Source organism: Gemmatimonadota bacterium (genome assembly GCA_026387915.1).
Classification (GTDB): domain Bacteria; phylum Gemmatimonadota; class Gemmatimonadetes; order Gemmatimonadales; family Gemmatimonadaceae; genus Fen-1231.
Map to the genome: position 1 here is coordinate 230,685 of JAPLKS010000022.1, position 57,671 is coordinate 288,355.

At 63.2% G+C, this 57,671-nt stretch carries 51 protein-coding genes and 1 tRNA gene (2 of these 52 cut by a window edge); 28 read left to right on the forward strand and 24 right to left on the reverse strand.

Annotation, left to right across the window (positions count from 1 at the left end; translation table 11 throughout):
- Positions 1-1,267 carry the 5' portion of a cytochrome b N-terminal domain-containing protein gene (locus NTZ43_14870; protein ID MCX5768500.1) on the reverse strand. The gene continues 308 nt to the left of window position 1, outside the view, so only the first 1,267 of its 1,575 coding nucleotides appear in the window; its start codon is at positions 1,265-1,267; its stop codon lies off the left edge, out of view.
- A gap of 73 nt (positions 1,268-1,340) precedes the next feature.
- Here NTZ43_14870 and NTZ43_14875 point away from each other — a divergent pair, with 73 nt between their 5' ends.
- From NTZ43_14875 to NTZ43_14895, 5 genes are read left to right on the forward strand one after another with little or no spacing between them, the layout of a single operon-like run.
- Entirely contained in the window at positions 1,341-1,778 is a 438-nt protein-coding gene (locus tag NTZ43_14875; protein MCX5768501.1) for an Rrf2 family transcriptional regulator, read from the forward strand.
- Between the two features lie 45 nt (positions 1,779-1,823).
- Positions 1,824-1,997: a hypothetical protein gene (locus NTZ43_14880; GenBank protein ID MCX5768502.1), complete on the forward strand. Its 174-nt coding sequence runs from the start codon at positions 1,824-1,826 to the stop codon at positions 1,995-1,997.
- 9 nt (positions 1,998-2,006) lie between these two features.
- Positions 2,007-2,612: a cytochrome C oxidase subunit II gene (locus NTZ43_14885; GenBank protein ID MCX5768503.1), complete on the forward strand. Its 606-nt coding sequence runs from the start codon at positions 2,007-2,009 to the stop codon at positions 2,610-2,612.
- Positions 2,609-4,354: a cbb3-type cytochrome c oxidase subunit I gene (locus NTZ43_14890; GenBank protein MCX5768504.1), complete on the forward strand. Its 1,746-nt coding sequence runs from the start codon at positions 2,609-2,611 to the stop codon at positions 4,352-4,354. Before NTZ43_14885 ends, NTZ43_14890 begins: the two co-directional genes overlap by 4 nt.
- Positions 4,354-5,232 carry an SCO family protein gene (locus NTZ43_14895; GenBank protein MCX5768505.1) on the forward strand — a complete coding sequence of 293 codons (879 nt, stop codon included), beginning with the start codon at positions 4,354-4,356 and terminating at the stop codon, positions 5,230-5,232. Before NTZ43_14890 ends, NTZ43_14895 begins: the two co-directional genes overlap by 1 nt.
- Positions 5,233-5,278: 46 nt before the next feature.
- On the opposite strand, the gene NTZ43_14900 is transcribed toward NTZ43_14895, so the two are convergent.
- The gene (locus NTZ43_14900) at positions 5,279-5,710 is read right to left on the reverse strand and encodes a hypothetical protein (GenBank protein MCX5768506.1); all 432 of its coding nucleotides are present in this window, start codon (positions 5,708-5,710) and stop codon (positions 5,279-5,281) included.
- Positions 5,711-5,784: 74 nt separating this feature from the next.
- On the opposite strand from NTZ43_14900, the gene NTZ43_14905 reads away from it, so the two are divergent.
- The 4 genes from NTZ43_14905 (at position 5,785) to NTZ43_14920 (ending at position 13,140) form a co-directional block, all read left to right on the forward strand.
- Positions 5,785-6,969: a DUF1343 domain-containing protein gene (locus NTZ43_14905; GenBank protein MCX5768507.1), complete on the forward strand. Its 1,185-nt coding sequence runs from the start codon at positions 5,785-5,787 to the stop codon at positions 6,967-6,969.
- Positions 6,970-7,034: 65 nt separating this feature from the next.
- Entirely contained in the window at positions 7,035-8,366 is a 1,332-nt protein-coding gene (locus tag NTZ43_14910) for a cytochrome P450 (protein MCX5768508.1), read from the forward strand.
- Between the two features lie 71 nt (positions 8,367-8,437).
- On the forward strand, positions 8,438-11,575 hold the full coding sequence (locus NTZ43_14915) for a spermidine synthase (GenBank protein MCX5768509.1): 3,138 nt from the start codon (positions 8,438-8,440) through the stop codon (positions 11,573-11,575).
- On the forward strand, positions 11,572-13,140 hold the full coding sequence (locus NTZ43_14920) for a peptidylprolyl isomerase (GenBank protein MCX5768510.1): 1,569 nt from the start codon (positions 11,572-11,574) through the stop codon (positions 13,138-13,140). The genes NTZ43_14915 and NTZ43_14920 overlap by 4 nt, the downstream gene beginning before the upstream one ends.
- A 19-nt stretch (positions 13,141-13,159) precedes the next feature.
- Here NTZ43_14920 and NTZ43_14925 read toward each other — a convergent pair whose 3' ends face one another.
- Entirely contained in the window at positions 13,160-14,365 is a 1,206-nt protein-coding gene (locus NTZ43_14925; GenBank protein MCX5768511.1) for an aminotransferase class I/II-fold pyridoxal phosphate-dependent enzyme, read from the reverse strand.
- A gap of 88 nt (positions 14,366-14,453) precedes the next feature.
- Between NTZ43_14925 and NTZ43_14930 the strand changes: the two genes are divergently transcribed.
- The gene (locus tag NTZ43_14930) at positions 14,454-14,915 is read left to right on the forward strand and encodes an Lrp/AsnC family transcriptional regulator (GenBank protein MCX5768512.1); all 462 of its coding nucleotides are present in this window, start codon (positions 14,454-14,456) and stop codon (positions 14,913-14,915) included.
- An 87-nt stretch (positions 14,916-15,002) separates the two neighbouring features.
- Here the strand turns inward: NTZ43_14930 and NTZ43_14935 are convergent, their stop codons facing one another.
- A complete protein-coding gene (locus NTZ43_14935) occupies positions 15,003-15,287 on the reverse strand; it encodes a hypothetical protein (protein ID MCX5768513.1) in 285 nt (94 codons plus the stop codon).
- Entirely contained in the window at positions 15,288-15,569 is a 282-nt protein-coding gene (locus NTZ43_14940) for a hypothetical protein (protein MCX5768514.1), read from the reverse strand.
- Positions 15,570-15,668: 99 nt separating this feature from the next.
- Between NTZ43_14940 and NTZ43_14945 the strand changes: the two genes are divergently transcribed.
- Positions 15,669-18,578: a gamma-glutamyltransferase gene (locus NTZ43_14945; GenBank protein MCX5768515.1), complete on the forward strand. Its 2,910-nt coding sequence runs from the start codon at positions 15,669-15,671 to the stop codon at positions 18,576-18,578.
- Position 18,579: 1 nt separating this feature from the next.
- On the opposite strand, the gene NTZ43_14950 is transcribed toward NTZ43_14945, so the two are convergent.
- Positions 18,580-19,083, reverse strand: a complete 504-nt coding sequence (locus NTZ43_14950) for a hypothetical protein (GenBank protein MCX5768516.1) — start codon at positions 19,081-19,083, stop codon at positions 18,580-18,582.
- A gap of 209 nt (positions 19,084-19,292) precedes the next feature.
- Between NTZ43_14950 and NTZ43_14955 the strand changes: the two genes are divergently transcribed.
- Both NTZ43_14955 and NTZ43_14960 read left to right on the forward strand, forming a co-directional pair.
- Positions 19,293-20,957 (forward strand): amidohydrolase, encoded by a 1,665-nt coding sequence (locus tag NTZ43_14955; GenBank protein MCX5768517.1) that lies wholly within the window; start codon positions 19,293-19,295, stop codon positions 20,955-20,957.
- A 107-nt stretch (positions 20,958-21,064) separates the two neighbouring features.
- Positions 21,065-21,610, forward strand: a complete 546-nt coding sequence (locus tag NTZ43_14960; protein MCX5768518.1) for a hypothetical protein — start codon at positions 21,065-21,067, stop codon at positions 21,608-21,610.
- 37 nt (positions 21,611-21,647) lie between these two features.
- Here NTZ43_14960 and NTZ43_14965 read toward each other — a convergent pair whose 3' ends face one another.
- Positions 21,648-23,810, reverse strand: coding sequence for a hypothetical protein (locus NTZ43_14965; GenBank protein ID MCX5768519.1), 2,163 nt, complete (start codon positions 23,808-23,810; stop codon positions 21,648-21,650).
- Positions 23,811-23,905: 95 nt separating this feature from the next.
- Here NTZ43_14965 and NTZ43_14970 point away from each other — a divergent pair, with 95 nt between their 5' ends.
- Together NTZ43_14970 and NTZ43_14975 are read left to right on the forward strand one after the other, a co-directional pair.
- Positions 23,906-25,414, forward strand: coding sequence for an amidohydrolase (locus NTZ43_14970; protein ID MCX5768520.1), 1,509 nt, complete (start codon positions 23,906-23,908; stop codon positions 25,412-25,414).
- A 26-nt stretch (positions 25,415-25,440) separates the two neighbouring features.
- Positions 25,441-26,573 (forward strand): IS3 family transposase gene (locus NTZ43_14975; GenBank protein MCX5768521.1). Its coding sequence is split into 2 segments (ribosomal slippage): positions 25,441-25,702 and positions 25,702-26,573, totalling 1,134 coding nucleotides; the frame shifts between segments, so codons are not numbered across the junction.
- Between the two features lie 154 nt (positions 26,574-26,727).
- Here NTZ43_14975 and NTZ43_14980 read toward each other — a convergent pair.
- A complete protein-coding gene (locus NTZ43_14980; GenBank protein ID MCX5768522.1) occupies positions 26,728-27,306 on the reverse strand; it encodes a Uma2 family endonuclease in 579 nt (192 codons plus the stop codon).
- A 182-nt stretch (positions 27,307-27,488) separates the two neighbouring features.
- Between NTZ43_14980 and NTZ43_14985 the strand changes: the two genes are divergently transcribed.
- The 3 genes from NTZ43_14985 to NTZ43_14995 are packed head-to-tail and all read left to right on the forward strand — an operon-like array spanning position 27,489 to position 32,160.
- Complete coding sequence (locus tag NTZ43_14985) at positions 27,489-29,312, forward strand: FAD-dependent oxidoreductase (protein MCX5768523.1); 1,824 nt, start codon at positions 27,489-27,491, stop codon at positions 29,310-29,312.
- The gene (locus NTZ43_14990; GenBank protein ID MCX5768524.1) at positions 29,309-31,108 is read left to right on the forward strand and encodes a 2-oxoacid:acceptor oxidoreductase subunit alpha; all 1,800 of its coding nucleotides are present in this window, start codon (positions 29,309-29,311) and stop codon (positions 31,106-31,108) included. Before NTZ43_14985 ends, NTZ43_14990 begins: the two co-directional genes overlap by 4 nt.
- Positions 31,105-32,160, forward strand: a complete 1,056-nt coding sequence (locus tag NTZ43_14995; protein ID MCX5768525.1) for a 2-oxoacid:ferredoxin oxidoreductase subunit beta — start codon at positions 31,105-31,107, stop codon at positions 32,158-32,160. Before NTZ43_14990 ends, NTZ43_14995 begins: the two co-directional genes overlap by 4 nt.
- Before the next feature lie 33 nt (positions 32,161-32,193).
- Here NTZ43_14995 and NTZ43_15000 read toward each other — a convergent pair whose 3' ends face one another.
- From NTZ43_15000 to NTZ43_15015, 4 genes are all read right to left on the reverse strand, one after another.
- The gene (locus NTZ43_15000; protein ID MCX5768526.1) at positions 32,194-34,350 is read right to left on the reverse strand and encodes a molybdopterin oxidoreductase family protein; all 2,157 of its coding nucleotides are present in this window, start codon (positions 34,348-34,350) and stop codon (positions 32,194-32,196) included.
- A gap of 5 nt (positions 34,351-34,355) precedes the next feature.
- Positions 34,356-34,889: a hypothetical protein gene (locus NTZ43_15005; GenBank protein ID MCX5768527.1), complete on the reverse strand. Its 534-nt coding sequence runs from the start codon at positions 34,887-34,889 to the stop codon at positions 34,356-34,358.
- Positions 34,890-34,901: 12 nt separating this feature from the next.
- Positions 34,902-35,477: a hypothetical protein gene (locus NTZ43_15010; GenBank protein ID MCX5768528.1), complete on the reverse strand. Its 576-nt coding sequence runs from the start codon at positions 35,475-35,477 to the stop codon at positions 34,902-34,904.
- Positions 35,478-35,613: 136 nt separating this feature from the next.
- Positions 35,614-36,156, reverse strand: coding sequence for a GNAT family N-acetyltransferase (locus tag NTZ43_15015; protein MCX5768529.1), 543 nt, complete (start codon positions 36,154-36,156; stop codon positions 35,614-35,616).
- 63 nt (positions 36,157-36,219) lie between these two features.
- On the opposite strand from NTZ43_15015, the gene NTZ43_15020 reads away from it, so the two are divergent.
- Positions 36,220-37,392, forward strand: coding sequence for an alanine--tRNA ligase-related protein (locus NTZ43_15020; protein MCX5768530.1), 1,173 nt, complete (start codon positions 36,220-36,222; stop codon positions 37,390-37,392).
- Between the two features lie 34 nt (positions 37,393-37,426).
- Entirely contained in the window at positions 37,427-38,101 is a 675-nt protein-coding gene (locus NTZ43_15025; protein MCX5768531.1) for a lysoplasmalogenase, read from the forward strand.
- A 69-nt stretch (positions 38,102-38,170) separates the two neighbouring features.
- On the opposite strand, the gene NTZ43_15030 is transcribed toward NTZ43_15025, so the two are convergent.
- Genes NTZ43_15030 through NTZ43_15040 form a run of 3 tightly spaced genes read right to left on the reverse strand, consistent with a single transcriptional unit; the run spans position 38,171 to position 41,202 of the window.
- Positions 38,171-39,076 (reverse strand): cation diffusion facilitator family transporter, encoded by a 906-nt coding sequence (locus tag NTZ43_15030; protein ID MCX5768532.1) that lies wholly within the window; start codon positions 39,074-39,076, stop codon positions 38,171-38,173.
- Entirely contained in the window at positions 39,073-40,695 is a 1,623-nt protein-coding gene (locus tag NTZ43_15035) for an O-antigen ligase family protein (protein ID MCX5768533.1), read from the reverse strand. The genes NTZ43_15030 and NTZ43_15035 overlap by 4 nt, the downstream gene beginning before the upstream one ends.
- A gap of 51 nt (positions 40,696-40,746) precedes the next feature.
- Positions 40,747-41,202 (reverse strand): cbb3-type cytochrome c oxidase subunit I, encoded by a 456-nt coding sequence (locus tag NTZ43_15040; protein ID MCX5768534.1) that lies wholly within the window; start codon positions 41,200-41,202, stop codon positions 40,747-40,749.
- Between the two features lie 63 nt (positions 41,203-41,265).
- Here NTZ43_15040 and NTZ43_15045 point away from each other — a divergent pair, with 63 nt between their 5' ends.
- Positions 41,266-41,514: a hypothetical protein gene (locus tag NTZ43_15045; GenBank protein MCX5768535.1), complete on the forward strand. Its 249-nt coding sequence runs from the start codon at positions 41,266-41,268 to the stop codon at positions 41,512-41,514.
- Positions 41,515-41,567: 53 nt separating this feature from the next.
- The gene (locus NTZ43_15050) at positions 41,568-41,807 is read left to right on the forward strand and encodes a hypothetical protein (GenBank protein MCX5768536.1); all 240 of its coding nucleotides are present in this window, start codon (positions 41,568-41,570) and stop codon (positions 41,805-41,807) included.
- Here NTZ43_15050 and NTZ43_15055 read toward each other — a convergent pair.
- Positions 41,796-43,079: an ectonucleotide pyrophosphatase/phosphodiesterase gene (locus tag NTZ43_15055; protein MCX5768537.1), complete on the reverse strand. Its 1,284-nt coding sequence runs from the start codon at positions 43,077-43,079 to the stop codon at positions 41,796-41,798. The two genes, NTZ43_15050 and NTZ43_15055, sit on opposite strands and share 12 nt — an antisense overlap.
- Positions 43,066-44,769: an AMP-binding protein gene (locus NTZ43_15060; GenBank protein MCX5768538.1), complete on the reverse strand. Its 1,704-nt coding sequence runs from the start codon at positions 44,767-44,769 to the stop codon at positions 43,066-43,068. The genes NTZ43_15055 and NTZ43_15060 overlap by 14 nt, the downstream gene beginning before the upstream one ends.
- A gap of 90 nt (positions 44,770-44,859) precedes the next feature.
- On the opposite strand from NTZ43_15060, the gene NTZ43_15065 reads away from it, so the two are divergent.
- The 3 genes from NTZ43_15065 to NTZ43_15075 are packed head-to-tail and all read left to right on the forward strand — an operon-like array spanning position 44,860 to position 48,655.
- Positions 44,860-46,146: a M20/M25/M40 family metallo-hydrolase gene (locus NTZ43_15065; protein ID MCX5768539.1), complete on the forward strand. Its 1,287-nt coding sequence runs from the start codon at positions 44,860-44,862 to the stop codon at positions 46,144-46,146.
- 41 nt (positions 46,147-46,187) lie between these two features.
- The gene (locus tag NTZ43_15070; protein ID MCX5768540.1) at positions 46,188-48,167 is read left to right on the forward strand and encodes a M1 family metallopeptidase; all 1,980 of its coding nucleotides are present in this window, start codon (positions 46,188-46,190) and stop codon (positions 48,165-48,167) included.
- A gap of 20 nt (positions 48,168-48,187) precedes the next feature.
- The gene (locus tag NTZ43_15075) at positions 48,188-48,655 is read left to right on the forward strand and encodes a DUF411 domain-containing protein (protein ID MCX5768541.1); all 468 of its coding nucleotides are present in this window, start codon (positions 48,188-48,190) and stop codon (positions 48,653-48,655) included.
- Between the two features lie 87 nt (positions 48,656-48,742).
- Here NTZ43_15075 and NTZ43_15080 read toward each other — a convergent pair.
- A tRNA-Asn gene (locus NTZ43_15080) sits at positions 48,743-48,815 on the reverse strand.
- Between the two features lie 315 nt (positions 48,816-49,130).
- On the opposite strand from NTZ43_15080, the gene NTZ43_15085 reads away from it, so the two are divergent.
- Complete coding sequence (locus NTZ43_15085; GenBank protein MCX5768542.1) at positions 49,131-49,658, forward strand: hypothetical protein; 528 nt, start codon at positions 49,131-49,133, stop codon at positions 49,656-49,658.
- Here NTZ43_15085 and NTZ43_15090 read toward each other — a convergent pair.
- The 6 genes from NTZ43_15090 to NTZ43_15115 form a co-directional block, all read right to left on the reverse strand.
- Positions 49,645-49,968 carry a metalloregulator ArsR/SmtB family transcription factor gene (locus NTZ43_15090; GenBank protein MCX5768543.1) on the reverse strand — a complete coding sequence of 108 codons (324 nt, stop codon included), beginning with the start codon at positions 49,966-49,968 and terminating at the stop codon, positions 49,645-49,647. The genes NTZ43_15085 and NTZ43_15090 overlap by 14 nt on opposite strands.
- A gap of 89 nt (positions 49,969-50,057) precedes the next feature.
- Entirely contained in the window at positions 50,058-50,261 is a 204-nt protein-coding gene (locus tag NTZ43_15095) for a DUF2892 domain-containing protein (GenBank protein ID MCX5768544.1), read from the reverse strand.
- A gap of 12 nt (positions 50,262-50,273) precedes the next feature.
- Positions 50,274-50,564, reverse strand: coding sequence for a hypothetical protein (locus NTZ43_15100; GenBank protein MCX5768545.1), 291 nt, complete (start codon positions 50,562-50,564; stop codon positions 50,274-50,276).
- Positions 50,561-53,737: an efflux RND transporter permease subunit gene (locus NTZ43_15105; GenBank protein ID MCX5768546.1), complete on the reverse strand. Its 3,177-nt coding sequence runs from the start codon at positions 53,735-53,737 to the stop codon at positions 50,561-50,563. The genes NTZ43_15100 and NTZ43_15105 overlap by 4 nt, the downstream gene beginning before the upstream one ends.
- A 2-nt stretch (positions 53,738-53,739) precedes the next feature.
- Positions 53,740-54,756 carry an efflux RND transporter periplasmic adaptor subunit gene (locus NTZ43_15110; GenBank protein ID MCX5768547.1) on the reverse strand — a complete coding sequence of 339 codons (1,017 nt, stop codon included), beginning with the start codon at positions 54,754-54,756 and terminating at the stop codon, positions 53,740-53,742.
- A complete protein-coding gene (locus tag NTZ43_15115) occupies positions 54,756-56,126 on the reverse strand; it encodes a TolC family protein (GenBank protein ID MCX5768548.1) in 1,371 nt (456 codons plus the stop codon). The genes NTZ43_15110 and NTZ43_15115 overlap by 1 nt, the downstream gene beginning before the upstream one ends.
- A 578-nt stretch (positions 56,127-56,704) precedes the next feature.
- On the opposite strand from NTZ43_15115, the gene NTZ43_15120 reads away from it, so the two are divergent.
- Both NTZ43_15120 and moeB read left to right on the forward strand, forming a co-directional pair.
- Positions 56,705-56,977 (forward strand): MoaD/ThiS family protein, encoded by a 273-nt coding sequence (locus NTZ43_15120; GenBank protein ID MCX5768549.1) that lies wholly within the window; start codon positions 56,705-56,707, stop codon positions 56,975-56,977.
- Positions 56,978-56,981: 4 nt separating this feature from the next.
- Positions 56,982-57,671: the 5' portion of a molybdopterin-synthase adenylyltransferase MoeB gene (moeB, locus tag NTZ43_15125; GenBank protein MCX5768550.1), read on the forward strand. The gene runs 489 nt beyond the window's last position; only the first 690 of its 1,179 coding nucleotides appear in the window; it begins with the start codon at positions 56,982-56,984; the stop codon falls past the right edge of the window.

The window sequence follows — 57,671 nt, forward strand, 5'->3', positions numbered from 1 at the left end:
GCCGCACGAGCAGTTCCACCACGGACGAATGCAGATTGCCCACACAGGGCACATCATGGATAGCGGCACCGCGTGCGCGCAGTGCGGCGATATGTGAAGCGGGCGCCTGCGCACAGCACACCGCCACAATCGCGCTGGGTTGCGCGGTGATCTCTGGGAGGATGCGTGTCCGCAATACACTGAGTTGGTCGCGGCCGCTGCGGCCGAGCGGTCCCACACCCATTGGAGCGCACGAGCCCGCACACACACCACAACTCACGCACTTCGAGGCATCAACATGCGCCACGAGTGTTGGCCGATCGTCGTCGCGCTTTACCATGGTGATCGCGTCCCACGGACAATCTTGCGGGCACTGATTACAGCCGGTACAGAGTCGCGTATCGACGTGACTCGGCGCCCACGCTCCGGTGCGCGGGCGACGATTGAACCGTGGCACGAGGAGCAGGGCGATGAATATCACCGAGGCAACGCTCCACGCCGCGCCGGCGCTCATCCGTTCGGAGAGCGGCAGCCACCACGCGGCGACCAGATCGAGCGGCGTGGACAGCGGCAACGTGAATGCATCGGCAGCCGATCCGAGCGCGGCGGGCCATAGCACCGACGCGACGGCGAGCGCGCCGAGGATCGTCCACATCACGCGCTTGGGCGGCAGGAGCGTGGGGCGCGCCAGTCGTGAGACGTGCAGCCAGAGTCCCACACCCGCGCCGAGTGGCAACGCAATGTGCGCGAAGAGATTCACAAAGAAGAACGCGCTTGGCACGGCGCCGTCGCCGGCAAAGATGCGGCTCAGCGGTTCCGAGAACACCGGGAGGACGTCGAGGAGGCGCGCGCCTTCGCGCGCGAGGCGTTCGCCGAAGGTATCCCACGCCATCACATAGCCGGTCCACGCGCAGATGAGACCGAGGAGGAGTAAGAGGACGCCAGACACCCACGCGAGTGTGCGGGGGCCCCAATCGCGCCCCTGCGCGAACATGCGTGCGGCGTGGAGTGCGGCCGCGAGCACAAAAAGGTCGGAGGCGTAGCGGTGGAGGGTGCGGATCCAGGATCCGAGCCACGGGTCGGCGGCGATGCGGGCCACGGATTCAGTCGGCGCGCCGAGCCGGTAGACGAGAAGCAGGTAGATACCCGTCCCGAGGAGCACGAGGAGCATCGCGACGGCGACGGTTCCCGACTGGTGGAGCGGGTTCCACGGCCAGCCGTAGACCCTCGAGGCGATGGCATCGAGGGCGGCGAGGCAGCGGCGGGTCAGGCGGGCGAGGCGTTGCATATAGTGAGGGCTTGCGTCAAGTTTATCATATCGTCATGATGAATGCTAGAACCTACACCCGGTGGCTGTTCCGATGTGGCTTTCCAGTACCGCCCAAGATGCCCTCCGCGCCGTGTTGCATATCGCGGATCACGACGAAAAGCGCCTGGTGCGCGTCGATGAAATCGCCGCGGCTCTCGACTGTCCGCGCAACTATTTATCCAAGACGCTGCACGCCCTCACCCGCGCCGGCGTACTCCGGTCGGAACGCGGCCCCAAGGGTGGATTCCAGCTCGCAAAACCGCCCGAGGCGCTCGCCATCTCGCAGATCGTGGCCCCATTTGAGCCGGTCGGTGACCGCCGTTGCCTGTTCGGGCGCCCCGAGTGCGGCGGCAGCCATCCCTGCGCCGCCCACCATCGCTGGTCGGGCGTGGCCGCAGGCGTCACCGATTTCTTTTCCGGCACGATGGTCGCCGATCTCCGCAAGAAAAGCCCCGGCCCGCGACGTAAAGCCGCACGAAAGAAGTCGTAGCATTCCCGTTCGCCGCTCGTGTTCTCTCTCTTTGGAGGATGACCGATGGCCGCACCACCGCATGACGCCGACGATTCGTCTGAACCGATTCCGCTCGGACAGCGCCTGTTCGACAATGTGTTCCTGCTCCTCGGGCTCGGATTACTCGTGATGCTCGTCGCATTCACCGGCTGGGGCATGTGGGAGATCCTTTCCATGCCGCCGGCCACCCTACCATAAGAGGCCCGAATGCTCACGAAAGTTCACACCGGGCTCGAACCGGTCCGCGGCATTTGGTGGAAGCCCGCGCACAAAGCGGAGCGCGTGTGGGTCGGCATCGCCTTCGCGTGGTGCATGGTGCTCTTCGCGATGATGCCGCTCTGGCACTGGAAAGGCGGGCAGAACCCGTCCGGTACGCGTCGACGCGTCGAACCAAAGGCGTTCTACGCCCGCACGATGGCGTTCGCCACGCAGTACAAAGTTGGGGAAGACCGCGGACTCCCGATTGCCGCGCCGCCACCAGGCGCCGACGTCTATCTCATCGGCCTCACCTTTCAGTGGTATCCGATTCTCAAGCTCGAGCGCGGCAAAGAATACACGCTGCATCTCTCGTCGCTCGACGTGAATCACGGCTTCTCGCTTTTTCCGCTCTCGATCAATTTTCAGGTCGTGCCGGGCTATGACTACGCGCTACGCGTGACACCGACGTCCGCGGGCGATCTACGCATCATCTGCAATGAGTTCTGTGGCATCGGTCACCACACCATGGTCGGTCGCGTCATTGTGGTTGACGCCGCCGACAAGCCGGTCGCCGACAATCAACGTCCGACTCTGCTCGGCGGAGGTGACCGATGACCGCGCCCGTGTTGTATCCGTTCCGCACGTGTAACGCGACAGGGCACCGCATTGACTTGAGCGCCGAACGCCTCGTGAAGGTGAACGCGGTCGCCGCGGTCGTGTCGTTGCTGGTGGGCGCTATTGCCGCGCTCCTGCTCGTGCTCACGCGCTGGCAAGCGATCCATCTGCTCCCGGCGGTGTGGTACTATCGCATCCTCGGTGTGCACGGCATGAACATGCTCATCTTCTTCATCATCTTCTTTGAGATGGCCGTGCTCTGGTTTGCTGGCACGGTGTTGCTTGATGCCCGCCCCGCGGCACCGAAGTATGGTTGGTTCAACTTCGGGCTGATGGTGGTCGGCGCGCTCTTGGTTGAAACGATGCAATGGAGCGGACGCGCGGACGTGCTCTTTACCTCGTATCCGCCGCTCATGGCGCATCCGCTGTTCTATCTCGGCGTCATCTTCTTTGCCGTCGGCGCACTTGGCGTGGTGGGGCAGTTCTTTGCCACCCTCGTCATTGCGAAGCGCGAAAAGACGTACGTCGGTTCAATGCCGCTCGTCGTCTATGGGGCGATGACTGCCGCGGTGATCGCCGTCATCACGCTCGTGCACGGCGCCGCCGTGTATATCCCCACCTTCCTGTGGTCGATCGGCCTGATCAAGGCGATTGATCCCGAGATCTACCGGTTGCTCTGGTGGGCACTCGGCCACTCGTCGCAGCAGATCAATGTGGCCGCGATGGTCGCCATCTGGTACATGCTCGGCGCGCTCACGGTCGGTGCGGTGGTGCTCAACGAGAAGGTCAGCCGGTCGGCCTTCGTGCTCTACATTCTGTTTATCTCGATGGCGTCGGCGCACCATCTGCTCGTGGATCCGGGCTTTGGTTCGGCGTGGAAGATTGTCAACACGTCGTACTTCATGTACATGGCGGTGCTGGCCTCAATGGTGCACGGCTTCACCGTGCCCGCGGGCATGGAGCTCGGCATGCGGTTGCGCGGCTATACCGACGGCCTCTTTGGATGGCTGCGGCGCGCACCGTGGGGCGATCCGGGATTTTCCGCGCTCGTGCTCTCGGTCGTCGTGTTCGGCTTCTTTGGCGGCATCACCGGCGTGACGATCGGCACGGAACAGATCAACATCACCGTGCATAACACGTTGCGCGTTCCGGGGCACTTCCACGCCACGGTCGTCAGCGGTACGGCCATGGCGTTCATGGGCGCCACGTACTATCTCCTGCCGCTTGTCTTCCAGCGGAAGGTCGCGTTCTGGAAATTGGCCAAGATGCAACCCTACCTCTTCGCCTTCGGCATGTTGCTGGTGGAGATGGGCATGACGTTCGCGGGCAGTTTCGGCGTGCCGCGTCGTCACTGGGACATCTCGTTCTCGCAGGCTCCGTTCGGTGTGCAGTTTAGCCCGGCCGTGGATCTCTTTCTTGCGGTGATGGGCATCGGTGGCATTCTCGCCGTGACGGGCGCGCTGGCGTTCATTGCCATCGCCGTGAAGTCGGTGTTCCTGGGTGAGAAGGTCACGGAGTTCACGCGCGGTGTCGCCATGGAAGGCGTTCCGCAGGGACTCACGCACCCACCGGTGCATCCGGCGAATGCCGACGAAATGAATGAAGCGATGCACGCACCGGAACGTGGCATTGCCGGCGCGACGCCGGGGACGCTCGTCTTGGTTGGCGTGTTCCTCGTGGCATTCATGCTCTACTACTTCACGAACTGGAAACTGCTCACCTTCCTCTGGAAGATTGGGTGATGTCGGCGCGTTCCGGCCGGTTAGGGGTGGCAACGACCGCGTTGGTGGTGATCCTCGTGATCACCACCGCGTGGTGGATGCTTGCGCTCTGGCCGGCCGGGACAGCCTCCCCGGAGTGGATCGTGCGCACGCGCGCGGCCTGCTTCGGAACCGAACACTCGGGCTGGCCCGATGCCGGAGGATGGATTCTCCTCATCGGCGAGCCGATTGGTATGCTGGTCACGCTCGTGGCAATCGCGGGTGCGCAGCTCGAACAAGAACTCGGTGGCACGTGGCGCTGGTTGCGCGCGCTACCGCTGGTACGCACGGCGGTGCCGGCGGCGGCGGTGCTCGTGGCGTTCACGCTGGGGCTGGGCGTCGTCCTGCGTGCCACGGCCCATGCGTCGCAGATCGGCGCGGAGGCGGCGGCCGTTCTGGTTCAAACGCCGGCCCCGAGCACAGCGCTCGTGGATCAACATGGCAGCAGCGTGTCACTCTCCACGCTGCATCGCACCGCGATCATTACCGTGGCGTTTGGGCATTGTGAGGTGGTGTGTCCAACCATCGTGCGGCAGGTGCAACGTGCGCGCGCGACCGCTGGGCGTGAGGCGATGCCGCTTTTCATCGTAACGGTTGATCCGTGGCGCGACACGGCGGAGCGACTCCCCACCATTGCGCAGGCGTGGAATCTCGGCCCATCCGACCACGTGCTGTCTGGCGGCCTGGAGATGGTGGAGCGCACACTGGACTCGCTTCACATCGGGCGAGCTCGCGATCCCAACACCGGCAATGTGGCGCATGCCAATGTCGTGATGCTGGTTGATGGCAGCGGGAAGGTTGCCTGGCGGCTCGACGGCGACTTCACGCAACTCGCGGCGCGCTTGGCAGCTGAGCGTTAGGGCCGCGTCGCGTGCGGCCGGAGAACGGACGCCGCCGCTTCGCGCTCTATGACGGTGGTCGCGCCCCGCACACATAGTCCCACGTCGCGGCGCGCGCGGTTCCCGAGAGCACCTGCTCTTCGCGCGAACGACTGGAGAACAAATAGCTCGACCGCACCGCTCCTTCCGGAGTGTAGTATGTGATCGAATGCACACGCGAGCGGTGTGTAGCGCAGTTCACGCGTACATTGGCCACCGTGTAGGAAATAGTCGCACTGCCGACGGTGATACTGTCTTTTCTACTGCGTTTCAGAAATGGCACGACGTACCGACGCCGTACGAGCACTTCCGTTTCCGTAGAATCCACTTTCCGGATGCTTTTCGGAAAGACGGAGGCCACAAACGTTGCGGCGCGATACACCTCGACTTCAGGCGACGCTAACACACTGGGGTCCTGCGCGAGCATCAATGCAAATGCGGCAAGCACCGTGGGGGGCATGGCAGTTCGACGCTGGGGGGGATAGAAAGTTAGCTTTCTTTGGCGCGAACCGTTCCCCTCATCAACTACTCCTCGTGCCTGTGCTCTTCGCGGTTGATCGCCTCGTTGCCAACCGATCGCTGCTTGACGGCGCGCACCGCGTTGGCCTTGTCACCAACGACGCGGCGCGACTCGCCACAGACAGTACCGTGCATTCCCGCACCGCGCTCCGTGAAGTGGGAATAGATATTGTCCGACTTTTTGGGCCAGAGCATGGACTCGGCGCAACTGCCGCCGATGGTGCCCCTGTAGCGGATGGCGTTGACCCGCTAACCGGCATAGAGGTTGTGTCGCTCTACGGAGCACGCATGAAGCCGACCGCCCAACAGCTGAACGGCCTCGACGTCGTGCTGTTCGACATCCCTGACGTGGGCGTTCGCTTCTATACGTATGCGTGGACCCTCTTCTATATGATGGAAGCCTGCGCGGAGCTCGGAATCCCGCTCATCGTTCTCGATCGCCCCAATCCGCTCGGCGGCGAACTCGCGCGCGCCGAAGGACCCATGCTCGACCCGTCGCTGACGTCGTTTATTGGCGCCGACAACATTCCCATTCGCCACGCGCTGACGCTTGGCGAACTGGCCACACTCTGGAAGCTGGAACGGTGGCCGCAGGCAACGCTGCGGGTGATTCCCTGCACCGGATGGCAGCGCGATATGCGCTCGCCGGAGACTGGGCTCGCGTGGGTTCCGACCTCACCGGCGATGCCAGCATTTGAATCGGCCGCCTGCTATCCAGGCACCTGTCTCTTCGAGGCCACCAATCTTAGCGTTGGGCGTGGAACTGCGACGGCGTTCCAAGTGGTGGGCGCACACTGGCTCGATTCTGCGGCGGTGCTCCAATCGTTGGCGCGCGAGATTCCGCGCGGCGTTCGGTTTGAACGCGATGCGTTTGTCCCTATTACAGGGCCGTACGCCGGCGAGCCGTGTGAAGGCATTCGGCTTATCGTCTCGGACGGGGCCACCTTTCGCCCCGTCGCCACAGGGTTGCTCCTGCTCGCGGCCGTGATCAAGACACACCGACTGCGTTTTGCGTGGGCGCGTTACCCTACCGCCGCCAATCCGTCGGGCGACGGGCACTTCGAGCGGCTGGTTGGAAATCGCGCTATCCGCTCTCGCCTCGACGCTGACCCTTCTGGTGTGAACGCTGCGATGGTCGCGGAGTGGCTGGCCGTGGATACGTGGGCTGCGCGCGTGCGCCCGGCTCTCCTGTATCCGTAGCGCGCGCGCCGCTCCCTCTCCTGCGGAGCGGGCGTAGATTTGGGAATGCGCACAGACCCCACTGCATGACCGGCCAACTCCCCCCCGGGCCACGGGCGCGTTTTCCGGGTGAGTTCATCCTGCGGGCGCTTCGCGATCCGCTCGATTTCTTTATCCAACTCACCGCCGAGTACGGTGATGCGGTTGGCGTCGGTATGGGACGTCATCCGCTGGTGTTGCTCACGCATCCAGATGCCGTGCGCGATGTGCTCGTCACGAACCAAAAACAATTCGTCAAAGGCCACGTTCTCGAACGCGCCAAGATTCTCCTCGGCGACGGGCTCCTCACGAGCGAAGGCGAACTGCATCTTCGCCAGCGCCGCATGATGCAGCCCGCCTTCCATCGCGAACGCGTCGCTGGCTATGCGGCCACGATGGTGCTGCACGCCGCGCGCGCGCGCGACCGCTGGCGCGACGGAGAAGCATTCGACGCACACGAGACGATGATGGCCCTCACCTTGGCCATTGTCGGCAAGACGCTGTTCGATGCCGATGTTGAGGGCGAAGCATCAGAAATTGGACAGGCGCTGAACACCGTGATGAGCTCGTTCAACCAAATGATGCTCCCGCTGGGGCCACTGCTCTTTCGGTTGCCGCTGCGCACGTCACGCCACTTTCACCGCGCACGCCGTCGCCTCGACGACACGATCTATCGCATCATTGCCGAACGCCGAGCGAGCGGGCACGACACCGGCGACTTACTCTCGATGTTACTCCTTGCCACCGACGCCGAAGGCGATGGGACAGGGATGAACGACCAGCAGCTCCGCGACGAAGCCCTCACACTCTTTCTCGCGGGTCACGAGACCACCGCCAACGCGCTCACCTGGGCCTGGTATCTCATTGCTCGGCACCCCGACATCGAAGCGCGGCTCCACGCCGAGGTGGATGCGCTGGGGCACGAGCCGTCATTTGAAGATCTGCCGAAACTCGAATACACGCGGCGGGTGGTCAGCGAGGTGATTCGGCTCTACCCGCCCGCGTGGGCCATCGGACGGCGCGCCATCGCCCCCGTGACGATCGGCGAACATCTCATCCCCGCGAACGCGCGCGTCGTGGTCAGTTCGTATATCACGCAACGCAACGCCCGGTGGTGGCCGGATCCTGAGACGTTCAACCCTGAACGCTGGCTCCCAGAGCCGTCCGCACGACGGCCAAAGTTTGCCTACTACCCCTTTGGCGCGGGAACACGTGTGTGTATTGGCGAACAGTTCGCGTGGACCGAAGCGGTCCTTGTGATTGCCACTATCGCTCAGCGGTGGCGCCTCTGGCTCGCTCCCAAGCAACGCATCGCCATGCTACCGCAGATCACCCTGCGGCCGCGGTACGGCATCCGGATGGTCGCCACCCGGCGATAACTCGGCGGTATCAGCACGCCGCCACGGCCCGTGCGATGCCGACAGTGCCGCCGCAGTATAGCTTTTCCCCTATGACTTTGCTCCTCACTGCGGTCTTTATTCTCTCCGGCGCCGCTGGACTGATCTATGAGTCCATCTGGAGCCGGTATCTAAGTCTGCTGGTCGGTCACAGCGCGTACGCGCAGGTGATCGTGCTCGTCATCTACCTCGGTGGCATGTCGGCCGGCGCCGCGCTCGCCGCGCGGTGGTCGTCACGCATTCGCGAACCGTTGCTCGGGTACGCGATCGCCGAAATTGTGGTCGGAACCCTCGGGCTCTTTTTTCACGATGCCTTTCGCGCGGTCAGCGCCTTTGCATATGCGTCGCTCTTTCCGGCGCTCGCGGGCGGTGTCACACTGGTCGTCGCTAAATGGACCCTTGCTGGATTATTGATTCTCCCGCAGTCGCTCTTGCTTGGCACCACTTTTCCGTTGATGAGCGCAGGGTTGTTGCGCCGCGTGTCGTCGGACGGACGGACGAACAGCGGGCGCACGCTCTCTTTGCTCTACTTTGCGAATTCGATTGGCGCGGCCGCCGGTGTCCTGATCGCTGGTTTCTATCTCATCCGCGCCGTGGGACTGCCGGGCACGCTGTTGGTCGCGGCCGTCGCGAATCTAACATGCGGTTTCACGGTGTTTGCGGCAGTGCGACTCCGTCAGGAAGCCGAAGCGCCATTGGTGACCGACGCGCCGCCGAGCGACCCGCCGCCGCTGCCAACGAGGCCCAGCATTGAGGTCGCCTCGGAAAGTGCGGACATCGGCGCACCCGCCGCGCGCTCGTCGGTCGCGCCCAGCGACACCACCGACCTGCCCACGCTCTGGCGCGTGATGCTCATTGTCGCGGCCGGCACGGCGCTCTCGAGCTTCATGTACGAGATCGCTTGGGTCCGGATGCTCTCGCTCGTGCTTGGCAGCGCCACGCACTCGTTCGAGTTGATGCTCTCGGCATTTATTCTTGGACTGTCGCTCGGCGCGTTCTGGGTGCGCACGCGCGCTGATCGCTTTCGCGATCCCCTGCGTGCGCTCGGCGTCACGCAGTGGTGGATGGGCGCACTCGCCATTCTCACGCTCGCAGCATTCCTGGCGTCGTTCCACTGGATGGCCACGCTTATTTCGGCGCTCGACCGGAATGCCGATGGATATCGCTTCTTTACCTTTGCCAAATACGCGATTGCGTTGGCGGTGATGCTCCCCGCCACGTTCTGCGCTGGCATTACCCTGCCGCTCATCACGCGCATGCTGCTCGCGGCTGGGAGCGGTGAGAAGGCCATTGGGGCAGTCTACAGCGTCAACACGCTTGGCTCTATTGTCGGAGCCGGGCTCGCGTCGCTCGTGCTCATGCCTTGGCTTGGGTTGAAAGTGTTGCTCGTCAGTGGCGGCGTGATTGACATGGCGCTCGGCGTGTGGCTCCTCTGGCGTGTTGGACGCGTGCATCAGCCCACGCGCCGGCTCACCACGGTGGCGATCGGCGCCAGCGCCTTGGTGCTACTGTACGCGGTATTCAGTGTGCCATTCGACCGCGGGGTGTTGATTAGCGGTGTGTTTCGCTACGGTCGCGTGCCGGCCGTGGGCAGTGTGCGTCTTGTGTTCTATAAGGATGGACGCACCGCCACCGTGAGCGTGCGCAAGGCCGAAGACGGAGGCTACTCGCTAGCGACGAATGGCAAGCCCGACGCCTCATTGTCACCAACCTGGTTCTCCACCGATACCGGCGTTGTGGTCCGAGAGCTCGACGGTGACGAGTCCACGCAGATTCTCTTGCCGATGATCACGCTGGCGCACGCTCCGAAGGCGGCACGTGCTGCCGTCATTGGAAACGGATCTGGCATGTCGTCGCATCTCCTGCTCGGAAGTCCTGCGCTTCAGAAGCTGGTGACGATTGACATTGAGCCGGAGATGATTCGCGCATCCAAGACGTTTTATCCGGTCAACAAACGCAACTTCGACGATCCGCGCTCTTCGTTTGTACATGATGACGCCAAGAGTTACTTCGCGGCGACCAATCAAAAGTTCGACCTCATTCTCTCTGAGCCATCCAACCCTTGGGTGAGCGGCGTGAGCGGGCTGTTCACGGACGAGTTCTATCAGCGTATTCGAGGGTACCTCACACCCAAAGGGGTGTTTGGGCAGTGGCTGCACCTCTATGAGATTGACGATGCGCTGGTACTCAGCGTGATCAAGGCCGTGCACCGCAACTTCAAGTCATACCAGATTTTCCTCACGGCCGACGTCGACATTCTGATTGTCGCTTCTAACGAAGAACAGCTTCCCACACCGGATTGGTCGGTGATGGAGCTACCGGATATTCAGCGCGACCTGCGACACTTCCGGCGGATTGAACCCAGCGCGCTCGACGCGCTTCGCCTCGCCTCGCGCGATGTCCTTGATCCGCTTATCGGCGATGGATCGGGCGCCAACAGTGACTTCTATCCTACGCTCGATCTCGGCACCGAACTCTCGCGCTACATGAAACTGTACGCGACTGGCTTTAGCGGGCTCGCTGATGTGCGGCTCGATGTGGGAAGCGCCCTCACGGGACGCCGACTGCTCCCCACGCGGGAGCGGGAGCCGTCGGTGAATATTTCGCGCGTGAATGCACTCGCCAGCGGTCAGCGGCTGCGCACCGAACTCTTTCCACCGGGCGCCGTGGCTGGCGACAAGGGATCGTTCCGCTTGGCGGTCACGCAGCAGCAAACGCTAGTGGACCTGATGTCGATGGGGCACGCGCCGGCAGACTGGCAGCTGTTCTTTAAGCTCGCCGAGGATGTTGAGGCCGATCGCCATGGTGGGACGCAGGGGTGGGTGGATGAACCCTTTCATGCGAGCGTGTTGCGATTCTTTGAGACGCAGCACGCCCCAGATGATGCGATTGCCGCTTGGCGTTTCTTGCACGCGGTTGCCGCGTATCAGTGGCAGGCGGCCGCGGCGGAAATTGACGCGCTCGCTGACGCGCGGGTGAATGTGCGAAAGTGGCTCGACGACGACCTCCTGCGCGATGGTGCCGTGATTGCGTTGCTCAAAACGGGGCAGCCCGCCAAGGCGCGCGCCACGTTCGACCGGCTCGACGAGTTTACCTCGCGCAAGGATACTGACCTCCGTGTGCGACTGCTTCGCGCTTGGGTAGACGCCGCGGTAAAGAAGAGTGCCCCCTCACGGAGTTCAAACGAATGAACCGTTCTTCGCGCGCGCACGTGCGTCGTGCTCTCATGGCTGCGATATCGCTTGTGATTGGCACGCGAGCCCTCTCCGCACAGGCTCGCCCGTTGACGGCAAACGATTCCGCGCTTGTCGGTCGCATTCTGCTCGCTGAGGATCGCCGCGACTCACTCAGCTCGGCGATTGCAGAGGGCGCGGCGCACGCGGATGCACGCATTCAACTGGTGAGCCGACGCGCGGCGGCCCGTACGCGCGATGCCCGCTTTGCCGCGCGAGATTCGCTTCCGGCTGTGAGCGCACCGCCGGTGTACGCCGATGCCGCGTGGCGGATTCGTTACCGCGCGCTTTCTGCGAAGAGCGAGTGCGCGTCCTTGCGTACCGCGCTCAGCGACAGTGTGTGGCACGTACGCCTCCGCGCCGCCGATTTATTGACGGCTACTTGTGCGTCTGATTCGGTGGCGGTGCGCATCGTAAAGGAATGGGCCGATCCCGTTCGGCTGGGCGCGTCATTTCCGACGCTCCCCGGCGGTGCGTCCTGGCACCCCGCCGCACACGCGGTGGTCGCGCTCGCACGACTCGCGCCAGGTGATGCACGCACGCTGCTACCGGCATTCACCAAACGTGCGTCCCCTGCGCTCCGCGCGTACGCCGCGCGCGCTGCCACGGAGCTGGCCGATACCGCGATGCTCCGCCGGTTCGCCGCTGATGCCAATGATAATGTGAAGGAAGTCGCCATTGATGGACTCGCCAAAATCGCCGGGCACGCAGCTGACGATGTCGTGCTCCGTGCGCTCTCGGCGCGCGGGTATCAGGCCGTGCGCGCAGCGGCACGCGCGCTGAAGGGTTCGCCGCGCGGCGGCGATGTCCTACAGGCTTCGCTCACCGCTGCCACGCGACTGCGCACCGACTCCAGCGAAACGTCGCGCGATGCACGCGTCGCACTCCTCGAACGGATTAGTGAGTTTGCCCACGGCGCCGATACAGCCCGCGTCGCGGCGCTTGCCACCGACTTCGATTGCGTTGTCGCAAAATCGGCGGCGACGATCGCCACGTCGCTGGGCACCAACACGACCGCACACTGCACGCCGCTCGCCGTCACGCTGCCGACTGACGCCGTGGCGCTCGCGCTCGGCGCCAATTATTCATTGCGTGTTGTGCTGGCAAATGGTGGAGCTTTTACCGTCCGACTCCGCGGCGATGTGGCGCCGCTCATGGCCGCGCGCATTCTCGCACTCGCCAAGAGCGGCTGGTACCGCAATCGCACCTGGTATCGCGTCGAGCCGGATTTTGTGATTCAGGGCGGCGGGCCCGGATCAAACGAGTACGTGGGTCACCCGCGCTTCATGCGCGACGAACTCGGCGCCATTCCGCACGTACGGGGCACGGTGGGGATGAGCACGCGCGGCCACGATACGGGCGATGCGCAGTGGTTCGTGAACCTCAAAGACAACCTGCGGCTCGGGCGGGACTACACGGTGTTCGCGGAGGTCACCGAGGGAATCGAGGTCGTGGACGCGATTCTCGAGGGTGAGGTTATCGCGCGGATTGACGTGGTGGGGGCAACGGCGCGTAGACGGTAGGCGGTTCTACTTGAACCGTCTACCGTGCACTGCCTACTTGCAGTAGCAGCTCCGCCGCCTCGAGCGCCGCGCTCAAATCCGTCCACAATGCCGAAGGATCTTCAAGCCCCACGCTGAGCCGCAGCATGCCGGGAGTGACGCCCCCTTCTGCTTGGCCTTCCGCGTTCACTACACGGTGCGTGAGTCCAGCCGGATGTTGAATCAACGAGTCCGCTGATCCAAGGCTCACCGCCGGCGTGATCACCTTCACGGCGCGCATCACTTCCGCGGCCGCGTCAAATCCTCCGGCCATCTCAAAGGCGATCATCGTACCCGGCCCGCGCATTTGACGGCCGATGAGATGACGCGGATCGTTGCCAGGGAGCGACGGGAAGAACACGCGCGAAATCGAAGGGTGCGCCGCCAGTAGATCGGCGAGCGTCACCGCGCCTGCCTGCATCGCGCGCACGCGCACCGGCAAGGTCTGGAGTCCACGATGCAGCAAGTAGGCGGCGAGCGGATGCAACACCGCCCCCGTCAGAATGCGTACCACACGCAACTGCTTCGCCCATTCCTCGGTGCACGCAATGACGCCGGCCATCACGTCGCCGTGCCCGCCAATGAATTTGGTGGCGCTGTGGAGCGACATCACCGCGCCATGCGCGAGCGGTTGCTGCAGCACCGGCGTGGCAAAGGTCGAGTCGACGAGCACGGGCACACGCCCCGCCTGTTGCGCAATATCGGCAATGTCGAGCAGTTCAATGGTCGGATTCGCCGGCGTTTCAATCACGACGAGCGCCGTATCGGCGCGCACATGATCACGCACGGTGCTCGCGGTGGCCCAGCTGACATCGAGATGCAACAGGCCGCTCGCGAGGAGATGGTCGGTGCCACCGTAGAGCGGACGCACCGCGACGATGTGCCGCTTGCCCGTCATCGTGGCAGCGAGCAGCGCAGCGGTGACCGCCGCCATCCCCGATCCAAAGCTCACCGCATCGTCGGCCTGCTCGAGCTGCGCAAAGGCGCGCTCAAAGCGGTCCACCGTGGGGTTGGCGAGGCGCGCGTAGATGTTGTTGCTCTCAGGACGCTCGCCACGGAGCATCGCGTCGATATTGGCGGTGCCTTCGGCCAGCTCCGGAATCGGATAGGTCGTCGAGAGATCGAGCGGGGCGGCATGCACCCCCATCGCGCGGAAATCTTCGCGTCCGGCGTGCACGGCAAGCGTATCGATATCTTGATATTTCATCGAATCCTGTCCGGTTAGGTTGCTATATACAGTATCTCCTTCGTATAGTTGTTCTGTCAAACGAATGTTTTTCGGAGCAGACATGGCAATAGACACCCTCGACCGAATCGATCGCGAGATACTCGCCGCCCTGGCGAATAATGCTCGGCTCTCCAACAAAGAGCTCGCCGCGCAGGTGGGGTTGGCCCCCTCCAGCTGCCACGAACGGGTGAAACGCCTGCTCCAGTCGGGAGTGCTGCGCGGCTTTCACGCCGACATCGACCCCGCCGCGCTCGGCGTGAACCTGCAGGCCATGATCTCGGTGCGGATGCGCACGCACTCGCGAGAGAACTACGATCACTTCCGCGCGTATGTACTCGCGCTGCCGGAAGTGGCGGCCGTGTATCACACCTCAGGCGAGAATGACTTTCTCGTGCATGTGCTGGTGCGCGACGCCGAGCATTTGAAAAACTTCGCGATTGACGCGATCATCACGCGGCCTGAGGTTGGGCACATTGAGACCGGGTTGATCTTTGAGCACGTGAGGGCGTGGAAAGGGTCCTACACCTGAGGCGTGCTCTGTCGTCAGTCGGATGCGATTATCGATTATCCGTTAACGGTTATCGGTTAACGGATAACCGCATACGACCTACATCCTTTATCTCCCCACCCCCAGTGCATCCGCCATCCGATTGATGTAGTTGAACCACGACGCAATCATCGTGATCTGCAGGATGCCGGTATCATCAAAGCCGTGCGCGCGCAAACCATCCAGCGTCGCCGGCGACACCCGCGTGGCGTCGACGGTGATCTCCACTGCGTACGCGAGCATCGCCCGCTCTTTGTCGCTCATGGGCGCCGTCTGCCATTCGCCGCGCAGTAGCGCGTCGGGAAGCGTGTCGTCCTGTACCACCATACGCAGAAACTCTGCGTGCGATTCCATTCAATACCGGCAGTTGTTCGTGACGGAGACTACCGTCGCAATCATCTCATGATGCCGGCGTTCGAGTGGGAGTTCGGGCGCCATGGCGGCGCCGAATGTCGAGAAGGCGTGCTGCAACGCGGCCGGAATCAGGCTGTGCGACGCCAGAATCTTTTCTTCCGCGGGCACGCTGGGCTGCGTCCCCTGCCCATACTCCTTGGGGTAGAGCTTGGCCTGGGCCAGAAAGGCATCGCGCAACGGGCCGGGGGTCGCCATTGGGTCGAACGTCTTGATCCAAGTCATAACCCCAACGGTACCGCCGCGACGGCGGCATCGCCAGCGAACCACTGCCCCGCGCCGTATTTTTTCGACATCCTCTTCATTAGATAGCCGGAGCTCGCCGTGTCTCTCGTTCTCGCCGCCTTTCTGCTGCAGGCCGCCAGTGCTGACTCCACCGCACTGCACGCTGTTCGCACCCCCACCTACGCGCCCGACGGACGGGTAGCGGTGAGTAGCGATGGCGGACTGTTTTTGCGCCGCACATCAGGGGCGTGGACGCGTCTCTCCACGAGCAGCGCCTGGGACCGTGACCCCGCCTTCACGCGCGACGGCTCGGCGATCGTCTTCTCGTCTGATCGCTCGGGCAACTGGGATCTCTGGCGACTGCGCGTCACGGCCGACGGCGCCGCCGGAGAACCCGAACGTGTGACCACCTCCGCTGCCGACGAAAGCGCGCCCACGACCGCGCCCGACGGCAGCATTGCATTTGTGCGGGGACGTGGCGCATCGGCTCGCATCTGGATTCGCGCCACCGATGGCAACGAACGCCGACTCGACGATCGTGAGAACACGCAAACCGCGCCGCGCTTTTCTCCCGATGGTCAGCGTGTGGCGTATATCGTGACGAGCGAGAATGTGCGCCGCGTGATCGTGCGCGGCGTGCAGAACGGACGCGAGACCACCGTTAACGCCGATCGGGCCGCCGAGCGACTTGCGTGGTCGCCGACGGGTGATCGCGTGGCGTTCTCGACGCGCGCCGGCGTGTTTGTGTCGCCCGCCGACGGACGCTACACGAACATTGCCTCTACACATCACGGCGACATCGCCTGGTCGCCCGACGGCGCGACGGTCGCCATTGCCGAATACGACGAGCCATCCGTTGGCTATAACGGCGACCCGGACCGACTCGGTGAGCGTGTGGCCGCTGAGCGATTTGGCGCCACCGACAAACTGTTCTTCGTCGCTGCACCAGTGGCGCCCGACGCGAACCTCGCGGAACAACACGTGACGGCCGCCGACGATCGTGCCGCGCGAAACGCCGCGGCCTATGATCGGGTGTGGGAGCGTTCCACCAAGCTGTACTTCACCGCCGCGGATGCAACAACGCGCCGCGCACAGTGGGATGCGGTCCGCACCAAGCATCGCGGGGAAGCTGTTGCCGCGCGAAACGACGACGAGCTCCAGCGCGCCATCTGGGCGATGCTCCGCGAGCGGCCGCCGCTCAAGGCCACCGCCACCGGCCGCGCTGCCGTGAGCAGTGCCCACCCCGTGGCCACCGAAGCGGGGCTCGAGATGTTCCGTGCCGGCGGCAACGCTGTAGATGCGGCCGTCGCGGTGAGTTTTGCACTAGGCGTGGTAGAACCCGATGCCAGTGGCGTAGGCGGCTACGGTGAAATGGTGGTCACGCTCAAGGGGATGGAACGGCCGACACTCATTGAGTTCATGAGTCGTGTGCCGGAAGCGGCGTCGCTCGCCAATACCTCACTGTTGCAGAATGGTCGATATCCGAGTGATGGCCCAGCATTGGTGAATGTGCCGGGGACGGTGGCCGGGATGTATCTCGCGTGGAAGAGCTACGGCAGTCACAAGCTCGAGTGGAAAGATCTCATTGCGCCTGCCCTACGAGCTGCGCGCAATGGCTACGCGGTGAGCGAAGGACTCGCCACCACACTGGCCACCGAGCGTGAGCACTACGCCAAGTATGAGGGAAGTCGTGCGCTGTTCTTCAAGGACGGCCACCCGCTCGTGGCTGGTGACACCGTGCGCAACAGCGGACTCGCGTGGGTGCTCGAACAAATCGCTGCCAACGGCGCTGACGGATTTTACAAAGGCGCCGTGGCGGACAAATGGGTGACCGACCTTCGCGCGCACGGCAACGTGATGACCGGCAACGATCTCTCGCGCTATTACGCCGTGGAACGCGCGCCGGTGGCCGGGCAATATCGCGGCTTCACCCTCTGGTCGAGCGCTCCACCCGTGAGTGGTGGCGCCGAACTCTCGGCGCGGATGAACTTGATGGAACAGTTCGCCACGCCCAAACCATACCCCGACGACGCGGCTACACTCAACGCCGCGCTCACCGCGTGGTATTTGGTGCCGAGTTCGCGCAATAAGATTGCGGACCCAGGAATGTGGCCCATAGATGTGGCGAGCATTATCAATCGTGACACGGCTGTTGCGCGCTGGAAGTGCTACGACGCCGAACGAGCGATTCGCCCGTCGGATTTCCGCGGCGACACGCTCGCCTGCTTGGCCCGCAACACAAAGACGGACAGCGCGAAATCCGCACCGGAGCGCAACGATGCACCGGACGCGGCGCTCGCTGAATGCGCCGCGCCCGACCACGCGCGCGAAATCAGCGCGTGCCATTCTGCTGGCACCACAGCATTCACCGTGGCAGACAACGACGGCAATGTCGTGGCCGTCACGCAAACGCTCGGCACGTGGGGCGGAAATTTTTACGTCACGCCGGGGCTTGGCTTTCTCTCAAACGACAAACTCACGAGCTACGGCACCGACTCCACGCAATACGGACACCGTCTGCCATTCGCACGACACGGCAGCACACTCGCACCGACCATCGTCTTCAAGGGAAAGAAGCCTGTGTTCGCCGTTGGTGCGGCGGGCAACTCGTGGATTACGTCGGCGGTGTTTCAGGCGCTGCTGGGTGCGCTCGACTATGGCTACGATGCGCAACGTGCGCTCGAACTTCCGCGCTTTCTCCCCGGAGGGGCGGGCGGCGGAGCGGGTGGTGGTGGACGCGCGGGCGGAGCGGGAGGTGGTGGACGCGCAGGCGGAGCGGGCGGTCGTGCCGCGGCGGCGGCCACCGAGGCGCGCTACAATATTCAAATTGAAGATGGCTTCTCGCCGGACGTCATCAAACGTCTCCGCGAACTCGGCTACGACTTTACCGTGGTGTCGCTGCGTGGTGAACTGCGCGAGGGCTACGGCGCGGCCATCACGATTGACGGCAAGAAAGTGACGGCCGGTGCGGACCCGCGGCGCGCTGGCGCCGCGGGTGCCGTGCCGTGAACTAGATAGCGGGCGAGGGCATACCGATCGCGCCCCACTCTTCCTTGGCCGGACCATACACGCCGGGCACCGCGAGCCCGGCCTGACGCATCAGGACCGTCATCTGCCCGCGATGGTGGTTCTGGTGCATCACGAGCACCTGGAGCGTGAGGCGACGCGGCCACTGCTGGCCGTACATGCTGTCCATCGTGTCGAGCGTGGCGTCAGTCCAGTTGGCCTGCAGTTCTTTCACGAGTGAGGCCGACGCGGCGGCGTAGCCGTCGGCAATCGTCTTCGCGCTCGACGGCACCGGTGCGTGGGCATCCACGCCAGCCACCGTGAGGCCGGTGTTGTGCATCATCTCGGGCAATGTCTGCGCGATGTGCCACGCCATGCGGCCGAGGGTGCGGTGATCGTTCGACACACTTTGGGCGAGCGATGCGTCGGTCAGCGCGTTGAGAATTTTCTGCGTGGAAGCTGATTCGTGCGCCCACGTATCGAGAAAGCTTTGAATGGTCGTGAACATCGTCACTCCGGCGCCGGTGATGTTGGGGGGGGGGGGGCGAGAACCGCCTAAAGCGGACAAACGGCGTGCGGCGGCGGTCCGTTCCAAGGGGCCTCGGTCCCACGGTCCGGTGGCCTAGACCGCTCGCCAGCCGCATATTCTAATGTGACGCGTTCAACACCCATCGCGCCAATGCGTAGCCTCGACGTACCCACTGGAGATTCCCAACGATGTTTCGACCGAACTGGTTGCGCGGCGCCGCCGCCACCGTTGCCCTGATCCTCGCCCCCATCGCGCTGCACGCTCAAGGCCGTGGCGGCGGTGGTGTGAACTGGGCCGATTCCATCAAATACAAGTACGCCCAAACGCCGCAGCTCGAGAAGTACAAAGAAGATGTGGCCAAGGCCATCGACGGCAAGGCCAAGATGATCCAGGTCATGGTGGACCAGATCTTCAGCTACGGCGAACTCGGCATGCAGGAGTTCGAGACGTCCAAGTACCTCACGGGGATTCTCGAAGAAAATGGTTTCAAAGTGGAACGTGGCGTGGGCGGAATGCCGACCGCGTTTCTTGCCCGCTGGAGCAATGGCACCGGCAAGCCGGTCATCTCCCTCGGCTCCGACATTGACGACATTCCGCAGGCGAGCAATCGGCCGGCGGTCGGGTATCACGAAGCCATCGTCGCTGGCGCGCCAGGGCACGGCGAAGGACACAACTCCGGAATGCCACTGAACGTGGCCGCCGCGCTCGCCGTGAAAGAGATCATGATTCGCGAAAAGATCTCTGGCACGCTCGAGCTCTGGCCGGGCGTTGCCGAAGAACAAATGGCGGGCAAGGCCTTCCTCGTGCGCGCGGGCGTCTTCAAGAATGCGGACGTCGTGCTCTTCTGCCACGTCGGCAACGACATGGGTGTGAGCTGGGGACAGAGCGGAAGCACCGCGTTGATTTCGGCGCTCTTCAAGTTCAAGGGTTCGAGCGCGCACGCCGCCGGTGCACCGTGGCGCGGCAAGAGCGCCCTCGACGCCGTGATGCTCATGGGGCAGTCGTGGGAGTTCCACCGCGAGCACATGGAACTGCAGCAGCGCTCGCACTACGTGATTCCAGACGGCGGCGATCAGCCGAACGTGGTGCCGAGCACGGCGAGCATCTGGTTCTACTTCCGTAACAATGATTACGAGAAGACCACCGCGATGTTCGAGGATGCCAAGAAGATGGCGCAGGGCGCCACGCTTATGACCGGCACGCAGCTCGACACCGTGATGATGATCGGATCCGGCTGGAGCGGCCACTTCAGCCGTCCGGTGGCCGAAGCGATGTACGCCAACATCAAGCGCGTGGGCATGCCCAAGTGGGATGAGAACGATCAGACACTCGCCAAGGGACTGCAGCGTGAACTCGGCCAGCGCGAGAGCGGGCTGCTGCTCGAAGGCGGCCGACTCGGCGGCCCCGTGCGCGACGATCAGCGCACCGGCGGTGGCTCGGACGACATCGGCGACGTGGCGTGGAACGTGCCGACCATCACGCTCAACTATCCGTCAAACATTCCTGGTACGCCTGGCCACAACTGGGCCAACGCGATTGCGATGGCCACGCCGATCGCCCACAAGGGCGTGGTCGCGGGCGCCAAGGTGCAGGCGATGACGATTCTCGACTTGCTGCTCACGCCGCAGGCGATTGCCGACGCCAAGGATTATTTTGAGAATATTCAGACCAAGACCGTGAAGTACAAGCCGTTCTTTGCGGCCACGGATCAGCCGCCCATCTGGCTGAATAAGGAAATCATGGCTAAGTACCGGCCGGAGATGATGAAGTTCTACTACGACTCCAAGAAGTTCCCGACGTATCTCGACCAGCTCGGCATCAAGTATCCGATCGTGAAAAAGGTGCTGCAGTAGTCCGAAGCGCTCGATGCACAAAGGGGACGCCGCGCATTGCGGCGTCCCCTTTGTATGTTAAGTTCGATAGAGAGTGGTACCTGTCTCGTTGACCGAGGTAATGAACCATGCAGATTCGATTTGCCGCACTTGTGGGAGCGCTCGCGCTGGCCGGAACGGTTCGCGTGGCTTCCGCGCAGGCGCCCGCCCCGGCTTTTCCGTGCCACGACAAAACGTGCTCGCTGGCGTTCGACTGGGGCACCGGCAAAACCTCCGGCGACTACGGGGCCGATCGCAAGTACGGCTCCGCGGAAGATTTTGAAGCGACTATGCGCACCGGTCTCAAGGCGCACGGATACCGCACGCAGGATTCGCCGCAGGGTTCCGAAATCATGATCACCTTCCGGCCGCGGATGCGTCCCCGGTCGTTGTGCGACGCGATGCCCGGAACAAACTCCGATATGACGTGCACCGCCATGTCGGATTTGCAGGTGACCTTCTTGTCAAACGATCCAGCGGTCAAAGCGCCTTCGTCAGTCCGCATCAGCAATCGCTGCGGCAGTGGCGACATGTACCTCACGATGCGGCAGTTTGGTCAGTTCGCGGCGGACATGATCTACTTCAGCAACGAAGGCTCGGCGAAAAAAGAATCCAAGCCCACGATGCCCTGCTAATCGCGGGCGCCGCGCGCCACCGTGTGCTGGCGCGCGGCTAGAACTCCCACGTAATCCCCGCACTGGGCAAGCGCCCAATCTGCGGGTCCGGGGTGCGGGTCACGAGAATGGAGTTCCCGCTCACCGACGTGCGATAGTTATACGCGGCTGGATTCTCCGCGTCGAACACGTTGAACAAATCCACAAAGAACGAGAGCTTCCCGTGACGGAGTGCCACGTCACGGGTGAGCCGTGCGTCCACGCGGTGATACCAGGGCATGCGACGCGTTCCGAGGGCGTTTGCCGGGCCGTATTGCGTCAGCACCGTCACCGAGCGCACGCCCTTTGAGTTGTGCACCGTGTCAGCCACGAACTGCACCGGTGCTTCTGGCCATCCGCTGTGCGCTTGAAACGCGAGGCTCAATCGCCAGTCGGAATCCACCGGGCGCCAAGTGGCATCCACGTAGAATGTGTGCGGCTGATCCCATTTGCGCGGGACGTCCACCGTGCCCAGTCGATCGCTCACATTGGCGTGCGTGTAGCTCGCTGCCCAATCCCATTCGCCGGCACCGAGGCCGCGCACGCTGAATTCCACACCCGTGGCGCGGCCGTGCGTCGCTGGAAAGAGCACGCGATCCTGTTCGAGTTCCGGAAACACTTGGAGGTCGCCGCGAAGATTGATGTAGCGCGGAGACTCGTACGTCACCTTGCGCTCATACGCTTCTACCTTGGCAATCGCAAACAATCCGAATCGTTGCTCGAGTCCCATCACGCGATGCTCGGCGACATCTTCATTGCCAAACTGCGTCACTCCATCCTGTACTTGCAGCGCAAACGCCTGTTGCGGCTGTGTATAGCGGCCTGCGGCCACACGAAGCGTAGTGGTGGGCGAGAGAGTGAACATCACATTCGCTCGCGGACTGACGGACTGATCATGCGACCAGGTGGCATCGTCAAATCGGGCGCCAATTTCCGCGACGAGCCAGCGCGTCGGTCTCCAACGCGGTGCTATGTACGCGCCGAGTTGCGCGCCATGCTTTGAGAAAGCTGCACTGACGGGGAACGCGAGATTCGCGATGGTGTCGGCAATCACGGCGCGTTTGGTACGGATGGCGGCGTAGTCGTACGTCGCCCGCTCCGAGCGAAACTCTCCGCCGAACTTGATCAGAAACTGGTCACCAAGCGACCAGACCCAATCTTGGCGAACGCCGCCAAATCCGGCGCTGCGCTCATCGCGCATGGTGGAGCGGATCGCTGAGATGATTTGCGCGTCGCCGCCACGAGTCCAATCCAGTTGCCCGAGCGATGCCACGGTGCGCGCCGACAGGTGCGGGGTGAACTCCGCGTCCCACGTGAGCCACGTATAGTGGCTTCCGTAGCGGCTTGTGATGCCGCCGTCCTTGACTCGGTAGCGCAGATCGTCATCGGCCCAGAGTACATGTGCGGCGAGCTTGTGGCGCGCGTTGATGTCCCAGGTCGCGGTGGCCAATAGGTCGGCATAACGGGGCGACACAGAATCGCTGCGCCCGGCGAGCTTCAAGGCAAGATCGAGATAGCCGCGCCGAGCTGCGACGCTCCAGCCGCCGCGTCCATTTGCAAAACCGCCCTGCGCCTGCAATCGCACGTTGGTCACGCTCACGCCAACAGAGGCGCGAAGACTGTCGGTGCGCGGCGCACGTGAGTGAATGGAGAGTACGCTTCCCAGCCGGCCGCCGTATTCACTCGTGAAGCCCGACGTCACGAGGTCGATCCCTTCCACGCTCTGCACGTCGAGAATCGAGAGCGCGTTGTCGAAGTCCTTCATATGGAAGGGTTCGAACAGTTCGAGGCCGTCGAGCGACACATGCAACTGGTCGATCTCCGCACCGCGCACATGAAAGGCTGCACCGAACTCGTTGCTTGCCAGTCCCGGGAGACGTTGAATCGACCGAAAGAGGTCTTCGCCCAGCTGTGGGCGCGAAATAATGGCGTCGCGGCCGAGCGATTGGGCGGTGCCGCGGATGGGGGAGAGGAGTCCGAATGTCCCCGGTGTGACCACGACCGCCGTCAGAGGCTGGGGCGATCGTGCGCGCGCAGAGTCGAGCGCGGCGCGTATGGAATCGGGGCGCGCCGCCGATCGTGTGCTGTCCGCCACCCACCGCGCGCGCGCGCTGTCAGAGGCGCTCTGCCCGGAGGCGCGCCCCGCAACCAGCATCAACACCCCCATCACGGCTCGTCGCACGGCGGGGGTCACGCAAACGGGTGGTTGTTTCGTACATTCTCCAGAGCAGACCACCAATACTACCCCGTGTTCCCTGAAATTTGACGGAGTCCACTGTGCGCATTACCCGTCGCCTCGCTCTTGCCTGCTCGCTCCTCCCCGCCCTGCTCGGCGCCCAAGGCGCTGCCGACCCGCGTCTCGCTCGGCTCAAAGCCGAGATTCCTAAGGCCATCGACGCCAAGGCCAAGATGATCCAGCAGATGGTGGATCAGGTCTTTTCGTTTGGCGAATTGGGGATGCAGGAGTTCGAATCCTCAAAGTATTTGAGCGGCATCCTCGAGCAGAATGGCTTTACCGTAGAGCACGGCGTCGCCGGCATGCCCACGGCGTGGGTGGCCAAGTGGGGCTCGGGCAAACCCGTGATTTCGCTTGGTTCAGATATTGACGGCATTCCGCAGTCCACGCAAAAACCCGGCGAGGCGTTTCGCGATGGGATTGTCCCCGGCGCACCCGGGCACGGCGAAGGACACAACAGCGGCGTGCCGCTCAACATCGCCGCCGCGCTCGTGGTGAAGGACATCATGACGCGCGAAAAGCTGCAGGGCACCATCGTGTTGTGGCCTGGTGTCGCCGAGGAACAGCTGGCGAGCAAGGCGTATTTGGTGCGCGCTGGCGTGTTCAAGGATGTGGACGCCACGCTCTTTGCCCATGTGAGCAGTGAGTTCGGTATTTCGTACGGCGACGAACCAGCGCTCACGCTCATCAGTGCGCTGTTCAAGTTCAAGGGCGCGAGCGCGCACGCGGCCGCCGCACCGTGGCGCGGCAAGAGTGCGCTCGATGCCGTGATGCTGATGGGGCAGAGTTGGGAGTACAAGCGCGAGCATATGGAAACGGCGCAGCGCTCGCACTACATCATCTCCGACGGCGGCGATCAACCAAACGTGGTGCCGAGCACCGCGAGCATCTGGTTCTTTTTCCGCGAGCGCGATTTTGACCGCGTGACCGCGATGTACGACGACGCCAAGAAGATGGCGCAGGCCGCCGCGACCATGACCGGCACGCAGGTGGACACCATTCAGGTGATCGGCTCGGCGTGGCGTCCGCACTTCAACAAGTCGCTCGCCGAGGCGATGCACGCCAACGCCGCCACCGTGGGGATGCCGGCGTGGGACGCGAAGGATCAGGCGATGGCCCGTGGCGTGCAACGTCTGCTCGGCGTCGCGGCCGAAGGGCTCAGCACCACAGTGCCGCCGCTCCGGAGTCCGCAGGCCGCGGCGGCCGCGAGCACCGGTACCGGCAGCGACGACATTGGCGACATCAGTTGGACGGTGCCGACGATCACGCTGTACTATCCCGCGAACATCCCCGGCACGCCTGGCCACAACTGGAGCGACGGCATCGCGATGGCCACGCCGATTGCCCATAAGGGCGTGGTGGCCGGCGCCAAGGTGCAGGCGATGACATTGTTGGATTTGATGATGCAGCCGAAGGTCGTGGCCGACGCGTGGGACTATTTCACCAACGTCCAGACCAAGACCGTGAAGTACAAGCCGCTGATGGCGCCGAGCGATCAGCCGGCGATTTGGCTTCGTCAGCTTACCCCTGAAGTAGACCATCGAAGTTAGATTTGAGCGGTGCCCATGGAGGAGACATGCGCCGTTCCAAGTTCACCGAATCGCAGATCGTCGGAGCGTTGAAGGAAGTCGAGGGTGGGGTGCCGATTGCGGAGGTCATCCGGAAACACGGGATCAGCCGGGCGACCTTCTTCACCTGGAAGTCGAAGTACGGCGGCGCGACGGTCGCGGAACTCCGCCGCTTGAAGGAGCTGGAAGCGGAGAACGCCAAGCTGAAGCGGATGTACGCCGAGTTGGCGCTCGAGAACACCGCCATCAAAGACGTCCTCTCGCGCAAGCTGTAACGCCGCCCGCGAAGCGGCAGGTGATCGCGATCCTGGTGGCCGACCACGGGCTGTCCGTGCGCCGCGCGTGCCAGGTCGCGTCCCTCTCGCGGGCGGCATACTACCGACCGCCGCTGGATCGACTCGACCGCGATGCGCCCGTGATCGCGGCGCTGACCGCGCTCGTCGCCGAGATGCCCCAGTGGGGCTTCTGGCTCTGCTACGATGCGCTGCGCCTCGCGGGCCATCCGTGGAACTGGAAGCGCGTGTATCGCGTCTACTGCGCGCTCCGACTGAACTTGCCTCGCCGGACGAAGCGGCGGGTGCCGGCCCGCGTGCAGCAGCCGCTCGATGCGCCGGCGGTGCTCAACGGGATGTGGGCGCTCGATTTCATGTCGGACATGCTGTACAACGGCACACGCTTTCGCACGCTGAACGTGATGGACGAGGGGAACCGCGAGGCACTGGCGGTGGAGATCGCGCTGTCGATGCCGGCGGTGCGCGTCACCGCAGTGCTCGATCAGCTCGTCGCGATCCACGGCGCACCGACGGCCATGCGCTGCGACAACGGCCCCGAACTGATTTCTGCGGAACTCGCGCAGTGGTGTACGCGGCACGCCGTCCGGCTCCGGCACATCCAGCCGGGCAAACCCAACCAGAACGCGTACATCGAACGCTTCAACGGGAGCTATCGGAAGGAAGTCCTGGACGCGTATCTTTTCGGCTCGCTCGACGATGTCCGCGTCGAGACGGAGCGATGGCTCACGATCTACAATACGCGGCGCCCGCATCTCAGCCTCGGCCGGGTCCCGCCGCTCACCTTTCTGCCGAGGTCAACCCGGGCCGCCGAGTCTAGCTACGAACGGTCTCATGCACGGGTAAGCTGACGGCTGAACGCGGAGAAGATGGCGAAGTATCGGGAGGAGATGCGGAAGTTCTATTACGACCCCAAGAAGTACGGGTCGTATTTGGAGCAGCTGGGGATTCAGTATCCGAGCGTGAAGGTGCCATAGGCGCTATAGTGGCGCATAACTGGCTTTATTATGGCCTATAATCAGCGCCTGTTTCGTCAAATAGCGCCTTCCTGAACAGCGCTGGCAGGTCGATTGTCAGCGGCTCCTTGTCTTGGGAAGGTCGCCACGCAATCGACCCCGAACAGATTTCGGGCCGCTCGTCGCTGGGGAGCCACCGCTCCACCAACCGTGCCTCGGCATCGACGATCCAGAACTCACCGACTGGAGCGGACTGGTAGTAGTGCCGCTTGAGTCCGCGATCATTGCGGGCGGTGCCCGGCGAGAGGATCTCAATGACGAGCAGCGGTGATCTCACGCCTTCCCATCCACAACCCGTCTGGTTGGCAGGCACGACGAAGATATCTGGCTGAACGAGCGCGCCTGTCGTCAGGCGCAAATCGGCCGGCGAGGTGTACACATTGCCAAGACCGGCAGCGTCCACGTACGGGATCAACGCGGCCAAGAGGCGCGTGACCACCGACTGATGCGGTTCGCTCGGCGACGGCGTCAGGACATGCACCCCGTCGATGCACTCGTGCCGCTGCCCGTCCCAAGGCAATGCGAGCAGTTCTTCTGGCGTCCAATGATGCTCGGCAAGTAGCGGCATACCCATACGATACGCTCGGCTGGTAGAAAAAAGAAAGTGGCCACGCGCCAATCTGCGGTGCCCATTTTTCCTTGCCGCAACCATCCGATTTCCACCCCCGTCCGATTCCCGCGCTCCGCCCTTGCCGGGACCCCACTCCCTTAGGCACTATCCCAATACACGACTATATAAGAGGCTCAAGCTTGGCCCCGACCAACGTCAACGATCCCCACCACTACCACAAAGTGGTGGACTGCCAGTACGCGTGCCCGGCACATACCAACGTGCCAGGTTACCTCCGCCTCATCGCGCAGGGTCGGTACACCGACTCGTACCTGATGAACCGCGCGTCGAACGTGTTCCCGGGTATTCTCGGACGCACATGCGATCGCCCCTGCGAGCCGGCCTGCCGCCGCGGCCGCGTGGACGGCAAGCCGGTCGCCATCTGCCGCCTCAAGCGCGTGGCCGCCGATCTGCGGGACGACATCACCGATCAGCTCCCGACCGCGCCGGCCGTGAAGAACGGCAAGCGCGTGGCGCTTGTTGGCGCGGGGCCGAGCGCGCTCACCGTGGCCAACGACCTGCTGCCGCTTGGCTACGACGTCACTATCTACGAGAAGAACGCGCAGCCCGGCGGGCTGATGCGCGTGAACATTCCGAGTTTCCGTTTGCCGGCGAAAGTGCTCGACGACGAGTGCGGATACATCATCAACATGGGTGCCACCATGAAGTACGGCACCGAAGTCTCGTCGATGAAAGCGCTGCTCGCCGAGGGCTACGACGCCGTGTACGTCGGCAGCGGCGCGCCCAAGGGAAAGGAACTCGACATCGAAGGCCGCTGGGACGAGAGCGCCAAGCCGAACATCCATATCGGCATCGAGTGGCTGGCCAACGTGCACTTCGAACACGTGGAGAAGATTGGCAAGCGCGTGGTCATCATTGGCGTGGGCAACACCGCCATGGATTGCTGCCGCACCGCCAAGCGCGTCGGGGCCACCGATGTGAAGGTCATCGCGCGCCGCTCGCGCAAATATTTCAAAGCCTCGCCGTGGGAACTCGAGGACGCCGAGGAGGAACAGGTGGCGATTCTCGAGAACCATGCGCCCAAGCGGTTCGTCATCGAAAACGGCAAGCTCGTGGGCATGGAGTTCGAGCAGCTCGAGTGGTCCGAGGCTGCCGGCAAGCAGGTGAGCAAAGTCACCGGAACCGTGATCATTCCCTGCGACGATGTGATTCTCGCCATCGGTCAGGACAACGCCTTCCCGTGGATTGAGCGCGACCTCGGCCTCGAGTTCGACAAGTGGGAGATGCCGGTCGTCGACAAGGTTACGCACCAGAGCACGCGGTCTGACGTGTTCTTTGGCGGCGATGCCGCATGGGGACCGCAGAACATCATTTGGGCGGTGGAGCACGGGCACCAAGCGGCCATCTCCATTCACAATCATTGCGCTGCCGCGCCGGTCACCGAACGGCTCGAGTACGGCATGAACCTCGTGAGCGCCAAGCTCGGTATGCAGAGCTGGAGCTACCATAACGATTTCAATCCGAGTCCGCGGCAGAAGATGACGCACGAGGAGCTGGTGAAGCGCTTCTCGAGCGTGAACGTCGAAGTCGAACTCGGCTACACGCCGGAGCAAACGGCCCTCGAAGTGCAGCGCTGCCTCAACTGCGACGTCGAAACGCACTTTACCGACAAACTGTGCATTGAGTGCGATGCCTGCGTGGACGTCTGTCCGGTCAGCTGCCTGACGATTGCGGTTGTGGGCGACGAAGCCGACTTGCGCACGCGGCTCAGCGCGCCGGCGGCAAACATGACGCAGGACATCTTTGTGAGCGGTGCGTTGCCGCAAACCAAGCGCGTGATGGTGAAGGACGAAGACATCTGTCTGCACTGCGGGCTGTGCGCCGAACGCTGCCCGACGGCGGCGTGGGACATGCGCAAGTTCGAGCTGCTCGTGCCGTATGCGGGCGCAACTTTGGAATCGATCATTCCGGCGCATATTGCGGCGGCGGGAGCGGCACGATGAGCGGCATCAATGATTTTGCCTTCAAGATGGCGACCGTCAACGGCACGGGATCGGCCTCGGCCAACTCGCTGCTGATGCAGGCCATCTTCCGAATGGGGATTCCTGTTGCCGGCAAGAATATTTTTCCGTCGAACATTCAGGGGTTGCCCACATGGTATGAAGTGCGCGTGAGCGCCGCTGGCTACATGGCGCGCCCGCCAGAGGTAGACCTCATTGTCGCCCTGAACACGAACACGCTCGCCAAAGACATCAAGACGGTGCGCTCGGGCGGTTATGTGATGTACGACTCGTCGTGGCCAATCCCCGCCGAGCTCAAGCGCAGCGACATCACCTTCCTCGGCGTGCCGTTCGGCAACATGTGCGCCGAGGCGTTTGAGCGTGACCGCGACCGCACCCTGTTGCGCAACATTGTCTACACCGGCGCGCTGGGCGCGCTGCTCAATATTGATCGCGCGGTGATTTCGCAGATGCTCACCGAGAAGTTCGCCAAAAAGAAGAGCCTGCTCGACGCCAACGCCAAGGCCATCCAGATGGGATGGGATTACGCTACGGCGAACTTTGCCTGCCCGTTGCCCTTCCACCTTGAGGCGATGGACGAGACCAAGGACAAGGTCATCATCGACGGCAACACGGCCTGCGGCCTCGGTGCGGTGTTTGCGGGCGCGACCGTGGGTGCGTGGTATCCGATCACGCCGAGTACGTCGCTGATGGAGGCGTTCAAGGGATTCTGCGATAAGTATCGCATTGACAAAGCGACCGGCCTCAAAAAGTTCTGCATCGTACAGGCAGAAGATGAACTGTCGGCGGCCGGCATCACGATTGGTGCGGGTTGGGCGGGGGCGCGCGCATTTACGAACACGAGCGGCCCTGGTATTTCGTTGATGCAGGAATTCCTCGGACTCGCGTATTACACCGAGATTCCCGGTGTCTTCTTTGACGTGCAGCGCACGGGCCCGAGCACGGGCATGCCCACGCGCACGCAACAGGCCGACCTGATGATGCTCGCCTATGCGAGCCACGGTGACACGAAGCACCTGATTGTCTTTCCGGCAAACCCGTACGAATGCTTCACGCTCACCGTCGAAGCGTTTGATCTCGCCGAGCGGTTTCAGACTCCGGTGTTTGTGGCCAGCGATTTGGATATTGGCATGAATGACTGGATGGTGCCGCGTTTTCAGTGGGACGAAAATTATGTAGCCGACCGCGGCAAGGTGCTGACCGACGAGCAGCTCGCCGCGCTGCCGAAGTTTTCGCGCTACCTCGACGTGGATGGCGACGGCATCGCCGCACGCACGCTGCCGGGGAGCGACGCCAAGGGGGCGTACTTTGTGCGCGGCAGCGGGCACGACCGTCACGCCGCGTATACCGAAGACAGTGACGCCTACAAAGACGTTCTCGATCGCATTCGTCGGAAAATCGACAATGCGGCGAAGGCGGTGCCCGCGCCGGTGGTCATTACGAATCCCGGTGCGGAGATTGGGTTGATTACGATTGGTAGCTGCGACGCCGCCGTGCGCGAAGCGATGGATCGGCTCAAGGAGCAGGGCTTTCACGTGGACTTCATGCGCATTCGCGGCTTCCCCTTTGATACGCCGGTGCGTGATTTCATTGCCGAACACGAGGTGAACTTCGTGATTGAGCAAAACCGTGATGCCCAGTTGCGCAGCTTGCTCACCATTGAACTCGGTGTGCCACGCGACGCGATGGTGGCAGTGCTCGACTACGCCGGCATGCCGTTGACGGCCAAGATTGTGGTGGATGCGGTGACAGCCCACTTTGCAGGAGCGGAAGCATGACCAGCATCTCGAAGCCACAGGTTCGGCACCCCGGCCTGCCCAAGAACGCCCTCGGCTTTACACGGCGCGACTACGAAGGCGCGATGAGTACGCTGTGCGCTGGTTGCGGGCACGACTCGGTGACCGCCGCGCTCATTCAGGCGTTCTGGGAACTCGATCTGCCGCCCAACCGCGCCGCCAAGATGAGCGGCATCGGCTGTTCGTCCAAGACGACGGCGTACTTCATGAAGCAGTCGCATGGTTTCAACTCCGTTCACGGACGTATGCCGTCGGTGACGTCGGGAGCGTCGGCCGCGAATCGTGGGCTGACGTACATCGGCATTTCCGGCGATGGCGATTCGCTGTCGATTGGCATGGGGCAGTTGTGCCACGCCATTCGTCGTAATGTGCGGATGTTGTATGTGATCGAGAACAATGGTGTGTATGGACTCACCAAGGGACAGTTCTCGGCGAGCGCCGACATTGGTTCCACGAGCAAAAAGGGTGAGGCAAACGTGCAGCCGCCGATCGATCCGGCGCTCTTGGCGCTCTCGCTCGGCGCGACCTTTGTGGCGCGTTCGTTCAGTGGTGACAAGGCGCAACTCGTGCCGATTCTCAAGGCCGGGTTGATGCACGACGGCTTTGCGCTCATTGACGTGATCTCGCCGTGCGTGAGCTTCAACGATCATGAAGGCTCCACCAAGAGTTATCGCTTTACGCGCGAGCACGAGGTGGAAATGACCGAGGTTGATTTCGTACCAATTCGACACGAAATCACGACCGCCGATTCCGATGCGGCCGTCACGGCCGTACAGATGCACGACGGCACGGTCATGCGCTTCCGGAAGACGGAAGAGGGGTACGATCCCAACGACCGCGAGAAGGCGTACGCGCACGTGCGCGAATGTCAGCTGGCGGGCGAGGTGGCGACGGGGCTGCTCTTCATTCAGCGCGGTGGTGCGGACATGCACGCGGTGGCACGCACCGTGGAGCGGCCACTGGTAGAGCTGCCGTACGCGGAGCTGTGCCCGGGTAAGGGCGCGCTCGATACCCTGATGGATTCGTATCGCTGAGCGCTGCGTGTTCCGTTGCGCGAACGCCGTCCGCTACGAGGTAGCGGACGGCGTTTGTGTTCCCGGCCGGACCTCGACGGGCACCCCGCAGAACGCGGCGTTGCCGCTGAGCGTGTCCACGCGCTGATCGTCGGTGATGTCGTTGAGGCTCGCGCCGCCGTGAGCGACTGCCACGCGGAGTTGGACGCCCTCGCGCGCGTGCCCCCAGCCGTGCGGCAGACACACGACGCCTGGCATCATGGCGTCGGTGATTTCGAGTTCGACTTCGATCTCACCCGTCCTTGAGCGAACGGCAACGAAGGCGCCGTCAGTGAGGGCGCGCTGCGAGGCGTCTGCGGGGTGCATGAACAAAGTGCAACGGCGCTTACCGCGTACCAGCCGTTCACTGTTGTGCATCCATGAATTATTGGAGCGCAGTTCACGACGGCCGATCATCACAAGCCCGCGCTCAATCGGCGCGGCGGCAGCGATGGCAGCGTCGAGGCGGGGAAGATCCGCCGTCAACGCTGATGGCGTCAGGTTGATGCGGGCATTCGCCGAGCGCAGCCCCGCGGGGAACATGGGCACGAGCGGCCCGAGATCCACGCCATGTGGGTTTTGTTCCAGCATGCGCACCGAGAGTTTTTCCTCGGTGTAGGGTCCGCGCTTGAGTTCACGGTTGAGCAGTCCGCGTACGCCGATGCGCGATACGATTGCATGTTCGATGCGCGCGCGCAGTTTCTTGCCAAACGATCCACCCGTCATGCGGGTGGCCAGTTCGGAGAGAATCTGCCAGTCGTGCTTCGTCCCACTGGGCTTCGGAAAGAGGGCAGCCGAGTATTTGGCGGTGTTGCGAATGGCAAAGGCGTGAAACACCACATCGTACTGTTCGCGCTCCAGCGGGCCTACGGGCGGGAGAATCACGTGCGCGTGGCGCGTGGTCTCGTTGATGTAGAAGTCGATGGCCGCGTAAAACTGCAATCCTGCCATCGCGCGATCTAACCGAGCGCCGTTGGGCGTGGAGAGCACGGGATTGCCAGCGTGCGTGATGAGCGCGCGAATTTGACCAGAGCCTGCGGTGTCCATTTCCTCGGCCAATGCGGCCACGGGCAACTCGCCGGCGAACTCTGGCAATCCGCGCACGCGGCTTTTCCATCGACCAAAGCGGCCTGAGCCGCCGTACGTGCTCCCCGACTCCACCACGCGCACGGCTGGACGCGTGAACATGGCGCCGCCCGGAACGTCGAGGTGCCCCGTTACCATATTGAGTACGGTAATCAGCCAACAACAGAGCGCACCGAACTCCTGCGTGGACACCCCAATCCGACCGTAGGCGACCGCTTGGTCGGTTGTGGCAAAGTCGCGCGCGATGGTACGAATGACCTCGGCGGACATTCCTGTGAATGTCGCCACATGCTCGGGCGAATACCGTGCGGCTATGGTTCGGACATCCGCGAGTCCATCGGTGAAATCGCCGGTCGAGCCCGGACGCTCGAGCCCTTCGGCGAAAATCACATGCAGCAGCGCCAGTGCCAGCGCGGCATCAGCGCCAGGACGAATAAAGTGATGCGCGCTGGCCAGCTCTGCCGTTTCGGTGCGCCGCGGGTCGATCACGACTACGCGACCGCCGCGTGCGTGAATGTCTTTTAGCCGCTTTGCCACGTCCGGAGCGGTCATCAGACTGCCATTGGATGCGACCGGATTCGCGCCGATCACCAGCAGATACTGCGTGCGATCCAGATCGGGAATGGGTAGGAGTAGCGGATGACCGAACATCCACATCGCGGCGAGGTGATGCGGTAGTTGATCAACGGAGGTGGCGGAATACCGATTCTTGGTGCGCAGTGATTTCAAGAAACGTGGCACGAACATCGACGCGCCGAGGGAGTGCACTGTCGGATTGCCGACGTACGACGCGACCGCGTCGTGCCCATGATCGCGCTGCACTTTCTTGAGGCCGCGCTCCACCAACGCCAATGCTTCGCGCCACGAAATGCGCTGCCATCCGTTGGCGGTTCGCTTGACAGGATAGCGCAGGCGGTCGGGATCGTCATGCAGGTCCTGCAGCGCCACGGCCTTCGGGCAAATGTGCCCGCGGCTGAACGCGTCGAGACTATCCCCACGAATGGCGGTGATGCGTCCCTGATTGGTTTCGATGGCGATACCGCACATCGCCTCGCAAAGATTGCAGGTACGAAAGTGTTCGGGCACGTTGGTCAGCTACCGGTCTGCTTACGAATGAAGTCCACCATCACCGCTTCGAGTCGGCCGGAACTGGCACATCCAATCGCTGGTTTCGATTGACCGATCGCGTCTTCTGCTGACGCGGCCATTCCTAATCGCAGTACCGTCCCTCCGGATTTCCCGGGATCGACGATAGCGATGATGGCAATGGTCAACCGCATTTCGTCAGCGTTCTGCCCGGTCATACCGGCGCCACAGTTCAGCCACTTTGAGGCTGGGGCGTTGGCAAAGTTGCGCATTTTGCGGTAGGACGCATTGCCCGCGATGCCGCGCACGGAATCACGCACCGTCATCGGAATACTCACGCCCTTGAATGCGGCATCGAGCGCGGCGAAGACTTTTCCGGGCGGGGCGTTCAGTTCAAACGGAATCGCCAGTGTATCCATGGTGATCGGCCCAGCAAAGCCGAGCAACGCAACCTGTGCACGATACGCTTGTGCGTGCGCTACGCGGGCAGTTCCCATCACCACACACGCTGCGAGGATCGAACGAAGGACAAGGCGCACGCGATCTCCGGGTTATTTGGACAACCGCTTGGCGGCCGTCTGCTGAAGGACTTCTTCCATCCGGCCACTGCTGCCGCACTGGATACGATTGCTCCCGCCAGGTTCCTGACCGGATGCCACAAGTCCAATGCGCACCTTGGTGTGCGAGGCATCGATTGGGTCGATCAGCACAAGTAGCACCACCGTCAGGCGATACGACTCTGCATTTGGTGCTCCGGTTGGCCCCTGACCGCAATCCAGAATGCGCGACAGGCGAAGTCCGCCAAGTGAGCCACTGGGCAAAATGCGCATACTGCCAATCAACCCAGCAACGGAGTCTCTGGTATCCACCGGAATCTTGAGGTCGTCGAGCGCGCCCGCGATGGCCGTAAAGGCTTTACCCGATGGGGCGTCTAGCGAGAGATCGATCACGACATCTTCGATAGGAAACGGTGCCCGCCAGCCTGGCAGCGAGATGCGGGCTCGTGTTTCTTGCGCCAGCGCGGCCGACGCCGCGAGGGTCAGCGCGGCGATGACCAACATGCTGCGCCACACGCGGCTTGGGGCGTGCGCACGGTATGAAGGCAGCTCGACGGCACGTTGTGTCATACGGCGAATCCTGTTCGCTGGGTGAGGAAGCCGGGCCGGCCCTCGGCGCGAGTTCCTCATACAATGTGGTGCGTCACAGCGACGAATGCGAGATTCTCCTCAACTCGCAACGGTGGAGCGTCTCCGAGCTCCCGAATCAGGCCTCGCCCCACACTCCAGGCGGCGTGAGCGGAATCTCTCGGCGCTGCACGTCCTGTTTGTACTCACAAAATCCGCGAGCTTCATAATTGGCCAGTGCGGCCGGGTGATCGAGATCGCAGGTGTTCAGGAGCACGCGTCGCGCGCCCATGGCCCACGCCCGTGCCACTGTCTCGCTGAGCATATGTGCGCCGAGACCCTGCCCAATGAAGGCATCGAGCAGCCCGAAGTACTGGATCTCGACACTTCCGTCGTCGTGCGGCGCGAGCTCGGCGTATCCGGCGGGGACACCGTCCACCGAGAGTACCCAAGTTTCCATCCCCGGCTGCTCGAGGTACGCCATCCACTGCGCGCGCGTCCACGGGAGCCGGTCCATCCAGAACCAGCGATGGCCGACCGTGGCATAAAAGAAGCGGTTCAGCTCCGGCATTGGCGCGCCCACGCGCGCAAAGGTCACACCCGCGCGGACGCTCGGTTTGGCCATAAAGTCGGCGGGTGAGTCGAGCGACAGGTAGCGGATGGTGACGTCGCGGAGCGGCATATGGCGAAAAATAACGAATCGCGGGGCTTGCGAGCATCCTGCCGCGGATTCTTCGTACACCATATGACATCACACCCCGATCGCCTCTATTACACCGACGCCTACCTCCGAGAGTTTGCTTCGGACGTGCTGGCGGTGGACGGTACCCGCGTCACGCTCGCCGCGACCGCCTTTTATCCGACCTCAGGCGGGCAGCCGTTCGATACGGGCACCCTCAACGGCGCGCGCGTGGTCGATGTGATCGACGAAGACGACCGCATTGTGCACGTGCTCGACCGTGCGCCCAGCTTCGCGGTTGGGGACACCGTAAAAGGCACTATCGACTGGCCACGGCGTTGGGATCACATGCAGCAGCACACCGGACAACATTTGCTCTCGGCGGTATTCGCCGATCTGTTTGGGCACAAAACACTCAGTGTGCATTTCGGCGACGAATCGGCGACCCTCGACCTCGACACCGACATGCTGAGCGCCGACGCGGCGCGGCGCGCGGAACGACGCGCAAACGAAATCGTACTTGAAGGGCGATTGGTAACTGTGTCGTTCGAGGATGCCCGTACGGCCATTGGGCTGCGCAAACCAAGTGACCGCGACGGTGACCTGCGGGTGGTTGGCATTGATGGCGTGGATCGGAGCGCGTGCGGCGGAACGCACGTGCGTTCAACGGCGGAGATTGGACCCATCACGTTGCGGCGGATTGAGAAGACCAAAAAGGCTGTGCGCGTAGAGTTCCGCTGCGGGTGGCGTGCACTCGATCGTGCGCGCGCCGACTTCGCTGTGTTGCAGGAGATGGCAGCGCAGCTGACGGCGGGGATTGATGAACTGCCGGCGCTCGTGACCATGCGCATTGAATCAGAGCGGTCGGCGGATGCTGAGCGTCGGAAACTCGCGGAGCAACTCGCGGTCTTTCAGTTGCGTGAACTGCGTGCCGCGACCGCACCGTCGGCAGACGGAACCGTGCGCATCGTAGAGACGGCCGCGACGATGGACGCGCTCCGCCTGCGGGCGCAGGCGGCGTCGCTCGAATCGCGTACGTTGTATTTCGGCTCCGCCGGTGCTCCGCCCGCTGTGGTGTTTGCGGCGAGCGAAGACAGCGGCGTGAATGCTGGCGCCGTACTCAAGTCGGCGTTGACGGCCGCTGGCGGCCGCGGCGGTGGCTCGCCGCGAGTGGCGCAGGGCACGGTCGCGGATCCCGCAGCACTCGAAGCAGTGCGACGTGATGTGATCGGCGGCTGATACACACTCGGCCTAAGCGCGTTAGCTTTTGCAGATGCCATCCAAACGCCAACTTCTCACGGCCATCGTCGTGGCGCTGGTCGGGGCCGGACTGATCGCCGTAGAGAGCGCCGGCCTCCGCACCGCGGTGTATGTGCTCAAGCCCCTCGCGACCTTGCTGGTGCTTGGCATGGTCCTTACCTCACGGCCTCTCCCGTCACGGCAGTATCAGCTGCTCATCGCGGGCGGTATGGTGTGGTCGATCGCGGGCGACGTATTCCTGATGTGGCCTGCGTCGCTCTTTGCGCAGGGACTCGGCTGCTTTTTGGTCGCGCACTTCTTCTACATTGGCGCCTTTGCCACGCACGGCGCAGGACGCACCGCGGGGATCAAACCGCTTCTCCCGTTTGCGCTCATTGCCGGCACGATGCTCGCCATTCTCTGGCCCGGCCTTGGCGCGTTGCGCATTCCCGTGGCGGCGTACGTTGGCGTGATATCCACGATGGCTTGGCAGGCGTGGGGGCGTGCGCTCAACCTGCGTTCCGCCGCCGCGTGGCGTGGGGCGATTGGTGCGTTCTGTTTTCTCGTGTCGGATTCGGCCATCGCGCTCAATCGTTTTCACGCGCCGATTGGCGACGCGTTTACCTCGCGGCTCATTATCACGAGCACCTATCTCGTGGCGCAGTGGATGATTGCGAGCACGGTTGGCGAGGACGAATCCGCCGGGTAGTTCGCGGGTAGTTCGCAATACGGCTGGCTTCAGTTTCGCACGGCTGTCACGCCGCCGCGTGCGCGCCGCTCACTTTGTGGGCGGCGCGTGCTGCTCGTAGGGCTCAAGGTGCACCAACACCGATTCGACTTGCGGAACCGCCTTGCGGATGGCGCTCTTCACTTTTCCGCCCACCACGTGCGCGTCACGTATCGGAAGCGTGGGGTCGGTCTGCACGTGCAGAATGACGCGATATGTCAGTCCGGTTTTCCGTACCGCGAGCTTTTCCGTGGCGAGCACCCCTTCCACACTCTCGGCTGCCTTGCGCACGGGTTCCACCACGTCCTGCCCCGGCATGCGATCCATCAGATCGTTGAGCGCCGGACGTAGCATCGACGCGCCGTTGAAGGCAATGATGGCCGAGGCGAGCAACGCCGCCCAGTCATCGGCCGACTCCCATCCCTTGCCACCAACCAGCGCAATGCTGATGCCAATGAACGCCGCCGCCGAAGTGAGGACGTCGCTCATATGATGCCACGCATCCGCCTGCACGGCGGCGCTGCCAATTTCCGATCCCACCGTCTTCACGCGACGTGACAGGATCCATTTGATGATCATGACCGCCACCAGCACGCCGAGGGTCCAAGCGGCCGGCGTGTGATGTGGTGTGCGAATTTCAAGAATCGACTCAATTCCAATACCGAGGGCCGCGCCTAACAGCATCAGCGCAACCACAGCCGCGGCAAGTGCTTCGGCTTTGCCGTACCCAAACGGAAACTCTTCGTCGGGGGCTTTTCCCGCCATTCGCAGCCCGCCCCACACAATGAGCGACGAAAAAATGTCGGCGGTGGATTCCACTGCATCTGCCACGAGCGCATACGCATTGCCGACGAGTCCAGCGACCAACTTTGTGACCGCCAGCACCACATTGATCAACATGCCGATCTGCGCCGAGCGAATGCCGCGCTGCACATCGGTGTGGAGAGAATCGCTCATGGTTTTCCTGGACATGCCGCAAGAACGCGCTTTGGCGCCGGCGCCTGAGGGAACAACGCGCGCGCCGCGAGCGCCTGTGCGCGGGCGTCGGCGCACTTGCCACGCGCCAGTTGAGTTTCGGCCGCGCGCACACGAATGCGAAAGTTGCCCGGGTCTCGTGCGGTGGCGCTTTCAAGCGCTGTCACCGTACCGAGGCCGTACAGTCGCATCGCTTCGACGCGGCCCGCCGAGGTGATAATGGCAACAGACTGCGCCGCGAGCAGTAAGAGCGGCAACATCACCCGCGAGGGAGGGGCGAAGGTGAACGTGCCTTCGTCCTTGCCGGCCGGCAACAAGGCGCCCGTTGCCGCCATTACGAGAATCAGTGGCATCGGCAACAAGAGGACGGCGTCGAATGCCCCCTCGACCACCGCCACAAACACCGTCACCACGCCAGCGAGTGCCGCGAGCCGCGCCGCGCTGGAACGCGTGGCGTCGTAGCGCGCGCGTACGCCGGCACTGAGGACCGTAAAAAAGAATGCGATGAGCGCCAACGCTGCAATCGGACCTCGCTCGGAGACCGCCGCCACCCAATCGCTGCTCGGCCACGGATTGGCCGCCATGCCGGTGGCTTCCGCAATCGAGGGATCATCGCTTGGCGCATACGCCGGATACTGCACCGCCCAGTTGCCGGGCCCCACGCCGAACGCCGCGTGCGACGCGGTCATCTTGAGCGAGTTCACATACTGTTTGAGTCGCCCGCGACCACTTCCCTCTTTGTAGTTGACGACCCCTTTGACCGACTCGAGATACGGGTTGTCGCTTTTCCAGTCGAGGGCATTCGGAATGGTGAGCGCAAGGACGACACCCGCGAAGAGCGACGCGAGGACCACCAGCACACGACGTCGCTGCGCGGGTTCGAGCAGTGCGGGCCCTCGCACCACGAGGGCGAGCGCCATCACACCACCGATCATCAGGGCAAGCCACGCCGCGCGTGTGCGGGACAGCACCAACGCCGCAGCACACGCGAGCAGGCCGATGGTCGTCAACACGGTTCCGGTGCGTCGTCGTGCCGCGAGTGCACCCCACACAAGGAGTGGCACGCCGGCGGCGGCGAGATGCGCCATAAAGTTGCGATTGCCGAAGGTGCCGCCCGGCGCTCGCGACAACGTGGCAAAATCAAAGCGCGCGCCGTATGCCTGTGCCAGCGCCGTGCCCGCGCCAATGACAACGACCGCTGCCAAGCCCGCGCTGAGAATTCCCGCGAGCCCGGCCACTGCCAAGCGGCGCGCACTCCAATAGATGATGGCGCCACTCACACTCAGGGTGATGGCGCGAAAGGCCGCCCAGTGGTTGGTGGCGAACAACCCCGACGCCAGCGACAGCACGAGCCAGGCCCCAAGCAGGAAGTCCGCACGACCCAACCGCACGCCGCGAGCGTGTGCGAGAGTCGCCGTACCAGTGACCGCGGCCGCGACGTGCACCGCGAGCTCCTTGGGCGCGAGAAAGCGGTCGAGGTCGAAGCTCCGGTACGGTAGCACCAAGAGCACGGCGGCCAGCGCCCCCACGACGATTGCCACAAGGGCAATCCAGTCGGTGATGGAGCGATCGGTGGGGGGCGCGGCGCTAGTGGGGGTCACGGGACTGAAAGGTCGCCCGTCGCGTTGCCGCTGGCAATCAGAGAGCGGCCGTTACATAGGCTGCGGCTGTAACGGCACCGTGCGCCCGCCGCGGCCAATAACCGCCCGCATGGGGCTGGCGTTGATCGTGCGCCACACGTTCACAATGAAGCAATAGGCGGCGAGCCCCGATCCCACGGCTCCGGCAATGATCACCCCCTGAGAGGCGGGCAATCCGGCGGCGCGCAATGCAAAACCACCGGCGAGCAGTGCCAAACCACCCTGCGCCAGCCAGAACTGCGCCTCGGCCATGCGCCGATACACCAGCGGCTGACCAAAGAAACGCGGAATGATGTGCAGTGCCACGCCGTAGATGATCTGCGCCACAAACCCGAGGAGATTGATATGCAGATGGGCGGTGCGATACACCACCAGCCCCGGCCACACCGTCATGGCGAGCCCGAGGGTCACACCGACGCCAAGCCAAAAGAGGCTCGATTTCATAAACGCGCGCACGAACCAATCCACGGGTCCTCCCGATTGTGGGGTAGGGTGTCTGGGGGGACTCTGACATAGTAACCACCGCGATGGGTGAAAGCCGTCGGGAATGGTGATATCTTCCGTCAGGCGCTCCCCGACCCCACGCGCCCTACGGAGGCATTCGTGACGCAGTACGATGACAAAAAAATTCAGGCGCTCGTCAAGAAGCTGAGCAAAACGGCGAAGCCCAAGACAGATGGCCTGAAGACCTACGACAAAACGGCGCCGCAGCGCACTGCGGACGATACGGCGATTGAACGTGATCGGTTCTTCAAAGAAATGAAGCGCCGCGAGTTCTGAAACCCGTGCCCTACCCCGCACCGTAGGGCAACTATCGGACGCCGGAGGGCACGATGTTGGCCTTGTTGCGGGTAATTGTCTTTGAGTGGATCCTGGCGCGCCTTGGGCTGCGCTGGTTGATCCTGCTCCTCGTCGGCGTGCCAGCCGCGCTGTTGTTCTTTATCGGTATTCCGACACTGCTCGTATTCGGAATCGCCGCCGCGCTGGTGTGGCGCATGTTGCGCCGGCCAGCGCCTGCAGCGCCTGCAGCGCCTGCCGCGCCTGCCGCACCCGCCGCACCTTCAGCGCCGTAGGATTGCGCGAACGGAATCTACGCTACCGTCCGTTTTTGCCGGCTTTACTCCCAGCAACTCGGCGAGCAACGAGTACACGTGCACATTCTGGAACGCGGGCACGGTGATGCCGCCGGTTTTGATTCCCGGTCCGGCCGCAACAAATGTGGCGCTCATCGACTGCAACTGATTGTCGTAGCCGTGCGCGCCGCCTTTCGGTTTGCCGCCAGGGAGTGCGAACCGTGCATGCGAACTGACGCTCCATCCCTCATCTGATATTCCGATGATCGCCGGCACGCGCGCGCCGTCGGCATAGTGCAGTCGTGCGGGAAGCTCCGCCTTGCGGTACACGGCGAGATGCGGATGCGCACCGTGCAGCTGGCGATACACATACGCCTCTTTGCCTGCTTTCGGCGCGAGTGCGGCGATGGGCGTCCAGTCAATGACTTCGAGACTATCGAGCGATACGAAGTCGTCAAGAAAGATGGTTCGCTCTGGCGCGATCGGCGTCATGCCATGATCTGACACCACGATGACATTCGTGAAATCGGTCAGCCCGAGTCGCGCGATGCCGGCGACCAGCGCGCCAACGCAGCTATCCACCCGTGCAATTGCCGCGTCTGCCTCGGGCGTGAACGGCCCGTAGCGGTGCGAGGCATCGTCTACGTCACTGAAGTAGATCGTCGCAAAACGCGGAGCGCGCTCTTTGGGTAATCCCAACCATTCGAGCACGGTGTTGATGCGCGCGGCGTGGCCAACGCGATCCGAATACTTGGCGTAAAATGTCGGACGTACGCCCCCGATCTCCGCCTCGGCGCCGGGCCAGAAGTACGGCGCCGCGCGCACACCGTGTCGTTCCGCTGTTACCCAAATGGGTTCGCCGCCCCACCAGCGACCGTCGCGCACCTGTGGGTTGTCTCCCACTGCAAACCGCCCAAGCACAGAATCGGAGACCACGTTCGCCACGATGCCGTGGTGCGCAGGATAGAGCCCCGTAACCAACGTATAGTGGTTGGGAAATGTCTTGCTCGGAAAACTCGGCACCATGCGTTCGGCGTGCACGCCGCGCGCGGCGAGTGCCCGCAGATTGACGGCGGCGGGGCGCTGTAAATATTCGGAGCGAAAGGCGTCGAGCGAAATAAGTAGCGTGATCGGTTCGCGTGGCTGCTGCACCGCCTGCTGCACCGCCTGCGGCACCGTCGACTGCGCGATCGCCGCACGAGATAACAGCCATGCGCCAAAGAGAATCGCGCGCCCGACGGCACGCGGACGTCCGGCACTAGCTCGCGGCATTGGGTTCGTCGAGGGTGAGCATGCGGCGGAGAACTTTACCAACGAGCGATTTGGGCAACTCACGACGAAACACAACGCGCCCCGGCACTTTATACGGCGCGAGATGCTGACGGCAGAACGCACGTAAATCGTCAGCGGTGACGTCCATGCCCTCCCGCAACACGACAAACGCCACGGCGATTTCTCCTCTGGCCTCATCGGGGAATCCGCGCACCCCCACTTCGGCAACCGACGGATGCTTGGCGATCGCCTCCTCCAGCTCGCGCGGCCACACCTGCAATCCGCTCGGCTTGATCAGATCCTTCTTCCGATCGACGATGTACAGATAACTGTCGGCATCGAGATACCCGAGGTCGCCCGTGTGCATCCACGTTTCGCCGGCGGCATTGGTCTGTAACATGACCGCCGTTTCACTCGCATTGCGCCAATAGCTGCGCATGAGTTGCGGCGCGCGCATAAGAATCTCACCGGTCTCGCCGGTGGCCATTAATTTGGTTGGGTCATCGACGTCCACAATCTTTAGTTGCACATCGGGCAGGGGGACGCCCACGGAACCGAGGCGCGCGGGCGCACGCATCGGCGTGGCGGTGGCCGCCACCAAGGACTCGGAGAGCGCGTACGCTTCGAGGATGCGCACACCGGAGATCGCTTCCCAGCGTCGGCGCGTTTCTTCCATCAATGGCGCGGCGCCGCTCACACACACACGCAGTGAGGAAAGGTCGATTCGCTTGTCCTGCACATCTTTGCGGGCGAGCATGGCCGTGTAGAGCGTCGGCACTCCCATAAAGTAGGTCGGACGAACTTTATGCAGCGTCGCCACGAGATCGTCGAGGTCGCGGGGGTTCGGAATGATCGCAATGGGATGGTGCCCGATCAACGCCGCGCTTTGCACGGCACAGGCCCCATACGAATGAAACATCGGCAATGGCATAAAGAGTACGGACTCCCAACTCCGGAGTTCCGACTTGCTCCACGTCTGCAGCTGCAGTCCGGTGATCACCAATCCGCCGTGGTGCGCCACGACGCACTTGGGTGTGCCGGTCGTTCCGCCACTCAGCAGGAGCATAGCGGTGTCGTCAGGTCCAGGGCGGGCCGAGGTCGGTTTTTGACCGGCATACTGGCGCATAAGATCGGCGAACGCCACGTCCTCACCTCGGCGCGTGACGCGATGCCCCAACTTCTTTTCCATCAACAGTGTGAACGCCAGCCGTGTGAGTGTCGGAAAGTATTCCTTGATACTCGTGGTGATCACGCGGGTGGTGGGTGTCCGTGCCTGAATGTTCTTGAGCCGTTCGTAGAACGGCGTCAACACCAGAATCACCGTTGCGTCAATCGTGGTGAGCGGTCCGACTAGTTCTTCTTCGGTGTAAATGGGATTGAGCGGCGCGATAGAGGCGCCGAGTTTCCAGGCCGCGAGCTCCGCCACAAAGAACTGCGGGCAGTTCGGGAGCATCACGGCCAGCCGATCGCCACGCCCGACGCCCATGGCGGCGAGTGCCACGGCAAAGGTATCGCTATCTCGGTCGATCTCGCGGTACGACACGGCGCGCCCCTTGAACAGGAGGAGCGGCGCGTCCGGCCGTTCACGAGCGCCTTCGTCGAAATAGTCGAGGAGGGTGCGCTGCGGATACGGTTCCAGGGTTGCGGGAACGTCGGAGTCGTACTGTGAGAGCCAGGGAAAGGCGGTCATCGGTGCAATTCGGAGGTCGCGAGGATAGGTTCACTCGGAAGCGGGAGGCCCGCCGGGCTACCCAAATTCGGAACTGACTGAGGCTCGAATATGCATCGTCTCACGATTCAGCACACCCCCTTGGCAATCATTGGATTGCTCCTCCCTATTGCGCTGTCCGCGCAAATCGCGCTGGTCGCGCCGGACAACCCAGCGGTGAGGCGCTCGCTCGAGGGAATAAAGACGAACAACAGTTGGACTCTCGATCAGCAGGTGCAGCTCTGCGAGATCCCCGCCCCGCCGTTCAAAGAGAAGGCGCGTGCTGAGGAGTTCCGTCGCCGCATGGTCGCGCTAGGCTACCCGGGCGCGCGCATCGACTCCATTGGGAACGTCGTGGCGGAGCATGCGGGCACCGGCAACGGGCCAACCGTCCTGCTCGCCGGCCACCTCGACACGGTGTTTCCGGAAGGCACCAACGTAAAGGTGAAGAAGCGCGGCGATCGCTTTGACGCCCCCGGGATTGGCGACGACTGCCGTGGACTTGCCGTGCTCCTCACGGTGGCGAAGGCGCTCAAGGAAGGGGCGATTCAGACCGTCGGGAAGATTGTGCTGGTGGCCAATGTCGGGGAGGAAGGGCCGGGGAACCTCCGCGGCGTGCGCTACCTCTTCAACTCAAGCTACAAGGGAAAGATCGACTACTTCATTTCCGTCGATGGCCTGGGGATGCGCGTGTCGAGTCGCGCGGTGGGGAGTAAGCGGTACAGTGTGCAGTTCACCGGCCCAGGCGGTCACAGCTATGGCGCCTTCGGTATGCCGAGTGCGATCCACGCGATGGGGCGCGCTATCACGAACATCGGCGATCTCCAGGTGCCCGGCGGCGCCAAGACCACATACAACGTGGGCGTTGTGAAGGGTGGGACGTCCGTGAACACCATTTCGCCTGACGGCGCGATGGATGTGGACATGCGTTCCGAAAGCGTGGACAACCTCGAAAAAATGGACGCGCTCATCAAGGACGCTGTGGCCCGTGGCCTCGCCGCGGAAAATGCGCGCTGGCCCAAGTCGCCGGCAAAAATCGCCGTGCATTACGACACCATCGGCATTCGCCCAGTTGGCAAAGTGCCGCAGACCGAGGACACGCCCATCGTGCGTGCCGCGACGGATTTAGTGAAGGCCCTTGGCGAAGAGTCGCGCACGCCGGACGCCGGCAGCACCGACGCCAACATCCCGATGAGCCTCGGCATTCCCGCCATCACCATTGGCGGCGGCGGACGTGGCGGCGACGCGCACGCCGTCACCGAGTGGTACCAGGACACACCGGTGGGGTATAAGGGGCCACAGTGGGCGCTCCTACTTGTGACCTCACTCGCCGGACTTCCGCGCAGCATCACGCCGTGATGCCGCGCGCCAACACCCTCGTGGATAGGAGTTTTCGTCTCGTGCGTCGACTTGCTCTCTTCGCTCTCATCGCCTTGGCCGCGCCGCTCTCGGCGCAGCAGGCCACCCCCGTTGCGCCGCCGAAGTTCGACAAAACCGGCGTCAACGATTCGTCCATCTTTGCGCCGTTCTCGTATGGCGCGCCGAGCGCGACGCACGCGGCAAGTGGCGCACCGGGTTCGCGCTACTGGCAGAACCGTGCCGACTACGATCTCAAAGCGACGCTCGACACGGCTAGCAAGACCGTGAGCGGCGAGATAACACTTCGCTACACCAACAACTCGCCCGACACGCTGACCTATCTCTGGTTGCAGACTGAGCAGAATGCGTTCCGTGCCAACTCGCTCAACTCGTACATCTTTCCGCAGAACTCACGCTTTGGCGCGCGTGACTTTGCCGGCGGCTATACGATCTCGCGTGTGGAGCAGGCACTGGCAGCCGGCGCTGGCAAGGCGCCGCGGAAGAGCGCGCTGACGGTGCGCGAGAACGAAACCATGCTGAAGGTGAATCTCGCCGAGCCGCTCGCACCAGGGAAAACGGCGACGGTGGAGATGACCTACAAGTTTCCGGTACCAGAGCACGGCGCCGACCGCATGGGACGCGATGGCGCGTTGTATGAAATCGCGCAGTGGTATCCGCGGACCGCGGTCTATGATGATGTGCACGGCTGGAACATTGAGCCGTACCTCGGCCAGGGCGAGTTCTATCTCGAATACGGCGATTTCTCGCTCGCGGTGACTGTTCCGGCCGGCTACATCGTGGCGGCAACTGGCGCGCTCGAGAATGCAAAGGAAGTGCTGCCGGCCGCGCAGGTCGCTCGCCTCGCGGAAGCCGCCAAGACCGATCAGGTGGTGCGCATCATTACCGCCGACGAACTCACGAGCGGTGCCGCTCGCCCCAAAAAGGACGGCATGCTCACGTGGAAGTTCCGCGCCAAGAATGTGCGCGACGCCGTGTGGGCCGCGTCACCGGAGTATCAGTGGGACGCGTCGAGCTACAAGGGGAGCTACGCCTTTGCGTACTACCGCCCCAAGGCTGCCGCGCTCTGGTCCGATGCCGCCGACATGAGCCGGATGAGCATTCAGGAGTACTCCGAACGGTGGTTTGCGTATCCGTGGCCGCATGTCAGCGCGATTGAAGGACCGATCAGCGGGATGGAATATCCGATGATCGCGATGGAAGATCAGAGCCGCACCAAGCAAGAGCTGTACAACGTGGTGACGCACGAGATTGGGCACATGTGGTTCCCGATGATCGTCGGCTCCAACGAGCGCGTGCACATGTGGCAGGATGAAGGGTTCAACACCTTCATTAATACGTTCAGCGAAGCGCGTCGCTTTCCGACGGATGGCGACCAGATGAAGCGCGCCTCGCAGGAACGGCAGTTCATTGAGAACTTGATGCGCGCCAGTCGCGACGAACCGATTGTCGTGGGGCCAGACCGTATCAACCCGCAGTTCCTTGGCTTTCAGGCCTATGTGAAGCCGAGCGTCGGGCTACAGTTGCTGCGTCAGGAGATTCTTGGCCCCGAGGCGTTTGACGACGCCTTCCGCACGTACACGGCGCGCTGGGCATTCAAGCATCCGACGCCGGGCGATTTCTTCCGCACCATGGAAGACGCGGGTGGCCGCCGACTCGACTGGTTCTGGCGTGAGTGGTTCACGGAGAACCCGCATTTCGATCAGGCCATGGACGATGTGAAAATCAACGCCAAGGGCGATACGTCGATGGTGAACGTCGTGTACGCCAACCGCGCGCGCGGTGTGCTTCCCATTCGGGCCCGCTTCACCTTCAGCGACGGGAGCACTACAGATTATCAGTACCCCGCCGAGGTCTGGAGCACGAACACGGTGCGCTATGCTCGGCAGTACAAGTTCACCGGTAAGAAGGTGACCAAGATTGAGCTCGACCCCGACCACCGACTGGTGGATACGGATCGCACGAACAATGTTTGGAATGCGCCGGTGGCGATTGTTCCCTGAACCGGAATGGGAGAATGAATATGAAACGTCGTGATTTTCTGAAACTGTCGTGCGGTGCCGGTGCGTTGATGGCCGCTGTGCCGGCGTTGGCGCATGCGATGACCGATGCGGGCGCCGCACCGATTCCGATTACCGTGTACAAGAGCCCCACCTGCGGTTGTTGTGGCGAGTGGGTGAAGTACATGGACAAGAATGGATTCGCCACGAAGGTCATCCTGATGGATGATCCGACTCCGATGCGTCGCGAGGCGGGGGTGCCGGACAAACTCGGCAGTTGCCACACCGCACTTGTTGGCGGCTACGTGGTGGAAGGGCATGTGCCGGCGGATCTCATCAAGAAAATGCTGGCGGAGAAGCCGAAAATTGTGGGCCTGACGGTGCCCGGCATGATTCAGGGGCCGCCAGGGATGGATGAAGGAACGAAGCGCCCGTATGAGGTGCTGGCATTTGACCGGGCCGGCAAGACGAGCGTGTACGCGAAGCGGTAGTGGATTGGCAACAGGTGAATCGCTTCGATGACGGCCAATGAAAATGCGGCGCGCACCAGTTGGTGCGCGCCGCATTTCTTTCGTTTACTGGGGCGGGTGGACTCGAACCACCAACCGTCGCATTAACAGTGCGATGCTCTGCCAATTGAGCTACACCCCATCATAACAATCCCGGCCCAACTCGCGGACCGGGATTCGCATGTTCCACACACGTATAGTATCGGCATCTCACTGAAAAACAAAATTCAGCCTCTGAGCGGTTACCTCTGGTGAGTCGGGGTTCCGGTTCAGAAATGCGCATCCGATCCGAGTGTTTTGCCTGCACACACGACCACTTATGGCCTCCTCTACCGCAGAACCGGAAAGCGCCGCCGCCTGTTACTTTCCGGATATCGCGCCAATCAGGATCTCGGCCGCGCGTGACGTCACTCTTGCTGCACCGATAAGTAGCCGCCCCCTCACTGAGCTCCCCGCCATGCGCGCCACCACCCGACCGCAGCTGTTGATCGCCGCCCTGCTCCTCTTGGTGACTGCCGTCGCCTGTGGCAGCAGCGAAAAAGCGCGGACCGGCGAGGTGACTCCAGCCGACGTCATTGCCGGCGCCGCGCAGGCGTTCGATCACTTCCAGAGTACCGGCAGCCAGTTCTCCATCGACTTCCCACCGGAGTGGCGCGGCAATTATACCGTCGCCGAGCACGCCGATTCCACAGCGGGCGCACGTCAGGCGGTGGAGTTCACCTATCGCCCGGGCAAGGGCTCTACGGTGATGCCGAAGACGCTGCTCGTGGTGCGTACCTTCAGCGTGGCCGCGTGGCGCAAGATCGAGGCGCGCCCGGGAACGCCGATCGCCGCGAGAGTCGCGGAGAAAGGAGACGTTGTGTTTGCCTTTTCGGTGCCCGCCGCCAATCCGTATCCCGCCGGGAGCGCCGACGCCAAGACCTTCGACCAGATGATCCTCGCGGTGGTCAACGATCCCGCGGGTCTCCGCCTTACCCCGCGCTAAGCGCCTTGCGTCGCGCGGAGGTTTCGCGATCGAGGCGGCCGCACATCAGGTCGCACATCTTCAGCACGTCTTTATCGGCCAGCGCATAGTACGTGAACAACCCTTCCTTGCGCCGCGACACAACGCCGGCGGCATACAGCTGCTGCAGATGCTTCGAGAGATTCGCCTGGCCAAGGCCAGTGGCCGCCACCAACTCGGTGACCGTGCGCTCTCCGCTCTTCAATTCATAGAGCACCTGCAGACGCGCCGGTTCCGCGAACGCTTTGAAGCGTTCGGCAATCACCGACAAGAGTTCCGGTGTCATCTTCATCAGCGACATCCACACCGATCCCGTAAAGGGTTGTTTTACCGAATCGGAATATACCGATGAAGCGACGCGCCGTCCACGCCCGCGCATGACTAGCGCGCCGGTCGGCATCCGAACCACCCCATCCGGCCGAGGATCCGCTCCAGCGGACAGAAGTTGGTGAAACTCGACTGTAACAGGTTGAGTCCCACAAACGCCGTAAACACAAACCACCACGGCGACATCCAGGCGCCGAGCGCCACGGACACCATCACAAACACGCCGGCGAACCGACGGATAATCAGGTCATTGCACATGATGGGCTCCTGTTAGATAAAGAGATCGGTCGGAAGAACTGCAGCGTGCAGGCGTTCGCCACTCACTAGCTCAGCGCGAGCCGCGACAATGGCGTCGGTGAGCGACGCGACCTGTTCGCTTGGCACCACCGTCAAAAAGACGGTCGTATTGCCTGGCCAGGCGCGGGTGCCTTCGTGTCGCCCGCTCATTCCCGCGCCGCGCGCGTGCGTCAGTTCTGTCCAGCCAGCCGCGCCCTGCGTGTCGAGCAGACGCTCCACAAAACGCGGGTCCGCGCCGGCATACATAATCAGTAGTGTCTTCATTGTGTCTTCTCCTCGCCGCCGCGACGCTGCAACTCCCAGTACAACAGCGGCACGACGACCATCGTGAGCCCCGTGGCCACCACCGCACCGCTCATCAGCGCCACGGCGAGCCCCTGAAAAATCGGATCCAGCACCATCACCAGTCCGCCCACTACCACCGCGGCGGCGGTCAGCGCAATCGGACGGAATCGCACCGCACCGGCCTCAAGCACGGCCTCGCGCAACAGCCGACCGCGCGCCTCGGCGAGTTGAATGAAGTCCACCAAAAGGATTGAGTTGCGCACAATAATTCCCGCGAGCGCAATCATGCCTATCATAGAGGTAGCCGTGAAGAACGCACCGGAGATCGCGTGCCCCGGCAGAATGCCGATGAGGGTCAGCGGAATCGGTGCCATGATCACTAGCGGTACCGTGAACGACTGGAACCAGCCGACCACGAGCACATAGATCAGCACGAGCACAATCGCAAAGGCGATGCCGAGGTCGCGAAACACTTCGATCGTCACCTGCCACTCGCCGTCCCACTTGATGGCCGTTTCATCAGACCGCGACGGCTGAACCGAGTTATAGCGAGCGATCGAAGCGCCGTGAATCCGGATCGCGTCAATGGCCTTATTCATTTCGAGAATCGCATACACCGGCGATTCCACGCTGCCGGCCACGTCGCCGGTGACAATGATCATCGCCCGCTGGTTGCGGCGCATGCGAATGTCATCGCGCGGGCGTGTCTCGAGATGTACAAATCGTGCGAGCGGCTGCGGTCCGGTCATCGTGGCAATAGGCACGGAAAGCAAGGCCTCGCGCGTCGACCGCTGGCCGAGCGCAAAGCGCGGGCGAATCAATACGGCGTCACGCGCCTCGGGCTGACTGGCCACACCAGCCGGCGCACCACTGAGTGCAATCGCGAGCGTTTGCGCAATCTGCTCCACGCTCGCACCGGCGGCGGCGGCGCGCACACGATCGACGCGGTACACCTCCGTGGCCTGCGGCGCGACTACCGACCAATCGACATCCACCACACCGGCGGTCTTTTCAAACACCTGCTTCACGGCCTTCGCCGCTTCGAGGCGCGTGCTATCATCCGCCGCATACACTTCGGCGACCAACGTACTGAGCACCGGTGGGCCAGGCGGAATCTCCGCAACTTTCGCCGAAGCGCCGTAGCGCGCGGCAATCGAGTCCACCGCCGGACGCACGGCCACAGCAATCTGATGGCTCTGCCGCGAACGCTTGCCCTTGGGCTTGAGATTCACCTGCACGTCCGCCACGTTCGCGCCGCGCCGCATGAAATAGTGACGTACGAGCCCGTTGAAGTTGAACGGCGCCGACGTACCGGCGTAGGTCTCGGTGCTGACGACCTCAGGCACCAAGCGCAAGCGCGTCGCCACTTCCTGAGCCAGCGCATTGCTGGATTCGAGGGTCGCGCCTTCCGGCAGGTCGAGCACTACCTGGAACTCACTCTTGTTGTCGAACGGCAACATCTTCACCTGGACCGCCTTCACTCCTAACAACGCGACCGAGCCGAGGAGAAGCGCGACCACCGCTCCATAGAACGCACGGCGGCGGCCGGGGTTGTCCATGAGTCCGCTCATCAAGCGGGCATAGAACACACCAAAGCGTCCCTGCTCTTCTTCCTCGTGCGCCCGGTCATGCGCGGTGGCGAGCTTGGCGACGTGCCCCTTGAGCAAGCGATAGGCGAGCCAGGGTGTCACCACGAACGCGACGCCGAGTGATGCGAGCATCGCCACCGACGCGCCGACCGGGATGGGGCGCATGTACGGACCCATCATGCCAGACACGAACGCCATTGGCAGAATGGCGGCAATCACCGTGAAGGTTGCGAGAATCGTGGGATTGCCAACTTCATCTACGGCTTCAACAGCAGCCACTTCACTCGGCCGATCGCCCATCCGGAGATGGCGATAAATGTTCTCTACCACGACAATGGCGTCGTCCACGAGAATGCCGATCGAGAATATCAAGGCAAAGAGCGTGATGCGGTTGAGCGTGTAGCCGAGTGCGTAGTACGCAAAGAGTGTCAGTGCGAGCGTGACCGGCACGGCCACGAGCACCACGAGCGCCTCGCGCCAACCGAGGAACAACCAGATGAGAAGCGTGACCGAAAGGGTAGCGATAAGCAGGTGCAGCATCAGTTCGCGCGCTTTTTCGCCGGCGGTTTCGCCGTAGTCGCGCGTAACGGTGAACTCCACGCCGGCGGGAAGGATCTTTGAGCGCGTGGCTTCAATCCGGTCCAGCACGGCGCGGGTCACGTCGGTTGCGTTGGCGCCCTTCCGTTTTGCCACCGAAATTGTCACGGCCGCTTCAGCGGATCCGCCGCTTACAGCGTGCGATACATACTGCGTCGGTTCGCCAAAGCCTTCGGTAATCGTTGCGATGTCGCGTACGGCCACTGGCGTTCCACCGCGGACTGTCACAATCACCGCACCCGCATCGGATGCGGTCGCAATCGGCGCACCGACGTCAACGCGCACGGTGGTGTTCGCATTTGTAACTTCGCCCGCCTGTAGTCGCGCATTGGCGCCGCGCAGGGCCATCATCACTTCGCCCGGCGTTACGCCCGCAGCAGCGAGTCGCGCCGGATCCATGGTCACACGCAGTTCACGTGGTTCCCCACCAGTGACATGCGTCTCTGACACCTCGGCGACGGTGCGGATGTCGTCTTCAAGACGGAGCGCCGCCAAACGCAACGCGTTCGCCCCTTCGGTTTTTGAATGCAGTGTGAGAGCGAGCACCGGCACGTCGTCAATCGCGTGCGGCTTTACGATGGGCGTCATCATACCCGGCGGCGCCTGATCCATATCGGAGAGAATGCGCGCGTGTACTTTCACCACGCTGGCCTGCTGATTCTCACCGACCTTAAAGCGCACCGTCACCATCGCGTATCCGTCGCCCGACATCGCGTACACGTGGTCCACGCCGTCGAGTTCCTGCATCCGCCGTTCCAACGGACGGACCAATAGATTTTCAATCTCAAGCGGCGATGCCCCTGGCATCACCGCAATCACGTCGATCATCGGCACACTGATCTGCGGCTCTTCTTCGCGAGGCGTGGCCATCAGGCCAAGCGCGCCAAGGGCGAGCGAGGCAATGGCGAGGAGTGGCGTCAGGCGCGAGCGAAGAAACGCCGCCGCAATACGGCCAGAGATTCCCATGATTAGGCTCCAGCCGCGCTACGCACCAGCACCTGTTCGCCTGCCGCTACCCCAGACAGAATCTCGGCGAGCGTGCCACGCACCGTGCCCACTTTCACCCAGCGGAGCTCGGCCGCGCCGTTGCGACTCACGCGAACCGCTGTCATATCGCCATCGTGCACGAGCGCTCCTTCCGGTACCAGCAGTGCGCGCCGATGTCCTGCGGGAATCAGCACCGTGGCAGACGCGCCGGACGGAAGCGAGCCACTCGGATTGTCGGCAATCGCATTGATCACATACACACCGCCGGTCGGTGACGGCACCACACCTTCGACGCTTGCCGACACGGCGTGTCCGTCAATGGTGACACTCACACGAGCGCCACGGGCGAGCGCACGGGCGGCGGCCGGTGTGGTGGTGACGGTCACGCGAAGACGTGACACATCCTGCACCTGCACGAGCGGCATTCCCGGAGCGGCGAAGGCACCGGGATCAACAAAGCGCTTGGTCACCACACCGTCGAACGGTGCGCGCACCAGTGCGTAGTCGCGCACCGCATCTACTTCAGCGGTCATCGCGCGTGCGGCGCGCACGGAGGCATCGGCCTGCTGGAGCGCGGATTCGGCGGCATCCACCGCGGCCTTTGGGGCTGCGCTGTCAGCCAGAAGTGCGCGCATACGGCGCGCCTGCGCCGACGCGAGCCCTTGCCCGGCTTCTGCAGCGGCCACGGCGGCACTGGCCTGTGCGTGTTTGGCGTCGATGTCGCGCGCGTCAATGCGCGCGAGTGGTTGGCCTTTCGTAACACGATCGCCTTCACGCACGAGCACTTCAACCACCGTGCCCATCAGTTTGGTTGAGACCGTGGCTTGTGCAATCGGGGCCGCAATACCGTCAGCGTCGATCGTGGCGTCGATGCTCGTGTCGCGCACCGCGACGAGCGTACCCTCGGCGGGAACCGCCGATTGCGCGCGTGGTGTCTCGGCGGGCGCGCCGCAGGCAGCGACATAGAGCGGAAGGGCGAGCAGGAAGGAGGCCTTCATTAGTACGATTCCTCAGAGGAACGAGACGGAGTTTCGCTGTTGAGTGAGGCGAGCTGGCCAGGGTCGGCGCCGATCGCGAGGCGGCGCGCGGTCAGCGCGACGATCACATCGAAGCGCGCTTTGTCGAGCGCCACCTGGGTTTGTGTGTTTGCAGCCGAGGCGTCGAGCAACTCGACCACCGTGGCAAGTCCACCGTCGTAGCGACGGCTGACGATGCGGTGCGCATCGGTCGCTTGGACGACGGATCGTTCGGCAATTGCTAAGCGTTCGAGTGCGACGCGTAGGTCGGTCAGCGCTCGTGCCGCATCAAGGCCGGCAGCGGCAACTGCGCCATCTTGCATGGCCTGCGCAGCCGCCGCGCGCGCGGTGGTGGCGCGGGATTCTGCGATTTCACTGGCGCCACTAAAGGGCGACCAACTTGCCATCACGCCAACCGTCCAGTTGCGATCGTTGGCAAAGATGCGAGCGCGATCGTTCCAGTCATATCGCGCAAATGAATTCACTCGCGGCAGATACAGGGCACGGGCGCGCAATGCGTCGGCTTTCGCGGCCGCGGTACCCGCCTGTGAAGCTTGCACGTCGGCGCGCGGTGCGGTGGCTATTGTAGTGTCCACCGCGGCGAATGCGCGAAGGGCTGCCGCACTCGGCAACGCGTCAGATGGGTCCAGCAATCGCCCATCGGTGTAGCCGAGGAGGACGGCGAGACCGCGACGCGCGGTTGAGGCGTCACCGCGCGCGCTAGCGAGTTCGGCTTCGAACTCTGCTGCTTTTACGGAGGCGAGCATTGCATCGCTTGCCGTGACGAACCCCGCTGCGAGTGCGGACTGCGCTTGCTTGACGTGGCCCGCTGCCGCACGCGTGGCCGCTTCGAGTACGCGCACGCGGGCGTCGGCGAGCGCTGTTCCATAGAACGCGCGCACAACATCCGCGCGGGTGCTTTGATGCGTCCATTGACCAGCGGCGGTGACGGCATCTGCCGCACGACTGGCGGCGGTGCGTCCCATCCAGGCGTCCGCGTTGACGATCGGCACTTCGAGCACCAGCGCGCCGGTGTAGTTTGAAGCGACATCCGGGTAGTTGAGCCGATCGGGGGCGAAGTCGGCCGGTGAGACGCGGCGTTGGCGTAGTGCGGTTCCGAACGCACCAATAGGATCGGTGGTGCGCACGTAGCCCGCTTCGGCTCGCACAGAGGGAAGAATGCCGCGCAGGGGCACGAGGCGCTGAGCGCGCGCCACATCGCCTTGTGCGTCGGCAGCTCGGTTGGCGATGGCGGCGGCATCGGCGCGCGCGAGCGCGTCGGAGAGCCGAAGTTGGGCGCCCACGGGTGTGACCCAGCAGGCGGTCAGGAGCAGGAAGATCGAGGATCGCATGAGCGGCGACTGGAGTGAGGTGCTGAATGACTATATTACTATATAATCATATACAGCGCGTGTCAACCTGCTCCACCATCGGTTACGCGTCTCATGCAGACCGGGGACAATGGCGCTGCGCCAAACCACCCCTCTTGACTTTGCCCCCGTGCGCGCCGATACTACTACTCACAACTGAAGACTCGTGGTCATTTGCCGCCTATTGCAGCCACGTTAAATAAATGCTAAAACGCAACCCGCCCGGTGGCCCTGCCCCCGGGCTTTTTGTTGTCCCTATCGCCGTTTTCGCCGCACTCCTCCTTCGCACTCCTCCTTCGCACGCCGCTGATGACCCTGCCCTTTCCAAAACACATGATGATGCGCCGCCACGACGGCATGCCCATGTGCGGCATGTCGATGTGTAGCGGCCCGGAGCGCGGCGGCAGAACAGGACTCAAGTAGTCCGACTCTCCCTCAACGTCGCCTCCGGCCGCTCAAACGAGCGGCCTTTTTCTTTCTCGATCGTTGCGCTCTTCTCTACTGCCCATCGCTCGCATTCTCTGCACGACGTACGAATCACCCAACCGGATCACCATACCATGTCCGCCACACTGTTTCTCCCGGCCATCCTCGCCAAGCTCGCCGACAGCAAAGAGCTCGCTGTTGAAGGCGATACGGTCGGCGCCATCATTGCGAACGCGGCCGAACGCTTTCCCCAGCTCGCGCCCCGGTTGCGCGATGAACAGGGAAATCCTTATGCCTACGTCACGTTCTATCTGAACGACGAAGACATTCGGTTCATCGGCGGATTCGCCGCGCCAGTGAGCGACGGAGACGAACTCACGGTGGTTCCCGCCATCGCAGGGGGCTGAGGCCATGGCATCGACTGGATCGCTCAACACGACTGACGCTGCCGAGCTGCCGGAACTCACCAACGACGAGATCCAGCGCTACTCGCGCCACCTCATCCTGCCGGATGTGGGCCTGCTCGGTCAGCGCAAACTCAAGGCCGCGAAAGTGCTGCTCGTGGGCGCCGGCGGACTGGGCTCACCGCTCGCCCTGTACCTCGCTGCGGCTGGCGTGGGCCACATCGGCCTGGTGGACTTCGACGTCGTCGACGTCACCAACCTGCAGCGCCAAGTGCTGCACGGCACCAAGGACATCGGACGCCCCAAGCTCGACTCCGCGCGTGATCGCATTCATGACATCAATCCGCACGTCGAACTCACCACGTACAACACCGCACTCACCGCGGCCAACGCGCTCGACATTTTTCGCGGCTATGATCTCGTGGTCGATGGCACCGACAACTTTCCCACGCGCTATCTCGTCAACGACGCGTGCGTGTTGCTCGGCATCCCCAACGTGTACGGCAGCATCTTTCGCTTCGAAGGGCAAGCCTCGGTGTTTGCGACGGCAGACGGCCCGTGCTACCGCTGCCTCTTTCCGGAACCGCCCCCTCCAGGACTTGTGCCGAGTTGCGCCGAAGGCGGCGTGCTTGGCGTGTTGCCGGGACTCGTCGGCACCATTCAGGCGACAGAAGCCATCAAGCTCATCTGCGGCATC

Coding starts and splice junctions, on each gene's coding strand:
- NTZ43_15115 (MCX5768548.1), bottom strand. CDS start 56,126: ATGCGATCCTCGATCTTCCTGCTCCTGACCGCCTGCTGGGTCACACCC.
- NTZ43_14910 (MCX5768508.1), top strand. CDS start 7,035: ATGACCGGCCAACTCCCCCCCGGGCCACGGGCGCGTTTTCCGGGTGAG.
- NTZ43_14915 (MCX5768509.1), top strand. CDS start 8,438: ATGACTTTGCTCCTCACTGCGGTCTTTATTCTCTCCGGCGCCGCTGGA.
- NTZ43_14880 (MCX5768502.1), top strand. CDS start 1,824: ATGGCCGCACCACCGCATGACGCCGACGATTCGTCTGAACCGATTCCG.
- NTZ43_15085 (MCX5768542.1), top strand. CDS start 49,131: ATGCGCGCCACCACCCGACCGCAGCTGTTGATCGCCGCCCTGCTCCTC.
- NTZ43_15060 (MCX5768538.1), bottom strand. CDS start 44,769: ATGACCGCCTTTCCCTGGCTCTCACAGTACGACTCCGACGTTCCCGCA.
- NTZ43_14935 (MCX5768513.1), bottom strand. CDS start 15,287: ATGGAATCGCACGCAGAGTTTCTGCGTATGGTGGTACAGGACGACACG.
- NTZ43_15010 (MCX5768528.1), bottom strand. CDS start 35,477: ATGACACAACGTGCCGTCGAGCTGCCTTCATACCGTGCGCACGCCCCA.
- NTZ43_15095 (MCX5768544.1), bottom strand. CDS start 50,261: ATGTGCAATGACCTGATTATCCGTCGGTTCGCCGGCGTGTTTGTGATG.
- NTZ43_14875 (MCX5768501.1), top strand. CDS start 1,341: ATGTGGCTTTCCAGTACCGCCCAAGATGCCCTCCGCGCCGTGTTGCAT.
- NTZ43_15055 (MCX5768537.1), bottom strand. CDS start 43,079: ATGCCGCGAGCTAGTGCCGGACGTCCGCGTGCCGTCGGGCGCGCGATT.
- NTZ43_15100 (MCX5768545.1), bottom strand. CDS start 50,564: ATGAAGACACTACTGATTATGTATGCCGGCGCGGACCCGCGTTTTGTG.
- NTZ43_14885 (MCX5768503.1), top strand. CDS start 2,007: ATGCTCACGAAAGTTCACACCGGGCTCGAACCGGTCCGCGGCATTTGG.
- NTZ43_15110 (MCX5768547.1), bottom strand. CDS start 54,756: ATGAAGGCCTCCTTCCTGCTCGCCCTTCCGCTCTATGTCGCTGCCTGC.
- NTZ43_14895 (MCX5768505.1), top strand. CDS start 4,354: ATGTCGGCGCGTTCCGGCCGGTTAGGGGTGGCAACGACCGCGTTGGTG.
- NTZ43_14940 (MCX5768514.1), bottom strand. CDS start 15,569: ATGACTTGGATCAAGACGTTCGACCCAATGGCGACCCCCGGCCCGTTG.
- NTZ43_14900 (MCX5768506.1), bottom strand. CDS start 5,710: ATGCCCCCCACGGTGCTTGCCGCATTTGCATTGATGCTCGCGCAGGAC.
- NTZ43_15025 (MCX5768531.1), top strand. CDS start 37,427: ATGCCATCCAAACGCCAACTTCTCACGGCCATCGTCGTGGCGCTGGTC.
- NTZ43_14925 (MCX5768511.1), bottom strand. CDS start 14,365: ATGAAATATCAAGATATCGATACGCTTGCCGTGCACGCCGGACGCGAA.
- NTZ43_15050 (MCX5768536.1), top strand. CDS start 41,568: ATGTTGGCCTTGTTGCGGGTAATTGTCTTTGAGTGGATCCTGGCGCGC.
- NTZ43_15065 (MCX5768539.1), top strand. CDS start 44,860: ATGCATCGTCTCACGATTCAGCACACCCCCTTGGCAATCATTGGATTG.
- NTZ43_14955 (MCX5768517.1), top strand. CDS start 19,293: ATGTTTCGACCGAACTGGTTGCGCGGCGCCGCCGCCACCGTTGCCCTG.
- NTZ43_15015 (MCX5768529.1), bottom strand. CDS start 36,156: ATGCCGCTCCGCGACGTCACCATCCGCTACCTGTCGCTCGACTCACCC.
- NTZ43_15120 (MCX5768549.1), top strand. CDS start 56,705: ATGTCCGCCACACTGTTTCTCCCGGCCATCCTCGCCAAGCTCGCCGAC.
- NTZ43_15030 (MCX5768532.1), bottom strand. CDS start 39,076: ATGAGCGATTCTCTCCACACCGATGTGCAGCGCGGCATTCGCTCGGCG.
- NTZ43_15075 (MCX5768541.1), top strand. CDS start 48,188: ATGAAACGTCGTGATTTTCTGAAACTGTCGTGCGGTGCCGGTGCGTTG.
- NTZ43_15105 (MCX5768546.1), bottom strand. CDS start 53,737: ATGGGAATCTCTGGCCGTATTGCGGCGGCGTTTCTTCGCTCGCGCCTG.
- NTZ43_14980 (MCX5768522.1), bottom strand. CDS start 27,306: ATGCCGCTACTTGCCGAGCATCATTGGACGCCAGAAGAACTGCTCGCA.
- NTZ43_14950 (MCX5768516.1), bottom strand. CDS start 19,083: ATGTTCACGACCATTCAAAGCTTTCTCGATACGTGGGCGCACGAATCA.
- NTZ43_15020 (MCX5768530.1), top strand. CDS start 36,220: ATGACATCACACCCCGATCGCCTCTATTACACCGACGCCTACCTCCGA.
- NTZ43_14890 (MCX5768504.1), top strand. CDS start 2,609: ATGACCGCGCCCGTGTTGTATCCGTTCCGCACGTGTAACGCGACAGGG.
- NTZ43_15090 (MCX5768543.1), bottom strand. CDS start 49,968: ATGAAGATGACACCGGAACTCTTGTCGGTGATTGCCGAACGCTTCAAA.
- NTZ43_14920 (MCX5768510.1), top strand. CDS start 11,572: ATGAACCGTTCTTCGCGCGCGCACGTGCGTCGTGCTCTCATGGCTGCG.
- NTZ43_14960 (MCX5768518.1), top strand. CDS start 21,065: ATGCAGATTCGATTTGCCGCACTTGTGGGAGCGCTCGCGCTGGCCGGA.
- NTZ43_14990 (MCX5768524.1), top strand. CDS start 29,309: ATGAGCGGCATCAATGATTTTGCCTTCAAGATGGCGACCGTCAACGGC.
- NTZ43_14995 (MCX5768525.1), top strand. CDS start 31,105: ATGACCAGCATCTCGAAGCCACAGGTTCGGCACCCCGGCCTGCCCAAG.